Origin of the sequence: Streptomyces sp. NPDC101225 (assembly GCF_044767585.1) — a bacterium.
Taxonomy (GTDB): domain Bacteria; phylum Actinomycetota; class Actinomycetes; order Streptomycetales; family Streptomycetaceae; genus Streptomyces.
Genome location: NZ_JBIWOE010000006.1, coordinates 55,037 through 111,474, shown reverse-complemented (window position 1 = coordinate 111,474; position 56,438 = coordinate 55,037). Strand labels below are relative to the sequence as shown.

General features: G+C 71.7%; 52 protein-coding genes (2 of these 52 running past the window's edge). 15 read left to right on the top strand and 37 right to left on the bottom strand.

Annotation, left to right across the window (positions count from 1 at the left end):
- Nucleotides 1-54: the beginning of a DUF1707 domain-containing protein gene (locus tag ACIRPX_RS11080; RefSeq protein WP_404191509.1), read on the bottom strand. 660 nt of this gene lie to the left of the window's left edge; the window shows 54 of its 714 coding nt (coding positions 1-54); its start codon is at nt 52-54; its stop codon lies off the left edge, out of view.
- A 146-nt stretch (nt 55-200) separates the two neighbouring features.
- On the opposite strand from ACIRPX_RS11080, the gene ACIRPX_RS11075 reads away from it, so the two are divergent.
- The 4 genes from ACIRPX_RS11075 (at nt 201) to ACIRPX_RS11060 (ending at nt 6,550) form a co-directional block, all read left to right on the top strand.
- Nucleotides 201-1,868, top strand: a complete 1,668-nt coding sequence (locus ACIRPX_RS11075; protein ID WP_404191506.1) for a fumarate hydratase — start codon at nt 201-203, stop codon at nt 1,866-1,868.
- 91 nt (nt 1,869-1,959) lie between these two features.
- Nucleotides 1,960-3,345: a class II fumarate hydratase gene (locus ACIRPX_RS11070; protein WP_404191503.1), complete on the top strand. Its 1,386-nt coding sequence runs from the start codon at nt 1,960-1,962 to the stop codon at nt 3,343-3,345.
- A 72-nt stretch (nt 3,346-3,417) separates the two neighbouring features.
- A complete protein-coding gene (locus ACIRPX_RS11065; protein WP_404191500.1) occupies nt 3,418-4,113 on the top strand; it encodes a DUF402 domain-containing protein in 696 nt (231 codons plus the stop codon).
- 322 nt (nt 4,114-4,435) lie between these two features.
- Entirely contained in the window at nt 4,436-6,550 is a 2,115-nt protein-coding gene (locus ACIRPX_RS11060) for a SpoIIE family protein phosphatase (protein ID WP_404191497.1), read from the top strand.
- Between the two features lie 94 nt (nt 6,551-6,644).
- On the opposite strand, the gene ACIRPX_RS11055 is transcribed toward ACIRPX_RS11060, so the two are convergent.
- Nucleotides 6,645-9,020: a transglycosylase domain-containing protein gene (locus ACIRPX_RS11055; RefSeq protein WP_404191494.1), complete on the bottom strand. Its 2,376-nt coding sequence runs from the start codon at nt 9,018-9,020 to the stop codon at nt 6,645-6,647.
- A 256-nt stretch (nt 9,021-9,276) separates the two neighbouring features.
- On the opposite strand from ACIRPX_RS11055, the gene ACIRPX_RS11050 reads away from it, so the two are divergent.
- From ACIRPX_RS11050 to ACIRPX_RS11030, 5 genes are all read left to right on the top strand, one after another.
- Nucleotides 9,277-10,194, top strand: coding sequence for an SPFH domain-containing protein (locus ACIRPX_RS11050; RefSeq protein ID WP_404191491.1), 918 nt, complete (start codon nt 9,277-9,279; stop codon nt 10,192-10,194).
- A complete protein-coding gene (locus ACIRPX_RS11045; RefSeq protein ID WP_404191488.1) occupies nt 10,194-10,445 on the top strand; it encodes a hypothetical protein in 252 nt (83 codons plus the stop codon). Before ACIRPX_RS11050 ends, ACIRPX_RS11045 begins: the two co-directional genes overlap by 1 nt.
- 116 nt (nt 10,446-10,561) lie before the next feature.
- A complete protein-coding gene (locus ACIRPX_RS11040; RefSeq protein ID WP_384250807.1) occupies nt 10,562-11,086 on the top strand; it encodes a PadR family transcriptional regulator in 525 nt (174 codons plus the stop codon).
- Nucleotides 11,083-11,772: an ABC transporter ATP-binding protein gene (locus tag ACIRPX_RS11035; protein ID WP_404191484.1), complete on the top strand. Its 690-nt coding sequence runs from the start codon at nt 11,083-11,085 to the stop codon at nt 11,770-11,772. Before ACIRPX_RS11040 ends, ACIRPX_RS11035 begins: the two co-directional genes overlap by 4 nt.
- Nucleotides 11,769-14,102, top strand: coding sequence for an ABC transporter permease (locus tag ACIRPX_RS11030; protein WP_404191481.1), 2,334 nt, complete (start codon nt 11,769-11,771; stop codon nt 14,100-14,102). The genes ACIRPX_RS11035 and ACIRPX_RS11030 overlap by 4 nt, the downstream gene beginning before the upstream one ends.
- Before the next feature lie 58 nt (nt 14,103-14,160).
- On the opposite strand, the gene ACIRPX_RS11025 is transcribed toward ACIRPX_RS11030, so the two are convergent.
- From ACIRPX_RS11025 to ACIRPX_RS10980, 10 genes are all read right to left on the bottom strand, one after another.
- Entirely contained in the window at nt 14,161-14,589 is a 429-nt protein-coding gene (locus tag ACIRPX_RS11025; RefSeq protein ID WP_384250814.1) for a hypothetical protein, read from the bottom strand.
- 4 nt (nt 14,590-14,593) lie between these two features.
- A complete protein-coding gene (locus tag ACIRPX_RS11020; RefSeq protein WP_384250816.1) occupies nt 14,594-14,980 on the bottom strand; it encodes a roadblock/LC7 domain-containing protein in 387 nt (128 codons plus the stop codon).
- Between the two features lie 54 nt (nt 14,981-15,034).
- Nucleotides 15,035-15,859, bottom strand: coding sequence for a MarR family transcriptional regulator (locus ACIRPX_RS11015; protein ID WP_404191478.1), 825 nt, complete (start codon nt 15,857-15,859; stop codon nt 15,035-15,037).
- 188 nt (nt 15,860-16,047) lie between these two features.
- Nucleotides 16,048-17,433, bottom strand: coding sequence for an AI-2E family transporter (locus ACIRPX_RS11010; RefSeq protein ID WP_404191475.1), 1,386 nt, complete (start codon nt 17,431-17,433; stop codon nt 16,048-16,050).
- Between the two features lie 137 nt (nt 17,434-17,570).
- Nucleotides 17,571-18,263 carry a transglycosylase SLT domain-containing protein gene (locus tag ACIRPX_RS11005; protein ID WP_384250824.1) on the bottom strand — a complete coding sequence of 231 codons (693 nt, stop codon included), beginning with the start codon at nt 18,261-18,263 and terminating at the stop codon, nt 17,571-17,573.
- 430 nt (nt 18,264-18,693) lie between these two features.
- Nucleotides 18,694-20,019 carry a PhoH family protein gene (locus ACIRPX_RS11000; RefSeq protein ID WP_404191471.1) on the bottom strand — a complete coding sequence of 442 codons (1,326 nt, stop codon included), beginning with the start codon at nt 20,017-20,019 and terminating at the stop codon, nt 18,694-18,696.
- A gap of 346 nt (nt 20,020-20,365) precedes the next feature.
- Complete coding sequence (locus tag ACIRPX_RS10995) at nt 20,366-21,139, bottom strand: isoprenyl transferase (RefSeq protein ID WP_404191468.1); 774 nt, start codon at nt 21,137-21,139, stop codon at nt 20,366-20,368.
- A 930-nt stretch (nt 21,140-22,069) separates the two neighbouring features.
- Nucleotides 22,070-22,861 carry a class I SAM-dependent methyltransferase gene (locus ACIRPX_RS10990; RefSeq protein ID WP_404191465.1) on the bottom strand — a complete coding sequence of 264 codons (792 nt, stop codon included), beginning with the start codon at nt 22,859-22,861 and terminating at the stop codon, nt 22,070-22,072.
- An 80-nt stretch (nt 22,862-22,941) separates the two neighbouring features.
- The gene (locus ACIRPX_RS10985; protein WP_404191462.1) at nt 22,942-23,817 is read right to left on the bottom strand and encodes an LLM class flavin-dependent oxidoreductase; all 876 of its coding nucleotides are present in this window, start codon (nt 23,815-23,817) and stop codon (nt 22,942-22,944) included.
- Between the two features lie 113 nt (nt 23,818-23,930).
- Nucleotides 23,931-24,683, bottom strand: a complete 753-nt coding sequence (locus ACIRPX_RS10980) for a prepilin peptidase (protein ID WP_404191459.1) — start codon at nt 24,681-24,683, stop codon at nt 23,931-23,933.
- Between the two features lie 150 nt (nt 24,684-24,833).
- On the opposite strand from ACIRPX_RS10980, the gene ACIRPX_RS10975 reads away from it, so the two are divergent.
- The gene (locus tag ACIRPX_RS10975; protein ID WP_404191456.1) at nt 24,834-25,208 is read left to right on the top strand and encodes a DUF192 domain-containing protein; all 375 of its coding nucleotides are present in this window, start codon (nt 24,834-24,836) and stop codon (nt 25,206-25,208) included.
- A 57-nt stretch (nt 25,209-25,265) separates the two neighbouring features.
- Here ACIRPX_RS10975 and ACIRPX_RS10970 read toward each other — a convergent pair whose 3' ends face one another.
- From ACIRPX_RS10970 to ACIRPX_RS10895, 16 genes are all read right to left on the bottom strand, one after another.
- Nucleotides 25,266-25,760, bottom strand: a complete 495-nt coding sequence (locus ACIRPX_RS10970) for a hypothetical protein (protein ID WP_404191453.1) — start codon at nt 25,758-25,760, stop codon at nt 25,266-25,268.
- A 59-nt stretch (nt 25,761-25,819) separates the two neighbouring features.
- Nucleotides 25,820-27,733, bottom strand: coding sequence for a Flp family type IVb pilin (locus tag ACIRPX_RS10965; RefSeq protein WP_404191450.1), 1,914 nt, complete (start codon nt 27,731-27,733; stop codon nt 25,820-25,822).
- A 265-nt stretch (nt 27,734-27,998) separates the two neighbouring features.
- The gene (locus ACIRPX_RS10960) at nt 27,999-28,646 is read right to left on the bottom strand and encodes an OmpA family protein (protein WP_404191448.1); all 648 of its coding nucleotides are present in this window, start codon (nt 28,644-28,646) and stop codon (nt 27,999-28,001) included.
- Nucleotides 28,647-28,654: 8 nt separating this feature from the next.
- The gene (locus ACIRPX_RS10955) at nt 28,655-29,233 is read right to left on the bottom strand and encodes a hypothetical protein (protein ID WP_404191447.1); all 579 of its coding nucleotides are present in this window, start codon (nt 29,231-29,233) and stop codon (nt 28,655-28,657) included.
- 33 nt (nt 29,234-29,266) lie between these two features.
- Entirely contained in the window at nt 29,267-29,869 is a 603-nt protein-coding gene (locus ACIRPX_RS10950; RefSeq protein WP_404192131.1) for a pilus assembly protein TadG-related protein, read from the bottom strand.
- A complete protein-coding gene (locus ACIRPX_RS10945) occupies nt 29,869-30,102 on the bottom strand; it encodes a hypothetical protein (protein ID WP_404191444.1) in 234 nt (77 codons plus the stop codon). The genes ACIRPX_RS10950 and ACIRPX_RS10945 overlap by 1 nt, the downstream gene beginning before the upstream one ends.
- Before the next feature lie 253 nt (nt 30,103-30,355).
- Entirely contained in the window at nt 30,356-31,309 is a 954-nt protein-coding gene (locus ACIRPX_RS10940) for a response regulator (RefSeq protein ID WP_404191441.1), read from the bottom strand.
- 57 nt (nt 31,310-31,366) lie between these two features.
- Nucleotides 31,367-32,995: a sensor histidine kinase gene (locus ACIRPX_RS10935; protein WP_404191438.1), complete on the bottom strand. Its 1,629-nt coding sequence runs from the start codon at nt 32,993-32,995 to the stop codon at nt 31,367-31,369.
- Between the two features lie 18 nt (nt 32,996-33,013).
- Nucleotides 33,014-33,901 (bottom strand): DUF5936 domain-containing protein, encoded by an 888-nt coding sequence (locus ACIRPX_RS10930; protein ID WP_404191435.1) that lies wholly within the window; start codon nt 33,899-33,901, stop codon nt 33,014-33,016.
- Between the two features lie 31 nt (nt 33,902-33,932).
- Nucleotides 33,933-34,877, bottom strand: a complete 945-nt coding sequence (locus tag ACIRPX_RS10925) for a type II secretion system F family protein (RefSeq protein WP_404191432.1) — start codon at nt 34,875-34,877, stop codon at nt 33,933-33,935.
- Nucleotides 34,878-34,982: 105 nt separating this feature from the next.
- The gene (locus ACIRPX_RS10920) at nt 34,983-36,320 is read right to left on the bottom strand and encodes a CpaF family protein (protein ID WP_404191429.1); all 1,338 of its coding nucleotides are present in this window, start codon (nt 36,318-36,320) and stop codon (nt 34,983-34,985) included.
- An 18-nt stretch (nt 36,321-36,338) separates the two neighbouring features.
- Nucleotides 36,339-36,695: a TadE/TadG family type IV pilus assembly protein gene (locus tag ACIRPX_RS10915; protein ID WP_404191426.1), complete on the bottom strand. Its 357-nt coding sequence runs from the start codon at nt 36,693-36,695 to the stop codon at nt 36,339-36,341.
- 1 nt (nt 36,696) lies between these two features.
- Entirely contained in the window at nt 36,697-37,095 is a 399-nt protein-coding gene (locus ACIRPX_RS10910) for a TadE/TadG family type IV pilus assembly protein (protein WP_404191422.1), read from the bottom strand.
- A 5-nt stretch (nt 37,096-37,100) separates the two neighbouring features.
- Nucleotides 37,101-38,348, bottom strand: a complete 1,248-nt coding sequence (locus ACIRPX_RS10905; RefSeq protein ID WP_404191418.1) for a CpaE family protein — start codon at nt 38,346-38,348, stop codon at nt 37,101-37,103.
- 6 nt (nt 38,349-38,354) lie between these two features.
- Nucleotides 38,355-39,065, bottom strand: coding sequence for a Flp pilus assembly protein CpaB (gene cpaB / locus ACIRPX_RS10900; RefSeq protein WP_404191415.1), 711 nt, complete (start codon nt 39,063-39,065; stop codon nt 38,355-38,357).
- Nucleotides 39,066-39,141: 76 nt separating this feature from the next.
- Nucleotides 39,142-39,984 (bottom strand): hypothetical protein, encoded by an 843-nt coding sequence (locus ACIRPX_RS10895; RefSeq protein ID WP_404191412.1) that lies wholly within the window; start codon nt 39,982-39,984, stop codon nt 39,142-39,144.
- 682 nt (nt 39,985-40,666) lie between these two features.
- Here ACIRPX_RS10895 and ACIRPX_RS10890 point away from each other — a divergent pair.
- From ACIRPX_RS10890 to ACIRPX_RS10880, 3 genes are all read left to right on the top strand, one after another.
- Nucleotides 40,667-42,358: a chitinase gene (locus ACIRPX_RS10890; RefSeq protein WP_404191409.1), complete on the top strand. Its 1,692-nt coding sequence runs from the start codon at nt 40,667-40,669 to the stop codon at nt 42,356-42,358.
- Nucleotides 42,359-42,569: 211 nt separating this feature from the next.
- Nucleotides 42,570-43,082 (top strand): SigE family RNA polymerase sigma factor, encoded by a 513-nt coding sequence (locus ACIRPX_RS10885; protein ID WP_404191406.1) that lies wholly within the window; start codon nt 42,570-42,572, stop codon nt 43,080-43,082.
- A gap of 97 nt (nt 43,083-43,179) precedes the next feature.
- Nucleotides 43,180-44,424, top strand: coding sequence for a hypothetical protein (locus tag ACIRPX_RS10880; protein ID WP_404191403.1), 1,245 nt, complete (start codon nt 43,180-43,182; stop codon nt 44,422-44,424).
- Here ACIRPX_RS10880 and ACIRPX_RS10875 read toward each other — a convergent pair.
- The 8 genes from ACIRPX_RS10875 to ACIRPX_RS10840 all read right to left on the bottom strand — a co-directional run bounded on the left by ACIRPX_RS10875 (nt 44,402) and on the right by ACIRPX_RS10840 (nt 53,108).
- On the bottom strand, nt 44,402-44,911 hold the full coding sequence (locus tag ACIRPX_RS10875) for an ATP-binding protein (RefSeq protein WP_404191400.1): 510 nt from the start codon (nt 44,909-44,911) through the stop codon (nt 44,402-44,404). The two genes, ACIRPX_RS10880 and ACIRPX_RS10875, sit on opposite strands and share 23 nt — an antisense overlap.
- 77 nt (nt 44,912-44,988) lie before the next feature.
- Entirely contained in the window at nt 44,989-45,888 is a 900-nt protein-coding gene (locus tag ACIRPX_RS10870) for an anti-sigma factor RsbA family regulatory protein (protein WP_404191398.1), read from the bottom strand.
- Between the two features lie 52 nt (nt 45,889-45,940).
- Nucleotides 45,941-48,292: an ATP-binding protein gene (locus tag ACIRPX_RS10865; RefSeq protein ID WP_404191396.1), complete on the bottom strand. Its 2,352-nt coding sequence runs from the start codon at nt 48,290-48,292 to the stop codon at nt 45,941-45,943.
- Nucleotides 48,293-48,539: 247 nt separating this feature from the next.
- Nucleotides 48,540-49,211 (bottom strand): hypothetical protein, encoded by a 672-nt coding sequence (locus ACIRPX_RS10860; protein ID WP_404191393.1) that lies wholly within the window; start codon nt 49,209-49,211, stop codon nt 48,540-48,542.
- Nucleotides 49,212-49,301: 90 nt separating this feature from the next.
- The gene (locus ACIRPX_RS10855; protein ID WP_404191390.1) at nt 49,302-50,777 is read right to left on the bottom strand and encodes a GntP family permease; all 1,476 of its coding nucleotides are present in this window, start codon (nt 50,775-50,777) and stop codon (nt 49,302-49,304) included.
- Between the two features lie 119 nt (nt 50,778-50,896).
- A complete protein-coding gene (locus ACIRPX_RS10850) occupies nt 50,897-51,307 on the bottom strand; it encodes a RidA family protein (RefSeq protein WP_404191388.1) in 411 nt (136 codons plus the stop codon).
- On the bottom strand, nt 51,304-52,068 hold the full coding sequence (locus tag ACIRPX_RS10845) for an IclR family transcriptional regulator (protein ID WP_404191385.1): 765 nt from the start codon (nt 52,066-52,068) through the stop codon (nt 51,304-51,306). The genes ACIRPX_RS10850 and ACIRPX_RS10845 overlap by 4 nt, the downstream gene beginning before the upstream one ends.
- Nucleotides 52,065-53,108: a sugar kinase gene (locus tag ACIRPX_RS10840; RefSeq protein ID WP_404191382.1), complete on the bottom strand. Its 1,044-nt coding sequence runs from the start codon at nt 53,106-53,108 to the stop codon at nt 52,065-52,067. The genes ACIRPX_RS10845 and ACIRPX_RS10840 overlap by 4 nt, the downstream gene beginning before the upstream one ends.
- A 135-nt stretch (nt 53,109-53,243) precedes the next feature.
- On the opposite strand from ACIRPX_RS10840, the gene ACIRPX_RS10835 reads away from it, so the two are divergent.
- Together ACIRPX_RS10835 and ACIRPX_RS10830 are read left to right on the top strand one after the other, a co-directional pair.
- Nucleotides 53,244-54,509 carry an amino acid deaminase gene (locus ACIRPX_RS10835; RefSeq protein WP_404191379.1) on the top strand — a complete coding sequence of 422 codons (1,266 nt, stop codon included), beginning with the start codon at nt 53,244-53,246 and terminating at the stop codon, nt 54,507-54,509.
- 29 nt (nt 54,510-54,538) lie between these two features.
- Nucleotides 54,539-56,149 carry an amidohydrolase family protein gene (locus ACIRPX_RS10830; protein ID WP_404191377.1) on the top strand — a complete coding sequence of 537 codons (1,611 nt, stop codon included), beginning with the start codon at nt 54,539-54,541 and terminating at the stop codon, nt 56,147-56,149.
- Between the two features lie 25 nt (nt 56,150-56,174).
- Here ACIRPX_RS10830 and ACIRPX_RS10825 read toward each other — a convergent pair whose 3' ends face one another.
- Nucleotides 56,175-56,438 carry the 3' end of a serine protease gene (locus tag ACIRPX_RS10825; RefSeq protein ID WP_404191375.1) on the bottom strand. Its footprint extends 582 nt past the window's final position, so 264 of the gene's 846 nt are visible here — the last part of the coding sequence; its start codon lies beyond the right edge, outside the window; its stop codon occupies nt 56,175-56,177.

Below are 56,438 nucleotides of genomic sequence, written 5' to 3'. Positions count from 1 at the left end.
GGGTTCGGGTGCGGGTTCGGCACGCTGGTGAAGGTCCTGCTTCTGAAGGTCCACGGCAGCAGCGTACCGAAACGCGATAGATCGCGACTACCCCCAACTGAGGACAACCTCACAAGCCCGCCGACGCAGGCAGGTTCTACGCTGGTGAGCGCCCGCCAGTGTCGGCGGGCCGCCGTCTGCCGAGTGAGGAATGGGCGAAGATGCCTGAGTTCGCGTACACCGATCTGCTCCCCATGGGAGAGGACACCACCCCCTACCGGCTGGTGACCTCCGAAGGTGTCTCCACCTTCGAGGCCGACGGGCGGACCTTCCTCAGGGTGGAGCCGGAGGCGCTGCGCAAGCTCGCCGCGGAGGCCGTCCACGACATCCAGCACTACCTGCGGCCGGCCCACCTGGCGCAGCTGCGCCGCATCGTCGACGACCCCGAGGCGTCGGGCAACGACAAGTTCGTGGCCCTCGACCTGCTGAAGAACGCGAACATCGCGGCGGCGGGCGTGCTGCCCATGTGCCAGGACACCGGCACGGCGATCGTGATGGGCAAGCGCGGCCAGAACGTCCTCACCCGGGGCGGCGACGAGGAGGCCCTGAGCCGGGGCATCTACGACGCCTACCACAACCTCAACCTGCGCTACTCGCAGATGGCTCCGCTCACCATGTGGGAGGAGAAGAACACCGGCTCGAACCTGCCGGCCCAGATCGAGCTGTACGCCACCGACGGCGGCGCCTACAAGTTCCTGTTCATGGCCAAGGGCGGCGGCTCGGCCAACAAGTCCTTCCTGTACCAGGAGACGAAGGCCGTCCTGAACGAGTCCTCCATGATGACGTTCCTGGAGGAGAAGATCCGTTCGCTCGGCACGGCCGCGTGCCCGCCGTACCACCTGGCGATCGTCGTCGGCGGCACGTCCGCCGAGTACGCGCTGAAGACCGCCAAGTACGCCTCCGCGCACTACCTGGACGAGATCCCGGCGGAGGGCTCCGAGCTCGGCCACGGCTTCCGGGACAAGGACCTGGAGCAGAAGGTCTTCGAGCTGACGCAGAGGATCGGCATCGGCGCGCAGTTCGGCGGCAAGTACTTCTGCCACGACGTGCGCGTGGTGCGGCTGCCGCGGCACGGCGCCTCCTGCCCGGTGGCCATCGCGGTGTCCTGCTCCGCCGACCGCCAGGCCGTCGCGAAGATCACCGCCGAGGGCGTCTTCCTGGAGCAGCTGGAGACGGACCCGGCGCGGTTCCTGCCGGAGACGACGGACGAGCATCTGGAGCAGGACGGCGACGTCGTCAGGATCGATCTCAACCAGCCGATGGACGCCATCCTCGCCGAGCTGACCAAGTACCCGGTCAAGACCCGGCTCTCGCTCAGCGGCCCGCTGGTCGTGGCCCGCGACATCGCGCACGCCAAGATCAAGGAGCGGCTGGACGCGGGCGAGGAGATGCCGCAGTACCTCAAGGACCACCCGGTCTACTACGCGGGTCCCGCGAAGACCCCCGAGGGATACGCGTCCGGTTCCTTCGGTCCCACCACGGCCGGCCGTATGGACTCCTACGTCGAGCAGTTCCAGGCCGCGGGCGGCTCCAAGGTCATGCTGGCCAAGGGCAACCGCTCCCAGCAGGTCACCGACGCCTGCGACGCGCACGGCGGCTTCTACCTCGGCTCCATCGGCGGCCCGGCCGCCCGCCTCGCCCAGGACTGCATCAAGAAGGTCGAGGTCGTCGAGTACGAGGAGCTCGGCATGGAGGCCGTCTGGCGGATCCAGGTCGAGGACTTCCCCGCGTTCATCGTGGTCGACGACAAGGGGAACGACTTCTTCCAGGACCCGGCGCCGCAGCCGACGTTCACGAGCATTCCGGTGCGCGGGCCCGGGCTCGCGTGATGCCGCCGGGCCCCGCGCCGGTCCCCCGACCGGTGCGGGGCCCGCAGCGGGGCCCCGGAACATACGGAGCCCGCCGGTCGCTGTACCGGGCATGAGCGAATACCGCATCGAGCACGACTCCATGGGCGAGGTCCGGGTTCCGGCGGACGCCAAGTGGCGGGCCCAGACCCAGCGTGCCGTCGAGAACTTCCCGATCTCCGGGCAGCACCTCGAACGCGCCCACATCGAGGCGCTGGCGCGCATCAAGGGCGCCGCCGCGAAGGTGAACGCGCGGCTGGGTGTGCTCGACAAGGACGTCGCCGAGGCCATCCAGGAGGCGGCCGCGGAGGTCGCCCGCGGGGACTGGGACGCGCAGTTCCCGATCGACGTCTTCCAGACGGGGTCGGGCACCTCGTCCAACATGAACACCAACGAGGTCGTCGCCACGCTCGCGAGCGAGCGGCTCGGCCGGGACGTCCACCCCAACGACCACGTCAACGCCTCGCAGTCGTCCAACGACGTCTTCCCCTCCTCCCTCCACATCGCCGCCACCGGCGCCGTCGCCCGCGACCTCATCCCGGCCCTGGAGCACCTCGCCGCCGCCCTGGAGCGCAAGTCCGAGGAGTTCGCCGACGTCGTGAAGTCGGGCCGGACGCATCTGATGGACGCCACGCCCGTGACGCTGGGCCAGGAGTTCGGCGGATACGCGGCCCAGGTGCGCTACGGCGTCGAGCGGCTGTACGCCTCGCTCCCCCGCCTCGCCGAGCTGCCCCTCGGCGGCACCGCCGTGGGCACCGGCATCAACACCCCGCCCGGGTTCTCCGCCGCCGTCATCGAGGAGGTCGCCCGGGTGACCGGCCTGCCGCTGACCGAGGCCCGCGACCACTTCGAGGCGCAGGGCGCGCGCGACGGCATCGTGGAGACCAGCGGGCAGCTCAGGACCGTCGCGGTCGGGCTGACCAAGATCGCCAACGATCTGCGGTGGATGTCGTCCGGCCCGCGGACCGGGCTCGCCGAGATCAACCTGCCGGATCTGCAGCCCGGTTCGTCGATCATGCCTGGCAAGGTCAACCCGGTGATCCCCGAGGCCGTGCTCATGGTCGCCGCCCAGGTCGTCGGCAACGACGCGACCGTGGCCACCGCGGGCGCCGCCGGCAACTTCGAGCTCAACGTGATGCTGCCGGTCATCGCCAGGAACGTCCTGGAGTCGGTCCGGCTGCTCGCGAACGTCTCCCGGCTGCTCGCCGACCGGACCGTGGACGGGATCACCGCGAACCGGGAGCGGGCGCGCGAGTACGCCGAGTCGTCGCCCTCCGTGGTCACCCCGCTCAACCGGTACATCGGCTACGAGGAGGCCGCGAAGGTCGCCAAGAAGGCGCTCGCCGAGCGGAAGACCATCCGCCAGGTCGTCCTGGAGAGCGGCTACGTGGACCGCGGCGACCTCACGGAACAGCAGCTCGACGAGGCACTGGATGTCCTGCGGATGACGCATCCGTGACATTTCGCCGCCCCGGCGCGAACCGTGACGCGCGCCGCAGCGTCGTATGCCTGTGGCACCTAATATCTGTTCATGGCAGAGGGCGGAGCGGTGAGAGCGGACCGGGCGGCAGTCGGCGGGACGGGCTTCTGGGCCCCCGGGGCACAGATCCTGTGGCGGTACCGGGAGAACGGCGGCGCGCGCTTCCACATCGCCCGCCCGGTCACGGTCGTCCGCGACGACGCCGACCTGCTCGCCGTCTGGCTGGCGCCCGGCACCGAGTGCGTGCGGCCCGTCCTCGCCGACGGCACACCCGTGCACGTCGAGCCGCTCGAGACGCGGTACACCAAGCCCCGCACCGTCCAGTACGACCGCTGGTTCGGCACGGGTGTGCTGAAGCTGGCCCGGCCCGGCGAACCCTGGTCGGTCTGGCTGTTCTGGGAGCCGGGCTGGCTGTTCAAGAACTGGTACGTCAACCTTGAGGCACCGCTGACGCGTTGGAGCGGCGGCGTCGACTCCGAGGACCACTTCCTCGACATCTCCGTGCACCCGGACCGCAGTTGGCACTGGCGGGACGAGGACGAGTTCGCGCAGGCCCAGTGGGACGGCCTGATGGGCGCCGACAGCGCCGAGCGGGTGCGGGAGGCGGGCCGCTGCGCGGTGGAGGTGATCGGCGCCTGGGGCCCGCCGTTCAGCGACGGCTGGCAGCACTGGCGCCCGGATCCGTCCTGGGCTGTACCGTCTTTGCCGGAGGATTGGGAACGTACGCCCGCGCACGTGTCCACATGAGACCCTTGATGCGCCCCCGGTGCACAACCGTAGGATCGTCCTCCGCAAGGGTGCGCAGTAGCAACTCCCGGAGCATGCGCTGGGCTTGACCGATCGTCACCGAGGGGCGGCAGGACGTGAGCGAGGGGTACGAGGGCAACATCCGCGGGGTGCGCCCCGCGAGCCGCAGTCGGTGCGCCCGCGGCACAGGAACAGCCTCTGACCACGCGGGAATTCCGTTCCGGGGACACGTATTCCGGGTATCGGCATTCCTGCGGGACGAACTGCGCACGCCAGGCGCAGCCCCGGACGGACGGATTCGACACGCGTGACGGAGCACCCCATGTCCTTCGAGCGCCCGCGGCTGGGCGCCGCCCCCGCGGCGGACCCCCGCGGCGCGCTCCTGCACACCCCGGCGCCGATCTCCCCCGCGGCCGCCTTACCGGCACAGGCCCGCACCGGAGAGACGCCGACGCCGGGCACGGCCACGCCGTGCGGCAAGGGAAAGGAACCGGCCTCGCACCCCTCCGACACCAGCGGCCCCGAGCACTCGCAGCCCGCCGCCGAGGACCCGATGGGGACGCCTCCCGCGCGGGCGAAGTCGAGCGTGGAGGACCATCGCCCGCGCCCCGCGCCCGAGGCCGACCCGGACCGGCCGGGCGCCGAGCCGGGCCGCCCGCAGGACGGCGGTGGCCAGGAACGCCGGACCGGACAGGCGCCGGCGCCCGGACGTCCCACGCCGATGCGGCGGGACGGCGACCGGCTGCGCTTCGTGGGCGCCGCCACGCGGCGCATCGCCCGCGGCATCGACCTCGACGAGATCGTCATGGGGCTGTGCCGGGCGACCGTGCCGACCTTCTCCGACGCGATCCTCGTCTATCTGCGCGATCCGCTGCCCGTGGGCGACGAGCGGCCCACCGGCCCGCTCCTGCTGCGGCTGCGGCGCACCGACCGGATCCCGGCGGAGCGCGACACCGACGGCGGTTTCTCGCCGGCGCTGCAGCCCGAGCCGCCGGAGATGACGGGGCTCGACGCGGTCGGCTCCGAGATCTGCGAGGTCCGGCCGGGCAGCGCGCTCGCGGAGGTGCTGCGCGGAGTGCGCCCGGTCTTCACGGACGCGCCCGCCGCCCGCGCCGCCCTGCCCGAGCTCCTCGGCGGGACGGGCGAGTTCCTGGTGCCCGGCGGGCAGCGTGCGATCCTCGCCCCGCTGCGCGGCCGGCGCCGCGTGATCGGCGCCGCGCTCTTCCTGCGCCGCCCCGAGCGCCTCGCCTTCGAGGCCGACGACCTCCTGGTCGCCGCCCAGCTCGCCACGCACAGCGCGCTCGGCATCGACAAGGCGGTGCTCTACGGCCGCGAGGCGTACATCGCCGACGAACTGCAGCGCACCATGCTGCCGGAGACGCTGCCGCGGCCCACGGGCGTGCGCCTGGCCTCCCGCTACCTGCCCGCCGCCGAGACCGCGCGGGTGGGCGGCGACTGGTACGACGCGATCCCGCTGCCCGGCAGCCGTGTCGCCCTCGTCGTCGGCGACGTCATGGGCCACTCCATGACCTCCGCCGCGATCATGGGACAGCTGCGCACCACCGCCCAGACCCTGGCCGGGCTCGACCTGCCGCCGCAGGAGGTCCTGCACCACCTCGACGAACAGGCCCAGCGCCTGGGCACCGACCGCATGGCGACCTGCCTCTACGCCGTCTACGACCCGGTCTCGCACCGCATCACCATCGCCAACGCCGGCCATCCGCCGCCGGTCCTGCTGCACCTGGGCGGCCGCGCCGAGGTGCTGCGGGTGCCGCCGGGGGCGCCGATCGGCGTGGGCGGCGTCGACTTCGAGGCCGTGGAGCTGGACGCGCCCGCCGGTGCGACCCTGCTGCTCTACACCGACGGCCTGGTCGAGTCGCGCCTGCGGGACGTGTGGACCGGCATAGAGCAGCTGCGTGAGAAGCTCGCCGCGACCGCGCAGCTGACCGGGCCCGACCATCCGCCGCCGCTCGAGGCCCTGTGCGACGAGGTCCTCGACATGCTCGGCCCCGGCGACCGGGACGACGACATCGCGCTGCTGGCCGCCCGCTTCGACGGGATCGCGCCCAGCGACGTGGCGTACTGGTTCCTGGAGCCCGAGGACGCCGCCCCCGGGCGGGCCCGCAGGCTCGCCCGGCGCGCGCTGTCCCGCTGGGGCATGGAGAACCTCAGCGACTCCGTGGAGCTGCTCGTGAGCGAGGTCGTGACGAACGCCGTGCGCTACGCGTCCCGTCCGGTCACGCTGCGGCTGCTGCGCACCGACGTGCTGCGCTGCGAGGTCGGCGACGACGTGCCGCAGCTGCCGCGGCTGCGGCAGGCGCGGGCGACCGACGAGGGCGGCCGCGGGCTGTACCTGGTCAACAAGCTGGCCCGGCGGTGGGGCGCGACGCGGCTGAGCACCGGAAAGGTGGTCTGGTTCGAGCTGAACCGGATCTAGGGCGTGCCGCGCAAGCGGCGTCGTCCGCCCGCCGGCCGTCGTACACGGCGAGGGGCGCCCGGCAGCACGCCGGGCGCCCCTCGCCATGCCGTCGCTACGGCTGCTGCTGGTTGTTCGGATCCAGCGGGTTCTCGACGCCGCCCGTCGGCGACCCGGTCGGGGACTGGGTCGGCGTCTGGCTGGGCGTCTGGCTCGGCGTCTGGGTCGGCGTCTGGCTCGGGGACTGCGAGGGGGACTCCGACGTCGGGGGCTCGCTCGTCGGCGTCTTGGAGGGCGTCTGGCTGGGCGTCTGGCTCGGCGTCTGCGTGTAGGTCGGCCGGACCGCCGCGCCCTGCGTGGTGTCCAGGTCGAACTTCAGGCCCGTGCCGGAGACACCGAAGGTGTACGCGGCCCAGATCTGGGCCGGGTAGCCACCGCCGTTGACGCGGGGGAGGCCGCCCGCGCCGTGCATCGAGACCTGGGCACCGCTCTTCTTCGACTCGCCGAACAGGCCGACCGAGGTGACCAGGTCGGGCGTGTAGCCGCTGAACCACGCCGAGCGGTTCTCGTCGGAGGTGCCGGTCTTGCCGGCCACCTTGCGGCCGTCGCGCCGGGCGTTGTCCCGCACCGAGACCTTGGCCGTACCGTCGTCGACCACGCCCGTCAGCACCGAGGTGACCGTGTCGGCGGCCTCGCGGCTGACCACCTGGTCGCCGATCGGCTTCGGCAGGGTGACCTGGTGCCGGCTGTTCTCGACCGACTTGAGGATGGTCGGCGTGACCTTCTTGCCGTGGTTGTCGAGGGTCGCGTAGACCCCGGCCATCTGCAGCGGGCTCGCGCCCATGGTGCCCAGGGTCTGCGCGGGCCGCGCCTTGAGCTCGCTGGTGTCCATACCGAGGTCGCCGCCGACCTGGAGGACCTTCTTCATGCCGACGTCGACGCCCATCTGCGCGAACACGGAGTTGACGGACTTGTTCATCGCGATCTGGACGCTGATGTCGCCGTAGCTCGCGTTGTCCTCGTTCTCGGGCGCGAAGCCGACCTTGGTGCCGTGGTCCACGACCGGGCGCCTGCTGGTGCCGTCGTAGACCGTGTTCGCGGCGATCGGCTTGCCGGTCTGCGTCTCGGCGCCCCCGTCCAGGGCCGCGGCGAGGATGACCGGCTTGAAGGTCGAGGCGGGCTGGTAGTCGGTGCGGGTGGCGTTGTTGCGGTAGTGCTTGTAGTAGTCCTGGCCGCCGTACATCGCGACGACCGCGCCGTTCTTCGGGTTCACGGAGACGGCGCCGGCCTGGACGTCGGCGTCGACCGGGCGCTTCTTCGGGTCCAGCTTGCTGGTCAGCTGCGACTTGGCGGCCTTCTCCAGCGCGGCCTGCTTCTTCTTGTCGATGTTGAGCGTGATGGTCCAGCCGCCGGCCTTGACCAGGTTCACCGCGTCGTTGATGTTGTCGGCGGTGCCCTGCGCGACCAGTTGCCGGGCGAGCTGGTTGTTGGCCGCGTCCACCAGGTAGCCGGTCTGGCCGCCCATGCCCGGCGCCCCCTTGGGCGCCTTGGGGACCGGGAACTTCATCTCGGCGCGCTTGGCCTTGTCGAGCCAGCCCTCCTCGACCATGTTGTCGAGGACGTAGTTCCAGCGGGCCCGCGCGAGCTTCTTGCCGGTCTCGGAGGCGATCGCCCAGTCGTACTGGTTCGGCGCCTGGAGCAGCGCGGCGAGATAGGCGCCCTGCTCGACGTTCAGGTCCTGGGCGTCGACGCGGTAGTAGGCCTGCGCCGCGGCCTGGATGCCGTAGGCGCTGCGGCCGTAGTAGCTGGTGTTGATGTAGCCGGCGAGGATGTAGTCCTTGGACTTGGTGCGGTCCAGCTTCAGCGAGATGACCAGTTCCTTCAGCTTGCGCGAGACGGTCTGGTTCTGCGTCAGGTAGTAGTTCTTGACGTACTGCTGGGTGATGGTCGAACCGCCCTGCGCGCCCTTGCCGGACAGGGTGTTGAGCAGACCGCGCGCGGTGCCCCTGAGGTCGACGCCGTTGTCCTTGTAGAAGGACTTGTTCTCGGCGGCGACGAAGGTGCGCTGGACGTCCTTGGGCACCTTGGCCAGGTCCACGATCTCGCGGTTGCGCTGGCCGTCGCGGGTCATCAGCGAGCCGTCGCTGTACTGGTAGACGTTGCTCTGGAGCGTGGCGTCGGCGTTGCCCTTGGGTATCCCGATCATCATGTACAGCGCGATGAACGCGCCCATGCCGAGCAGGCACAGCCCGAAGAAGGTCCCGACGATCTTCTTCCAGGTGAACATCCGGCGTATGAGGCTCCGGCCGTCCTTGCCCGCCTTGCCCTTGGTCCGGCCCCGGCCCTGAGCCGCCCTGCGGGCCGCGGCCCGGCCTCCGACGACCGTCACGGGCTCCTGGGCCGATGAGGCCGTGTCCGCCGTGGACGAGCGCGTGGGCGCCGCGCGGCGGCCACCGCGCTGTCGCGCTCGTCTGTCTTCCGCTCGTCCCATTGGTCCGATCCGCTCCGCTTCGTTCATGTGTGCCCACACGCCACACAGGTTCGCCGCTCAAGTCAGCTCAAGAAGCTAACACCGTGACAAGTGGCAAAGGTCCGTCGATCCGGCCTTTCAGGGACGTGACAATCAGCACCCACCCCAACGGAACCGACGGCCGAGGGGGGCGCAGGGTTGCTCTGCGGCGTAAAGTGTTATCACTTAGCTAGATGTGCGCTAACAGTCGAGCGCACCACGAGAACGGGGGCCCTTCATGTCCGCACAAGACTCCGCACCCGCGGCCGACGTCCCGGAGATGCCCGCACCGCGGGTCCGGGAGTTCGCCGCGCACAGCATCGGCGGCGCGCTCGCCCTGCTGCTCGGACTGCTGGGGGTGCTGGTGGCGATCGTCCTGTTCGCGGCCGCCTCGGTGAGCCCCGGCTTCGCCGCCGGCGGCGCCGTCGTCCTGATCGCCGCGCTCATCTCGCTGCGTGGGCTCAACACGGTGGCGCCGGGCGAGGCCCGGGTGGTCCAGCTCTTCGGGCGCTACCGGGGCACGATCCGGCAGGACGGGCTGCGCTGGGTGAACCCCTTCACCTCACGCAGCAAGATCTCCACCCGCGTCCGCAACCACGAGACCGCGGTCCTCAAGGTCAACGACGCCTACGGCAACCCGATCGAGCTCGCCGCGGTGGTGGTCTGGAAGGTGCGGGACACCGCCCAGGCGACGTTCGAGGTGGACAACTACCTGGAGTTCGTGGCCACGCAGACGGAGGCCGCGGTCCGGCACATCGCCATCGAGTACCCCTACGACGCCCACGACGAGGGCGGGCTCTCGCTGCGCGGCAACGCCGAGGAGATCACCGAGAAGCTCGCCGTCGAGCTGCACGCGCGCGTGGAGGCGGCCGGGGTGCAGATCATAGAGTCGCGGTTCACGCATCTCGCGTACGCTCCCGAGATCGCCTCGGCGATGCTCCAGCGCCAGCAGGCCGGAGCGGTCGTGGCGGCCCGGCGGCAGATCGTGGACGGGGCGGTGGGCATGGTCGAGGCGGCCCTCGCGCGGATCACCGAGCGGGACATCGTGGAGCTGGACGACGAGCGCAAGGCGGCGATGGTCTCCAACCTGATGGTGGTGCTGTGCGGGGACCGGTCGCCGCAGCCCGTCCTCAACACCGGGACCCTCTACCAGTAATGGCACCTTCCGAGGGACCCTCGCCCTCACCCTCGCCCGAGCGCCGGCCGCAGCAGCGCAAGCAGGTGCTGCTGCGGCTGGACCCTTCCGTGTACGAGGCGCTGGCACGGTGGGCCGGGGACGAGCTCCGGTCCGCCAACGCGCAGATCGAGTTCCTGCTGCGCCGGGCGCTGGCGGAGGCGGGGCGGCTGCCGCGGGAGGCGCGGCCGATCCCGCGCCGGGGCCGGCCGCCCGCCGACCCGGAGCGCTGAGAACCCTGTGACAGAGCTGTGACAATCGGCCCCCACCTGCGGGGCCGTACACCCCGCCATGATCTACACACTCCGCGTATACATCAGGCGTATACACCGTGTGTAGAGTGCTCCGCATGTCCATCGGTCACACCCTTCTAGGACTCCTGGAGTCCGGGCCCCGCCACGGTTACGACCTCAAGCGGGCCTTCGACGAGAAGTTCGGTCACGACCGGCCGCTGCACTACGGCCAGGTCTACTCGACGATGTCCCGCCTGCTGAAGAACGGGCTCGTGGAGGTCGACGGGATCGAGGCGGGCGGCGGGCCCGAGCGCAAGCGGTACGCCATCACCGACGCCGGGATCACCGACGTGGAGCGCTGGCTCGCGACGCCGGAGGCGCCCGAGCCGTATCTGCAGTCCACGCTCTACACCAAGGTCGTCCTCGCGCTGCTCACCCATCGCGACGCGGCCGACATCCTCGACCTGCAGCGCTCCGAGCACCTGCGGATGATGCGCATCCTCACCGACCGCAAGCGCAAGGGCGACCTGGCCGACCAGCTCATCTGCGACCACGCGCTGTTCCATCTGGAGGCCGACCTGCGCTGGCTGGAACTGACCGCCGCGCGCCTCGACAAGCTCGCGGAGGTGGTGGCCAAGTGACTCCGCCCCCCGGCTCCCTGCTCGCGGCCGAGAACCTGCACAAGACGTACGGGCCGACCACCGCGCTCGACGGCGCCGAGTTCTCCATCCACCCCGGCGAGGTCGTCGCCGTGATGGGGCCCTCCGGCTCCGGCAAGTCGACGCTGCTGCACTGCCTCGCCGGGATCGTGACGCCCGACACGGGCTCGATCACCTACAACGGCCGCGAGATGGCGACCATGAGCGACGCCGCGCGCAGTGCGCTGCGGCGTTCCGAGTTCGGCTTCGTGTTCCAGTTCGGCCAGCTCGTACCGGAGCTGACCTGTGTGGAGAACGTCGCCCTGCCGCTCCGGCTGAACGGCACCTCCCGCAAGGAGGCCGAGCGCACCGCGCTGACCTGGATGGAGCGGCTGGAGGTCGACGACCTGCGCAAGAAGCGCCCCAGCGAGGTCTCCGGGGGTCAGGGGCAGCGCGTCGCCGTCGCCCGGGCCCTGGTGACCAGCCCCCGGGTGCTGTTCGCGGACGAGCCGACCGGCGCGCTCGACTCGCTCAACGGCGAGCGCGTGATGGACCTGCTCACGGACGCCGCCCGGTCCACCAACGCCGCCGTCGTCCTCGTCACGCACGAGGCCCGGGTGGCCGCGTACTCCGACCGCGAGATCGTCGTACGCGACGGGAAGTCCCGGGACATGGAGCGGGCGGTATGACGGCGCGGCAGTGGCGGGCCGATCTGGCCATGGGCATGCGGTTCGCCTTCGCCGGCGGACGCGAGGGCTGGACCCGGGCCCTGCTGACGGCCGTCGGAGTCGGGCTCGGGGTGGCGCTGCTGCTGCTGACCACCGCCATTCCGAGCGCGCTGTCCGAGCGGGACAAGCGGGGCAGCGCCCGGGACGACTTCACCTACAGCGGGAAGGTGCTGCCGAAGGCGGACGACACCCTGATCGTCGCCTCCACCGACACCACCTTCCACGGCGCGGACGTGCGCGGCCGGCTGCTCCAGCAGGAGGGGGCGAAGGCGCCGCTGCCGCCGGGCGTCGCGGCGTTCCCGGCGAAGGGCGAGATGGTCGTCTCGCCCGCGCTGAAGAAGCTCCTCGCCTCCGGCTCCGGCGCGCTGCTGCGCGAGCGCATCCCCTACCGCGCCGTGGGCACCATCGCCGACCGGGGACTCGTCGGGCCCGGCGACCTGGCCTACTACGCGGGCGCCACCGGCCTGGAGCGGCATCTGGCCGCCGGCAGCGTCGAGCGCATCGACTACTTCGGCCCCTCCCCCCACAACCGGCCGGACGGGCTCGACCCGATCCTCATCCTGCTCGTCACGATCATCTTCGTGGTGCTGCTGCTGCCCGTCGGCGTGTTCATCGCCGCGGCCGTCCGCTTCGGCGGCGAGCGCCGCGACCGCCGGCTCGCGGCGCTGCGGCTGGTCGGCGCGGACGGCCGGACGGCCCGCCGGATCGCGGGCGGGGAGGCGCTGGCGGGGGCACTGCTCGGCCTGGTCCTCGGCACCGTCTTCTTCCTCACGGGACGTCAGCTGGCGGCCTCGCTGGAGGTGCGGGACATCAGCGTCTTCCCCAGCGACCTCAACCCGTCGCCGGCGCTGGTCCTGGTCGTGGCCGTCGCGGTGCCCGCCGCGGCCGTCCTCGTCACGCTGTTCGCGCTGCGCGGGGTCGTCATCGAGCCGCTCGGCGTGGTCCGTACGGCCAGGCCCCCGCGGCGCCGGCTGTGGTGGCGGCTGCTGCTGCCGCTGGCCGGGCTCGCGCTGCTGTACCCGATGATCGGTCAGGGCAACGACAACGGGAACTTCAACCAGTGGATGGTGATCGGCGGCACCGTGCTGCTGCTGGTCGGCGTCACGGCCCTGCTGCCGTGGATCGTGGAGGCCGTGGTGGCCCGGCTCGACTCCGGGCCGGTCTCCTGGCAACTGGCGGTGCGCAGGCTCCAGTTGAGCAGCGGCTCGGCCGCCCGCATGGTCAACGGCATCGCGGTCGCGGTGGCCGGCGCGGTCGCGTTGCAGATGCTGTTCTCCGGGGTCGAGCACGACTACACCAAGTGGACGAAGAACGACCTCGACCGGGCGCAGATGGAGATCTCCGTACGCGGCGACGTCCCGCTGTCCGAGGTGGACCACAAGCTCGCCGCGACCGAGGGGGTGCGCCGGGTGACGGCGCTGTCGCTCGGCTCGGTCGGCGACGGGCCGAAGAACCCGGACAACGAGCTGGAGGTGGCGGTCGGCAGCTGCGCGCAGCTGCGCGAGGTGGCCCGGCTGACGTCCTGCCGCAACGGCGACATCTTCCGGATCGACGGCTCCGACTACGGCACCGAGACGAAGAAACTGGTCACGGCGGGCCGCACCCTGTACTTCGACCCGGCCTACAGCGGGTCGAGCAGCCACACGGCGGCCTGGAAGGTGCCCTCCGGGGTGAAGACGGCCGGACGGCGCGCGGACCCCACGGGCTACGAGCGCGGCGGACTGCTCATCACCTCGGGCGCGCTGCCCGCGGCCGCGACGCCCGGTCTGAACCAGAAGGTGTACCTCTCGCTGGACCGGTCGGTGGCGGACGCCGACGAGCACGCGCGCAACACCGCCGCCGGGCTGGATCCGCTGGCGGACGTGTTCACCCTGACGTCCACCAAGCAGTCGCTGCAGTTCCGGTCCATCCGCACCGGGCTGTTCGTGGGCGCCACCTGCGTCCTGATGCTGATCGGCGCGAGTCTGCTGGTCTCGCAGCTGGAGCAGTTGCGCGAGCGCAGGAAGCTGCTGTCCTCGCTGGTGGCCTTCGGCACCCGGCGCCGCACGCTGAGCCTGTCGGTGCTGTGGCAGACGGCGATCCCGATCGCGCTCGGCCTGCTGCTCGCGTCGGTGGTCGGGCTGACACTGGGCGTGGTGCTGCTGAAGATGACCGGTGCCACGGTGAGCGTGGACTGGGCGAGCGTGCTGTCCATGACCGGCATCGGGGCGGCGGTCGTCCTCGCGGTGACGCTGCTCAGCCTGCCGCCGCTGCTGCGGCTGATGCGGCCGGACGGGCTGCGCACCGAGTGAGTCCGGTGCCGTCCCGGGGGCAGGCCCCTTCCCGTCGCGGGGAGGGGCCTGCCGTCGTTCACAGGCTGTACTCCCGTACCACCCGCCGCACCTGGGCGAAGAGCATGCCCACGTTGACCGACTTGCGGCAGACGACGACGGCGACGACGTCCTGCTGCTCGTTCATGCGCACGAACAGGTGTGTGAGGTTCTCGCTGTTGACCAGGATCTCCTGGAAGAAGTGGTTGTCGCTCTGGATGCCGCGGCGCTCCTTGAAGACGTCCTCGATCATCACGACCGTGCGCCCCTGGAACAGGTCGAGGGTCGCGCCCGCCAGCAGGTCCAGGACCTCGGGCGGATGGTTGTCGATGGTCTCGTACGAGAGCAGCATGCCCGTGGACATATCCACGACACCCGAGGCGACGCACTCGGGGGCGTCGGTGCGGAGTGCCTTGACCAGGCCCATCACCTGGTCCGAGAAACCGGTGGTCATACGCTTCGTCGCCATCCCTTCAGACTCCTTCTGCCGTCTTGTGCCGGAGGATCGAACCGATGCGATCCAGTGCTGGTGCGGTCGCCCGGTGCAGCCGGTCGACATCCATGCCCTCGTCGCCGAGGACGACCATCAGCGCGGTGTCCCCGACGGCGTAGAAGGCGGCACAGCCATGGCTGCCGTACGTCACCGTCTGGCGCAGCGCGCCGCGTGAGGTCGCCTGCGCGGTACGGCGGGCGAGCCCGAGACCTGCCGCGGCGAGCGCGGCGAGGCCCTCCGGGTCGATCGTGTCGGCGGTGTCGGCCGCGATCAGCAGTCCGTCCGCCGCCGCGACCGCGGTATCGGTGATACCGGTCACCTGCTCCCGCAGGCCGCGCATCTCCAGCGCGAGGGCTTCGTGGTCCATGTGCTCAACTCCCGTGTTTCTTTTCACGATTCGGTACGCGTCTGGTCGGTTCGATCACTTCGGGGATCCGTTTCGGAGGCGGAAGAAGCCGTTCGGTCTGCGACGGGGGAGAGTGACCGGCGCCGGAGGTTCCGGTGGCGGCGGAGCGGGGGGCGGCGGGGTGCGGCTGTGGACGCCCTCCGGGGCCACCCGCACCGCGATGGGCGCCGGCTCGGGCGGGCACCGCAGGAGGCCCTCGGTGAGCATGCGGGAGACCTCGACCGTGACCGTGTAGACGCCGCGGCCGGTGCGGAAGGCGAGGTCGCGGGCGGTGCGGCGGCCGTCCGCGTGGGCGAGCAGGTCGTTGCGGAGCTCGCTGAGCGGGGCGGTGGAGTCGGGCACGGGCAGCGGCCGTTCACGGTCGGGGTGCACGGGGTGGGGCAGCGCGGCGAGGGCGTTCAGCTTGCGGGCCGCGTCCTGCAGCAGCCGCGCGCAGGGCTCGCCGACGGCGACCGGCGCGGGCGGCTCCAGCCCGGCGTCCGCGCGCTCGCAGTCCTCGACGCGGCCCGCGAGGATCGCGAACACCGCGTCCTGGAGCGCCATCACGCACACCACCGCGAGCTGGGCGGCACCGGCGTACCCGCCGGCGACCAGCCCGGCGGCCGGCCAGCGGGCGCCGCCGCCCTCGCGCACCAGCGCGGCCCACTGCTCGCCGTCCACCCGCCCGGACCGCAGCAGCAGCGCCTCCGGCCCCGGCGACCCGGGTGACTCGGCGGCGACGATGAGTCCGTGCCGCAGGTGCAGCACGCCGCCCGGCGACCCGGACACCCGCAGGGCACCGGTCCACCCCTCGCGCCCGCAGGCGGCGAGAGCCCGTGCCAGCAGGTCGTGACCCGACATGACACCCCCTGTCGCGTACCGCTGAGGGGGGAATTCGTATCAGGCCGAACGCATATTCCGGCCGGAGATTTCCGACCTGTCCCCAGGTGACGGAAGTTGCCCCCGGAGCCGGTTCAATTGGCTTTGTTCGGCGCGCATTTGATCGAACGGCGAACGCATTTCAGGCGCTTCGCGCAGCGCCTTCGGCGTCAGGAACCGACGCTCTCGGAGCCGCTCTCGGGGGCCGTCCGCCCGGTGCCCGCGCCGGTGCGGACCACCTCGTCCTCGATCTCCTCCGCGGCGTCCGCCCGGGGCTGCTCGTCGCCGCCGGGGATGTGTTCCGCCGAGTACGCCCGCAGGTACGCCACGACCGTGTTCGACACGGCCACCAGCGGAACGGCCACCACCGCACCGCCGATCCCCGCCACCATGCCGCCGGCGGCGACCGACAGGACCACCGCGAGCGGATGGACCCGCACCGCGCGCCCGAGGATGAACGGCTGGAGGATGTGGCCCTCGATCTGCTGGACCGCGAGCACCACGGCGAGCGTCATCACGGCCGTGAACACGCCCTGGGTGACCAGCGCGACGACCACCGCCAGCGCGCCGGAGGCCACCGCGCCGACGAGCGGGATGAAGGAGAACAGGAAGATGAAGACGGCCAGCGGCACGGCCATGGGCACGTCGAGGAAGTAGATGCCCAGGCCGATGAAGATGGCGTCGATCAGTGCGACGAGCACCGTGCCGCGCACGTACGCGGTCAGGGTGCGCCAGGCCCGCGGACCCGCGCCCGCGATGGCCGGACGGGCCGCCGCGGGCACGAGCTTCAGCGTCCACTCCCAGATGCGCCGGCCGTCGTAGAGCAGGAAGAGGGTGGAGAAGAACGTCAGCAGGATGCCGGTCAGCGCCTCGACCACGACCTGCACGCCCTCCAGGCCCGCGGAGGTGATCTGGTCGGTGTTCGCGCCGACCGCGTCGCGCAGGTTCTTGGCGATCTGGTTGATCTGCTTGTCGGTGACGTGGAAGGGGCTCCTCAGCAGCCAGTTGCGCAGATCGTCGATGCCGCTCTGGATCTGGTTGGAGAGATTGTCGATGTTCTCCATGACCTGCCAGGTCACGAACCATCCGATCAGGCCCATGACGACGAAGCCGAGGATCGCCGTCAGCGCGGTGGCGGGGCCGCGCGGGACGCCGTGCCGCTTCAGCCGGGCCACGGTCGGCTGGAGCAGCGCCGTGATGAGCAGGGCGACGACGAACGCGAGGACGACGAGTTGCACGGCGCTGATGACGCGCATCAGCACCCAGACCGTGCCGGCGAGCACCAGCAGCCGCCAGCCGGCCTCCGCCGCGACCCGCACGCCCCACGGCACGGCCTGCGCGGGCTCGGGCCGGGCCGGGCGGGCGGGGCGCGGGGCCGGCACCTCGGCCGCGCGGTCCGGGACCGGGACCGGCTTCGTCCCGTTCTCGCTCACGGGAGACGGCGTGCCGTCCGCGGCGGACTCCCGTTCGACCTCGGCGCGGCGTTCGTCCAAACGCTCACTCACCTCGGTCAGCCCGGCGCCGATCCGGCCGAGCCACCCTGGCACTCGCGACATGATCCGTCCTCTTCCCCCGTCTGTCCCCACCACTCCCCCCGGAGTCGTTGCGTCCGACCGTACAGGGCGAAAGCCCCTCCCCTATGACGGGGAGGGGCTGCGCAAGGTTGAGAGACGGGGCCGAGGGCCTCGGCGGCTCAGTACCAGCTGTTGGCCTGCCAGAAGGACCAGGCCTCGCACGGGCTGCCGTACCGGCTGTTCATGTAGTTCAGGCCCCACTTGATCTGCGTGGCCGGGTTCGTCTGCCAGTCGGAGCCGGCGGAGGAGTACTTCGAGGCGGGCAGCGCCTGGAAGAGGCCGTAGGCGCCGGAGCCGGCGTTGACCGCGTGGTAGTTCCAGCTGGACTCGTGGTCCACGATGTTGCTGAAGCACTGGAACTGGCCGCTCGGCACCATCTGCCGGGCCATCGCCTGGATCTGGCTGACGGAGTACGAGCTCTGGACGGGGAAGTCGGCCGAGGTGGCCTTGCTGCGACTGGCAGCGGCCTTCGCCGCGGCGCGCTCCTTGGCCTCCTTGGCAGCCTTCTCCGCCGCTTCCTTCTTGGCGATGGCGGTGTCGGCGGCGGCCTTGCGGGCCGCCTCCTCGGCGTCCTTCTTGGCGCTGGCGTCGGCCTGGATCGCCTGGGCGTCGGCCTGCTGCGTCAGGGAGGCGGTCTGCACCTGGGCCTGCTGGCCCGTGGGTATGTCCGCCAGGAGCGTCGCGTCGGATGCCGTCGCTTCGGCGTCGTTGGGCTGGGCAGTGCTGCCCGAGGCGACTCCGACAACGCTTCCGACGGCGGTGACCGCGGTGGCCGAGGCCACTGCGAATCCCCGGACCGAAATCCGGCTCACTCGGTTTCCTTCCAGCATCGCCCGCTTCGGTGACCCTGGCGGACGCAATCGTGCCCCTTGACGCTGGCCTCCCCACTGCTTGGTCACGGGAGGCACGGGCCCGGTGGGCAACTCCCGCTGGAGGAGCGCCGCGTGGTGCTCGGGCGGCATACGACGACGCTGTGGAGTTATCCGTGATGCTTCTGTGGTGCCGTACCGCTGGGGGTACAGGTGTGTCGTATGCGGGGCCTGACAGGAGTGAGACTCTGCCGTAACCGGACGCCGGGTGGCAATTCTGAGTTGCGTGTGAAAGCTCACATCCCGTTTGACCCCAGGGATTTTGAGAAAAGGCGCCACGCGAAGGCGCCGCCCGGCTAGGCTCGCAGCCTTTGCTGGACGGCGCCAACTGACGCGTAACCGGCCCCAATTGGGCCGACGTCGGTGAGACCGGTCAGATCTGCCCGTCTTCGAGCATTTCGGTCACAAGGGCCGCGATCTGGGACCTCTCGGACCGCGTCAGCGTGACATGCGCGAAGAGCGGATGCCCCTTCAACTTCTCGACGACGGCGACCACTCCGTCGTAGCGACCGACGCGCAGATTGTCCCGCTGTGCCACGTCATGGGTGAGAACCACCCGCGAATTCGCCCCGATCCGGGACAGAACGGTCAGCAGCACATTCCGTTCCAGCGACTGCGCCTCGTCCACGATCACGAACGCGTCGTGCAGCGAGCGCCCGCGGATGTGGGTGAGCGGCAGGACCTCGAGCATGCCGCGCGCGGTGACCTCCTCGATGACCTCGCGGCTGGTGACCGCGGACAGCGTGTCGAAGACCGCCTGCGCCCAGGGGCTCATCTTCTCGGCCTCGGAGCCCGGCAGATAGCCGAGCTCCTGCCCGCCGACCGCGTACAGCGGGCGGAAGACCATCACCTTCTGGTGCTGGCGCCGCTCCAGCACGGCCTCGAGACCCGCGCACAGCGCGAGCGCCGACTTGCCGGTGCCGGCCCGGCCGCCCATGGACACGATCCCGACGTCCGGGTCGAGGAGCAGATCGAGGGCGATCCGCTGCTCCGCGCTGCGGCCCTTGATGCCGAAGGCCTCCCGGTCGCCGCGCACCAGGCGGATGCCGCCCTCGGGCGTGACCCGGCCGAGCGCCTTGCCGCGCTCCGACTGGATCGTCAGACCCGTGTGCACGGGGAGGTCGGACACGTCGGGCACATGGACATGCCCCTCCTCGAAGAGGATGTCCACCTGCTCGCCGGGCAGGGTCACTTCGGACATTCCGGTCCAGCCGGAGGCGTCCGTGATGGCCAGTTCCGCGCGGTACTCCTCGGCGAGGAGGCCGACGGACGAGGCCTTGATCCGCAGCGGCAGGTCCTTCGAGACGACGGTGACGTCGAATCCCTCGGCCTGCAGATTGCGGGCGACCGCGAGGATGCGGGAGTCGTTGTCCCCCAGGCGGTAGCCGCTCGGCAGCACGCTGGGGTCCGAGTGATTGAGCTCGACACGGACGGTCCCGCCCAGATCACCGATGGGGATGGGGGCGTCGAGGCGGCCATGCTTCACCCGGAACTCGTCGAGCAGGCGCAGGGCCTGCCGGGCGAAGTAGCCGAGTTCGGGATGGTGCCGCTTCGCCTCCAGCTCCGTGACCACGACGATGGGGAGCACGACCTCGTGCTCGTCGAAGCGGCTCAGGGCGTTCGGGTCGGCCAGCAGGACGCTGGTGTCGAGAACATAGGTGCGCCGGTCTGGCTTGTGGCGCTTTGTGCTGGTCACCACGGAAGGACGTACCCCCTCGGATGAGGTCGGGGAGCGACGGAGTGGAGCTGGGCCGGTCGACGGCCGCGATGCACGGGCCGGAAACCGGCCCTCCGCCTCTTCGTCCGTGCTGTGACCGCACGATCGGGCTGGTGCAAAGGGCCTCCCGGGCGGACGGCCCCGTGCCGTCCGCTGAGATCCGACACCCGTGGTTCGGGTGTCGACCTGCTTGGCTTATGCCCTCGAACAAGCGTCACCATGCCGACATGTGTGGCGGCGCGCTGGTGAACTCCTTGTTACTTCCGCCCCAAACGGGGTACTCGCGGCGCTTGCTCAGCCGCCGATGCCAGTCGTGGCAAGGCCTGTGTCAGCCGCCGTAACGCCGGTGTCGCGCCCCGTAGTCGCGCAGCGCGCGCAGGAAGTCGACCTTGCGGAAGGCCGGCCAGAAGACCTCACAGAAGTAGTACTCGGAGTGCGCCGTCTGCCACAGCATGAATCCGGACAGGCGCTGCTCGCCGCTCGTACGGATCACCAGGTCGGGGTCGGGCTGGGCCCGGGTGTAGAGGTGGCGCCCGATCATGTCGACGTCGACGGCCTCGGCGAGGTCGTCCATCGAGGTGCCCTTGTCCTTGGCGTCGAGGAGCATGGAGCGCACCGCGTCGGCGATCTCCTGCCGCCCGCCGTACCCGATCGCGACGTTGACCAGTATCCCGCCGACGTGGGCGGTGGTCTCCTCCGCCTCCTTGAGCGTGGTCTGCATCTGCGCGGGCAGCAGGTCGGGGTTGCCGACGTGGTGCACGCGCCAGCGGCCGTCCGCCGCGAGGGTCTTCACGACGTCCTCGATGATCCCGAGCAGCGGGCCGAGCTCGTCCTGCGGACGGTCGAAGTTGTCCGTCGACAGCAGCCAGAGGGTGACGACCTCGACGTCCGTCTCGCTGCACCAGCCGAGGAACTCCTCGATCTTCTCGGCGCCCGCCCGGTGACCGTGCACGGTGGTGGAACCCGAGGCCTTCGCCCAGCGGCGGTTGCCGTCCATGATGACGCCGATGTGCTTGGGCACCTGAGCGTGGTCCAGGTGGCCCTCCACCCGGCGCGCGTACAGCCTGACGAGCAGGCCGCGCAGCTTGTCGCGCAGGTTCACGTCTTTGTCAGCCCCTCCGTACCGATACGGTCCCCGCGGCTCGCAGCCTACCCCTGCGGGGCATGGGCGTGGGATGTGGGTGCGAGGGGCGGGGAGTTGGGCGCCCCGGGCGAACGGGGGCGGGTCCGCCGGCGGGCGCGGGTCCCCACGGGGCTCGCCGCGCCGCTCCCCGCGCCCCCGGGACACAGAAACGGGCCGGTCCGTGGGGGGGAGACGGACCGGCCCGAGGGGGGGTTTCCACCATAACCCTTCGTAAGGGCCGATGGGTGCATCGGCGTGCCACAACTACTCTCCGGAATCGAACGGCGACGCGCCGGTGGTCGTCGCCCGGGCGTCTTGTGGCTGGTTCACGGCCGGATGACGGCCGACGCGCAGTTCGGTCGGCGGGCGTGAGGCTGTCCCCCGGCCGGGTGAACCGGGCCGGGGATCCGGACTTGACGCGGGGCAGGGCACCGCGCAGCCCCCTCCGCTGCGCGGTGCCACACGCGCAGCTTTGCTCACGCGAATTACCCGCCCTTGAACTTACGTGACGCTTGACGCAGAGGCGAGCCAACCTTGATAACAATGTGAAAACCCGGTCAGACCTGTGAATGTGCGAGTGCGACCCGTCCTTGATGCCGCACATGTCCGGTACGGCAGGAGTGATGAAGGCCGGGTATGGAGGACAGGAACTGACCTCCATACCGCCTACGGCGCGCACGCGGAGGTGCCGTCCGGGGCGGGGCCGTTCGCACCGGACGTGCGGCTCACCGAGGAGCAGGCGCGGCAGATCGCACGCACCGGCTCCTGGGCCGGTGACCGCGTGCTGCCCGCCGCCCGACGAGGCGGTGCGCGCGCTCGTGTGCCGGTACCTGCTCGCGTACGGTGCGGCCGGACCCCTGGACTTCGCCGAGTGGCCGACGGCGCCGGGCGGGGCTTTCGCGACGCGCCCTAGAGGTGGTGCGGTTTGCGGGCCTCGACGAGGTGGCGGGTGCTGTGCGCGACGAAGGAGCCCTCGGTCCCGATCCGGTCGTGCAGGGTGCGGAGCCGGTCCTCGTACGCCTCGACCGTGAAGTCCGGGACCATCCAGATCACCTTGCGCAGGAAGTGGACCACGGCGGCGATGTCGTGGAACTCGATGCGCAGCCGTTCGGCGCGCAGGGTGACGATCTCCAGGCCGGCGGCCTCGGCGCCGGCGCGTTCGCGGTCGGGGTGGCGGGCGGTGCCGTGCTCGGCCGGGAGCGGGCCGAGGAAGTGGTCGACGAGTTCGAACACGCTTTTGGGGCCCACGTGCTGGGCGAAGTACGTGCCGCCGGGCTCCAGGACGCGGGCGATCTCCGGCCAGTGCGGGGTGACCGGGTGGCGGCTGGAGACCAGGTCGAAGGAGCCGTCCGCGAAGGGGAGCGCCGCGTCCTCGGGCGCGGCGACGACCACGGTGCCGCGGGGGCGGAGCAGGGCGGTGGCCTTGGCGATGTTCGGCGGCCACCCCTCGGTCGCGGCGGTGAGCACCGGAACCTTGGCGGCCCGGCCGAGCGAGAGGTCCAGGACCTCTCCGCCGCCCGTCTGGACGTCCAGCGCGGCGGTGGCCCCGGCGAGCCGGCCGGCCAGGGAGATGGCGTACCCCCACGAGGGGCGCTGTTCCGTGGCCCGGCCCGCGAACCAGGAGAAGTCCCAGCCCTCGGTGGGCACGGCGGCGCCCTCGGCCACGAGGTCGTCGAAGCTGCGGTTGTGATGCTGGGGCATGAGGTGACCGGTCCTGACGGAGAACGGAGAACGGAGAACGGAGAACGGAGTACGGGGCGGACGGCCGGGCGGCGGGCCGGTCAGGGAACGAGGGGTCTGACCTCCTGCGCCACGAAGCGCACGAAGCCCTCGGGGTCGGGCTCCTCACCCGTCGGCTGCAGGATCACCCGGTCGGCGCCGGCCTCGGCGAGGCGCCGCACGGCCTTGGCTACGGTGCCGGCGTCGCCGGCGGCCCCGAGGCCGGCGGCGGGGTCGAGTCCTTCGCCGGCCTGTTCGGCGTGGAGCCGGGCGACGGCGCCGGGTCCGGTGGTGGCGAGGAGGTAGACGACGACCTCGTGCGGATCGGCGGTCCGCCCGGCCGACTCCCGTCCCTCGTCGATGAGCCGCCGGGCCCGGCGCACGCCGTCCACCGTGGTGGCGGCCGTGAGGACGGTGCCGTCCGCCGCCTCGCCCGACAGGCGCAGCGAACGCGGCCCGGTGGCCCCGGCGAAGACGGGCACCGGAGCGGGCGGCGGCCAGTCGAGGCCGACGTCGTCGAGGCGGACGTAGCGTCCGCTCGTGGTCAGGCGCTCGCCGCTCAGCAGCGTGCGCAGGGCGAGGAGGTGTTCCCGCAGCAGGGTCAGCGGGGACTCGGCGCGCGCCCCGACCTGCCCCATCCATGCCTGTACGCCATGTCCGACACCGACGATCGCGCGCCCGGGGAACATCCGGTGCAGGGTGGCGGTCTCCATGGCGGTCACGGCGACGTTCCGCAGCGGCACGGGCAGCAGGCCGACGCCGATCCGCACCCGCTCGGTCCACGCGAGAGCGGCCGCGGCGGCCGAGATCCCGCCCTCCAGGAAGCAGTCCTCCCACAGCCAGAGTTCTTCGAGCCCGGCCTCGTCGGCGGCGCGGGCGACGGCGCGCAGCCGCTCGGGGGGCAGCTGGGGGCGGAACACGGCACCGAGTCCAGTCATGCGCTCTTTCCTACCCGCGCCGAAACGGGCCGGACAACTGCTTTACGCGGCGCCGGCGTTCGGCACGTCATCCGCAGACGTGGCCGCTGCCTGCGGGCGGGCGGTGCGGGCGGTCAGCGCACCGCGAGCGCTCCCAGCAGCAGCCCCGTGAACGCCCCGCCCGTCATGAACGGCCCCAGCGGGATCGCCGACTTGCGGTGCGCCCGGCGCAGCACGACCATCCCGAGGCCATACACCGCGCCGTAGAGCAGACCCGTGAAGGCGCCCGTCAGGAGGATCCCCCAGCCGTACCAGCCGAGGGCCGCGCCCAGCCCGAGGGCCAGCTTCACGTCGCCGAAGCCCATGCCGGAGGGGTTGACGAGGAAGAGGAGGAGATAGGCGCCGCCCAGGGCCAGGCCGCCGAGCAGCGACGTGGACCAGGAGCCGGCGGCGGCCGGCAGGAGCGCGGCGGCGCCGAGCAGGACGGCGGTGGCGGCGGCCAGCGGCAGGGTCAGGACGTCGGGGAGGCGGTGGACCCGGTGGTCGACGAGCGTCAGCAGGACCGCCACGGGAGTGAGCAGGACCCAGACCGCCGTCTCCGGGTGCGGGCCGCCCGCCGCGGCCAGGGCGGCGCAGCCGAGCGCGGTCGCGGTGGAGACGGTGGGCGTGCGCGGACCGTACGTCCCGCACGGACCGGCCCGCTCCACGGCCGCGCAGTCGGCCCGGCCCACCCAGCCGCCGTACGCCCCCGTGATGGGGTGGCCGGCGGGGCAGCTCGCGCTCCAGGGCTCACCCGCGTCGACCGAGAGACGGTGCGCCGCGCGGGGCAGTGCGAGGCCCGCCCCCGCTCCCCACAGAGCGGCCACGACGATCAGGAGTACGCCCACGGCGGGACCCTATGGCGGCGGGTCGGGTTCGGCATGGGCCCGTGGGCCCATGCCGGGCCCAGTGGTGTGCGGATACGTTCGGTTCTCGCGGTTCTCCGGTGCACGGGGTTCCGCCGAGCACCGGCGGCGACAACGGGAGGGGGCCTCGGCATGGGGCGGCGTTGGCAGGACGGACAGGGCACGCTGGTGGTACGGGGGGACGGTGAACCCGGCGGGCGGAAGGTGCCGCTGGAGATCGCCACGTCCTACCGGGCCCGTACGAAGGGGCTGCTGGGCCGGGATGCGGTCGACGGAGCGATCCTGCTCTCCCCCGCCAACAGCATCCACACCTTCCGCATGCGCCTCCCCATCGACGTCGCCTATCTCGACCGCGACCTCACCGTCATCGCCGTACGCACGATGAAACCCTGGCGGCTCGGACTGCCGCGGCCCCGCTCCCGGCACGTGCTGGAGGCGGAGGCCGGGGCGATGGCGGGGTGGGGGCTGCGGGCCGGGACGCGGGTGGAGGTGACGGGCGGGGCCTGAGCCGGGGCCTGGCGGGCGGGACTTCCGAAACGACCGCAGGCGCGCCCCGGGCGCGCTCTAGGTGTTCATCTCCCAGCGCCGCATGTCCTCCGCGTTGCCGATCCTGATGCCAAAGGTCCAGGTCGGGTCCAGGAACAGCCAGTGGCGGGACTCGAGTTCGAGGGCCAGGCACTTGACGATGCCCTTGTCGGGATCGGACCCGCCGTCCGTGTACGGGCGCACGGTGGTGCAGCGCAGCCGCGTCCAGCCGTCCCCGAAGAGCTGCTCTCCCCAGGAGGCGTGGGCCACCTCGTCGTCCGTCTCCTCCGCCACGGCCTCGAAGAACTCGACCCCGCCGAGCGAGACGTCCGGCACGAGCCGCACCGCCAACTGGTCGTACTGCCCGACCGATTCCAGCCGCAGCACTCCTTCGTCGAGCACCACGTGCACCACGAGCGGCTGCGGCCGGAACACGGGGACGGGCACCTCGTCCCGGTCGATCAGACCGGGGACGAGGACGTCGGTCACGTGGCGGTGCCGCAGGACGTCCTCGATGTGGTTCCACGGGGTCACTGGCTGCTCCTGTCCTTCGGCCGCGCTCGTTCCGGCCCCGGTTCCGATGGGACCACGGGTCACTCGGCCTTCCTGGTGATCTCGATCGAGGTGTCCAGACCCTCGCCGGACTTCAGCGCGGTCCAGAACTCGCCGTTCTCGCGCAGCACGATGGTCACGCCGTTGCCACGGTAGACGAGGCCCTCCGGCTCGCCCTTCTTCAGCGTGCCCTTGCCGACCAGCTTGAACGTACCGTTCTTGATGTTGGCCTCGATGTCCTGCAGGAACCGCGGTCCGTCCTCCTTGAGCTTCTTGTACTTCGTGCCGAGCGCGTCCTCGACCAGCTTCTTGTGGCGCAGGAAGTGGTCCTTGAACTTCTTCGGGTCGCCCTGCCGGACGGTCGGCTTCCTGGCCGCCTCGACCTCTTCCTTGGTCATCCGTCCGGCCGCGCCGTCGGCCTCGTCGGCCTGCTTGCGGGCCTCCTCGGCCTCCTTCTTGGCGTCCTCGTCGCAGCCGTCCTCGGCGAGGACGACGTACGGGGAGCCGCCGGCGGCCAGGACCGTGGTGCCGGTGCCGGAGGAACCGGCGAAGGTGTCCTCGGCGGCCGGGGCCGTGCCGTCGTAGGGGATGCGGCGGCTCGGTGCGGAGATGGTGCAGCCGGACTGCCTGGCCTTCTTCTCCGCCTCCTCCGCGGCGTCGTCGGCCTCCTTGGCCGCCTTCTCCGCGCCGGCCACGTCACCCGCCCTGGCGGCCTTCTTGGCGTCCTCCGCCGCCTTGCCGGCCTTCTCCGCGAGCTTGCCCAGCTTGCCGAGTCTGCCGAGGACGCCGACCTTCTCGACGACCTTGCCGGCGTCGTAGCCGGGGATGAAGAGCGAGCCGATGTTCCATACGACGGTGGTGACCGCGCGGGTCTTGTTGCCGCTGTTCCACTGGTCGGCGACGTCCTTGCCGATGAACATGTCGTAGAGGACCGTGCCGCCCGTCTTCAGCGACGCCCCGCCCCAGTCGGTGAGGGCGCCGAGGTAGTCGCCCTTGGACCACTTGTCGGCGGCGCCCTTGGAGTTCTCCACCCAGTCGTGGCCGAGCTGCTTGCCGTAGTCCCCGAGGCCGCTGAGCGTGTCGAGGGGGTGCCGGAACATGTCGTAGATCCCGGTCACGTCGCCCCAGACGCCGTCCACGAAGAGTCCCTGGCCGACCTGCTTGAGCTGGTTGCCGGCGCAGCCGAAGAAGGCGCCGAAGCCGGAGAAGCAGCCGTCGTCCTTCTTGCCGTCGTCCTTCTTGCCGTCGCTTTTGCCGTCCTGCTTGCCGTCCTGCTTGCCTGCGGGGTTGTCGGCGGGCTTCTGGGCTCCGGGGGCGTCGGCCTTCCGGCCGTCGGCCGTGCCGTTCCTGTTCCCCGCGGTGACGTCCGTGCCGCCGCCCGACGGGGCCGGGCAGGCCAGACCGGTGACCTTGCAGACCTGGGCCTGGATGCCACCGGAGATCTGCGTGCCGACTCCGCTGACCAGCAGGGCCGTGACGATCGCGGCGACGATGGCGACAAGACCGGCGTACTCGATCGCGGTCTGCCCCTCGTCCCGGCGCCAGCGGATCATACGGGCGAGGGAGAAGGGGCGGCGCTCGGCGCGGTCCAGTACGGGAACGCCGTACCAGCCACGGCTCTCCGGGCGCAGCAGGAAGCACAGGACGAGGACCGGCAGGACGAGCTGCGTCCCACCGCGGGCCGACCCCGCGACGAGGTTGGCCGCGCCGCTCAGGATCAGCCACGCCTGTACGGCGATCAGACCACGCCATACCGCGGCCCCGCCCTCCCAGCTGCGCCGGGCCAGCCACCAGCCCAGGGTGCCGGGGAGCGCCCCGTAGACGAGAAGCGCGAGGACGCCGCCGCCGAGGGCGCCGGCCGACGTCGCCGTGCACAGCAGACCGAGGCCGCCGACGACCGTCAGGCCGAACAGGACGTGGACGAGGACCAGCGCGGACGCGAGCGGCGTGGGCATGGGCCGACGCCTGCCGTGCCCTGCCGGCCACCCGGCCCCGGACTCCGGCACTCCCCCGATCGACGCCATGACCGCCCCCTCGACTGGCTACTCGGCCGAGGTTAGGAAGAGGCGCTCTGCCCGAGATGGGCCCGTGGACCCAAATCCACGCCCAAAGGACCGCAGGGGTCGGGAAGTCCGTCGGCGGGGCCGGTCACGGCCGCGAGGAGGCGGCGCGAGGCCCGCCCCGCTGCCCCGGGACGGGCCTCGCGCATGCTCTGTTCCCTCAGCTTTCCGTGCGCGGGAACGTGACCTCCACCCGCCGGTTCTTCTTGCGGCCCGCCTCCGTGGAGTTGTCGGCGATGGGGTACTGCTCGCCGTAGCCGCGGACCTCGAAGATGATGTCCGGGTCGTTGAGCTGCTGGTCCAGCACGTCCTGGACGGCGTTGGCGCGTTGCCTGGACAGGACGTCGCCGTGGGCCGAGGAGCCGAGGTTGTCGGTGAAGCCGAAGACGCGGACCTTGGTCGCCTTCTGGTTCTTGATCTCGTCGGCGATCGTTGCGATGCGGGCCTTCGCCTCCCCGCTCAGCTTCGCGCTGTCCTTGCTGAAGAGGACCTCGGCCTGGAGGGCGAACGTGACGTCGGAGTTGGTGTCCTCACGACGCTCGTCGCCGCTCTGGTCCTCCACGACGGACTTGATGTCCAGGACTTTCGGGGCGGCGAGGGTGGCCCCGTCCGGGAGCTTCAGGTCGGGGTCGTTGGGGTCCACTTCGACGGGTGCGGAGGCACTTGCCTCAGTACCGGGTGGAACGCTCGGGCTCGTGTCGGCGTGGGCCACGGCGGCACCGAAGAGATGGGCGGCGACCATGACCGAGGCGGCGGTCAGGGTCAGCGCGAGGCGAGGCGTCGCCACTCGAGTCGGGGTGAAGGTCATGGTCGGCCTCACCCGGAGATGGGAAGGGTGGTGGTGGCGAAGCCGGGGAGCTGGAAGTCGACATCGGACGTACTCGTCGGCGGTGACGGGAACTGCATGAACACCGGAATGGACTCGCCGGCCTTCAGCGTGGGCAGTCCCGTCGTGGTGAGGGGACGGCCGTCGGTGTCACGGAGCACGTAATAGCGCTTCTTGCCCTTCGAATCCACGAGTGTCGCGCCACCGAGCGAGCTGCCGTTCCTGATGATCTCGGTCTCGTTGCCGCTGAGGTTGGACGGAATCACGGCACTGTCGGCGCCGTCGTTCTTGATGGTGCCGTTCACCGTGACGAATCCGCCGGAGTCCCGCTTGGCCGAAGTGATCTGGAGGAGCAGGCTGTTGGGCCCCTTCAGCTCGGCCAGCGGTGCGTCCGACTGCCCCTCCTGAGCGCTCGCGTGGGATCCGCCGTCCCGGGAGGCGGAGGCCGATGCGTCCGGCTTCTTGTCGTCGCCGCCACTACCGCAGCCGGCCACACCGAGGGCCAGACCGGCCGCAACGGTCAACGCGACCATCCCCCTGCGGGCCTTCGTAGTGAACCGAATGCTCATGCCTCTGCTTCCTTCGTCACTAGTCGTTCGCTGTCAGTCGGCCAGATGGACGTCGAAGAGGTCTTCGGGTCCGGGGAGATCAGTGAGGTGCTTCGGGTCCAGGTCCCAGATCCTGCCGTCCTTGCAGGAGAGCCGCGGGAGCACGTCGTGACCGGCATCCGCCGCCGGGGGATCGAAGGTGCAGAGCGGCTCGATCACGGCGGTGGCATGCGCATGGGCGTGGTGGTTCTCCGTGCCCGGGACGATGGATTGCCCGACGGGCTTGTCGGCTCTCACGTAGACCGTGTAGCTCAAAGGCACCGTCGTCGTGGGGCAGGCGCCGATCACAGTCGCATCGTTCCGCGACGCGAGCTGCCTCGCGCGTCCGCAGCCGTCGAACACCGCTCCGTCGCCGTCGAAGATGCCCTGCCACTTGGTCGGGTCGAGTACGTTCTGCGCCCACAACCCGGCAAGGCCGTCCCTGGTTTCCTGAGCTGCCGCGAGTGCCGCCGCGTCGGCGGCCGTCTGGGCACCGTTCCGGTTCACCGCGGCCTGGCCGACCGCGAAGTAGGCGAACGCAAGAAAGAGCAGGCCCCCCACCACCGTGATGTAGATGGGGAAGGCCTGCCCTGCATCGCCGTACCGGCGAGATCGCATCAAGGAGCGACCTTGGCGATCTGCGCCTTGATCTTGTCCAGGATCGTCTGACCGAGGTCCGTACCGGTGATCGCCAGAACGATCGCCACGACCACCGCGATGATGCCCAGGTACTCGACCGCGGTCTGGCCCTTGTCGCCGGCGCGGCGCTGCACCGCCTCGACCGTCGTGTTCTTCCAGCCGTTCACACGGACCTTGGTCGCGACGGCGGTCTTCAGCATCAGGTCGCTCATGGTGTTCCCCTCCGGGTCCGGCCGGCCGACGACCGGCCGACTCCTGCGTCTGTGCGCCGTTCGCGTAACCGGCTTCCTCCTTGCCGGTGCCGCTTTCGACACCAGAAACGTACGGCGGAACACCCCGCCCGGCGGAGGGTCCCAGGGCCCAATCGAGGGCCCAATCCGAGGCCCAGCCGCCTAACTGGGAGCGCGTCTGCGCAGGCAGGGTCCGCAGACCCAGGTCGCCGCTCCCCCGCCACTTCACCCCGGCTCACCTCAACCCTCGGCCCGAACCGGGGGCCGTGCCGAGCCACTTGGCGGCGGCCTCCGAGCGGCTGGTGCTGTGGAGCTTGGCGAAGATGCGGTTGATGTGGTTCTTGACCGTCTTCTCGCTGATGAAGCAGGTGGCGGCGATCTGCTGATTGTTCATGCCGGACGCGATGTGGTCCATGATCTCCGCCTCCCTCGTGCTCAGTTGGAACCGTGACCTGTCCGGAGCGGCCGGGCGGCCACCCGACCATCCAGACGACGACTGTCCCACATCCGGTTGCATGTGCGAAAGGTTTTCCACAGAAGCACCTGGAGCAGATGGCCTGCGCCTGTCAAAATCGCCTGGTGGTAAGGGTAGTTCGCGGTGAGGATAAGAACCTCGCGACGACGCATTCTCGTATGCAGTCGCATTTACCTGGCCCAGCCCTTCGGGGAGGGTCACGCCCTCGGCGGGGCCCTGGCCCTGGCGTAGTTGTGCCAGCAGCGCTCCCGCCGCCGTCGGGGTGAAGTGAGCCCGGCCTTCCTTGATGTCCCGTACCGCCGCGACCAGTTGATCGGCCGTGAACTCGCCGTGCACCAGGTAGCCGCCGGCGCCCCGGCGCAGGGCCTCCTGGACGATTTCCGACTCCCTGCTGTACGTGAGCATCACGACCGGGGCGATGCGCACGAGGTAGGGAAGTGCCGAGATGCCGTCCACGCCCGGCATGCGGACGTCCAGGAGGACGACGTCGGGGCGGTGCCGGAGGGCGGCTTCGTAGGCCTGGCGGCCGTCCGCCGCCTCCGCCGCGACCGTGATGTCGGAGCGGCCGGAGAGCAGAGCGGTGAGGCCCGCGCGGACCACCGGGTTGTCGTCCGCCACCACGACCTTGAGCGGTGCTGGTGGGGGGAACGCGTCGAACGGGCTCTCGGGCGGCGGCTCCTGGGAGCCGGGACGGGGACTCGTCGGGTCCGGCATGGGGAGGTGGCCTCCTCTCGTCTGAAAGGGCTCGTGGGGGGGACGGATACGGCGTGCTCATGCGGGTGAGGGCGACGGCGCCGCCGTCAGGGCCGCGAGCGGGAGTTCCAGGCGGACCTCCGTGCCCTTGGGGTGTCCGCCGCGGCCGATACGGATGCGGGCGCCCACGGAGGCAGCACGCTCGACCATGCCGACCAGGCCGAAGTGGCCCGCGCGGCGCAGCTGTTCGAGGGTGGTGCCGGAGGGCAGGCCGCGGCCGTCGTCGTACACGCTGATGCGGAGCAGGTCGCCGTGGACGCCCGCGCTGACGTCGACACTGGTCGGGCCCGCGTGCCGGTGGGCGTTCTCCATGGCTTCCGTGGCGATCGTCAGGAGCTGGCGGGCCACGGCCGGTGGCACGGGCGGTACGGCGTGCTCGCCGGTGGGGCGGTACACCGCCGGGAGCCGGGTCCGGGTGCTGAAGTCCCGGGTGCGGGCGGCCAGTTCGACCAGTACGTCGGTGGCGTGCTCGGGATCCGATTCACGGCGCAGATCGGCCAGGAGTTCGCGGGACTCGGCCGCCGCCCTGCGGGCCGAGCGGGCGACCAGTTCGGCCTGCTGCTTGACGCGTTCCGCGTCCATGTGGGGGGTGCCCGCGGATCCGGCGAGGCCGTCCGCGGCGAGTGCCACGCCGTGCAGGGTCTTGGCCACCGAGTCGTGCATCTCGCGGGCCAGGCGCGCCCGTTCGGCGCCGACCGCCTCCGTGACCGCGAGGCGGGCCTGGACGGTGGTGAGAGCCTGCGTCGCGGCGCCGAAGCGGAGCATGAGATTGCGCAGCGTGGAGCCGACCGCGCCCGCGATGACGCAGAGGCCGGGCAGGAGCAGGGACTCCGCGGGGGCCGCGTGCAGGTCCTTCGTGGTCGCGTCGACCAGGAAGAGGATCAGGGACTGCAGGGAGGCGAACACCGCGGCACCGCGCCAGCCGTAGACGATGCCGGCCAGGAGCGGGGTGCAGACGCTGACGTAGGCGAGGGTGGTGTCCGGGCCCGCGGAGATGAGGAGCAGGGAGCCGAAGAGGGTGTCCACCGCGAGGAGCGTGGGGTGGCGCAGGAGGAGGGGGCCGAAACGCTCCCAGTCTCTGAACAGGACGTAGGACCCCATGAAGGTGACCACGACCGCCGCGCCCACGAGACGGGTGGCCAGGCCCGGGGAGGCGTTGAGGAGGGCGGCCGGAGCGGCGAGGGCGATCATGGCCAGGCGGAAGCCGAACACCTGGCGGCACATGGCCTGCAGGGCGTTGATCTGGATGGGGATTGCCTCAGGCGCGGGGTGCCGGGCGGGTGCCCGGCCGTCGGCCGGGTCCGCGTTCCCGCCCGCGCCGCCTGTGCCGCCCGCGTCGTCGGGTGCCGGTGGGTCCTGCGGGGGCCCGGCGCCGTCGGCGGCTGCCGGTGGCTTCCGGGTCACGGCGGCGTCGGGCGCCGGCGCGGGTCCCGCCCCCCGCGGATCCGGCTGCGCCGGCACCCCCGCCAGCCGTACCCCGGCCGGTTCCCAGCCCGGCGGCAGTGCCGGGGTCACCGACGTCACCGGGATGTCGGCGGCACCGGTGCGGACGTGGGCCGGGAGGACCGTGCCCGCCGGTGGGGTGGTGATCTCCGGGGTCTTCGGGCGCCGTCGCAGCAGACCCGTGCGCTCGCTCGTCGTCGCCATGTCCGTCGTCACCCCGTCCTACTTGCCCGTGAGGGAGCCGAAGTCGGTGCCGGAGCCGAGGATCAGGCCGGCGCCGAGGAGGATCATGGTGGCCGGGACCATGAAGGTGGTGATCACCATCGTGGCCTTCGGCACCGCACGGGCCGCCTTGCGGCGGGCGTTCTGCGCGTCCGTGCGGCGCATGTCCTTCGCCAGCGACACCAGGGTGTCGACGATCGGCGCACCGAGTTCCTCGCCCTGCTGCAGCGCCGTCACGAACATCGCGACCTGCTCGGAGTCGTTGCGGCGGCGCAGTTCCGCGAAGGCCTGGCGGCGGCTCATGCCGAGGTCCATCTGCCGCAACGTGATGCGGAGTTCGTCCGCCCACGGGCCCTCGTACTTCAACGCGACCCGGTCCAGGGCCTGGCGGAAGCCGAGGCCCGCGCTGACCACGACCGCGAGCACGTCCAGGAAGTCCGGCAGCGTGCGCTCGATGACGTCCTTGCGGACGCGGATCGCCGCCCAGATGCCCACCTCGGTCCAGAACGCGCCGAAGGCGAACAGGACGACGGCCACGACGAGGTTGCCCTTCATCAGGAACACCAGGCCGCCGACGCCGCCGAGGAAGCCGTAGACCGCGCGGCGGGCCGCGTAGCGGTCGATGGTCAGGCCTCCGGGGTTGCCGGCGAGGTCGATCTTCCGGCGGTACCTGGCCACCATCTTGGGGCCCATCAGCCGCAGGACGGCCGGGGCGTACCGCATGCCGAGGCGGTCGACGACCGAGTCGACCGCGCCGGTGCGGGTGGACCCGACCTCCAGGGCCAGCGCGAGGTCGCCGGGCAGACGCGCGTCCGCGCGGTACATGCGGATGCCCGCGAAGATGCCCCAGACGCTGAGGCCCATCAGCACTGCCAGCAGAAGTCCCACGGTCGTCCTCCCTCCAGGCTGCTCGGACGTCTCAGACGTCGATGCGGGACATACGGCGGATGAGGATGAAGCCGACGGCGTAGAGCGAGAACGCGATGATCACCGCGCCCTGGCCGAGCGGGGAGGCGGTCATCCGGTCCAGGGCGCCCTCCTTGACCCCGTTCATCAGGAACAACGACCCCACACCCAGCACCGGTACCGCATACGACGTCATGTTCACCTGGGACAGCTGGGTCCGGACCTCGCGTCGTGTCTCCTTGCGCTCCTCCAGCGTCTCCGTCAGGTTGCGCAGGGCGCCGACCACCTGGCCGCCGGCGCGGTTCGACAGCACCAGGGTCGTGACGAGGACGACCAGCTCACGTGAGGGCAGCCGGTCCGCCAGCTCGCCCAGCGCGTCGTCCATCGACGCGCCGACCGCCAACTGGTTGGCCACTTTGCCCAGTTCCTCGCCCGCCGGCGCCTCCAGCTCCTCCGCCGCCATCCCGATGGCCGTACGCAGCGCGAGTCCCGCCTGGGTCGCGTTCGCCAGGATGCGGGCCATCTCCGGCAGTTGGTTGATGAACTTCTCGATCCTGCGCTGGCGCTGCCAGTTGAGGAACTGCAGGGCCACCCAGATGCCGAGCAGCCCGGCCAGCGGTCCGAAGAAGGGGGCCAGGGTGGCCTGTCCGATCAGCCACAGTCCCGCCACCGTCACCAGCATGGAGACGAAGAACTCGCCCGGCGTGATGTCCAGGCCGGTCGCCGCCAGGCGCAGTTCCAGCTTCTTGCCCGGCTTGGTACGCCGCAGCCGGCGGTCCAGGGTGCGGAAGCGGCGCCGCTTGCCGCCCATGGGGATCTGGCCGGTGGCCGACAGCCGGTCGACGAGTTCCTGGCGCTGGGCCCTGCCCATGGCGTAGGCGTGCAGGCCCATGACCGCCAGGACACAGGTCAGCAGGGTGATGCCGGTGGTGAGCGTGACGAGGGTGTGCAGATCCATCGGACGGTTTCCTACCTGGATTGGGTCTACGTGGCGGGTCGGCCGGCCGGTCGTCGGCTGCCTGCTGGTCTGTTCCTGCCGGCCTGTTTCCTGCTGGTGGGCCGTCTACCTGGCCTCCCTGGTGGCGAGTTGGTCCGCGGAGTGGGCCACGCCGAACGCCTGGGGAACGGGCTGGCTCGCCATGTAGAGGCGGTCGGCGGTGCGGCGTGGCAGCGGGAAGTACTCGAAGGCGCCGTAGACACGGCCGTCGGAGGCCATCGGGCGGGCGTCGAAACGGGCCACCGTCGCCAGCCGGTAGGGCTCGCTGCCGTGGCTGTCGAGCAGGGCGACCTCGGTGATGCGGCGGGCGCCGTCGGCGAAGCGCGTGAGCTGGATGATCACGTCGATCGCGCTGTTGATCTGGTCGTGCAGCGCCTCGAAGGGGATCTCCACCTCGGACATCGAGGCCAGGGTCTTCAGACGCATCAGCGCGTCCTCCGCGCTGTTGGCGTGCACGGTGGCCAGCGAACCGTCGTGGCCCGTCGACATCGCCTGCAGCATGTCGAGGGACTCGCCGCCGCGGACCTCACCGACGACGATCCGGTCCGGCCGCATACGCAGCGAGTTGCGGACCAGGTCGCGGATGGTGACCTGGCCCTTGCCCTCGACGTTCGGGGGGCGGGACTCCAGGCGGATCACATGCGCCTGCTGGAGCTGGAGTTCGGCGGAGTCCTCGATGGTGATGATGCGCTCACCCCCGGGGATGAGCCCGGACAGGGCGTTGAGCAGGGTCGTCTTCCCGGTGCCCGTCGCGCCCGAGACGATGACGTTGAACTTGGCCTGCACCAGGCCCGCCAGCAGGTACAGGATGTGCTGGTCGAGCGAGCCGAAGCCGATCATCTCCTGGAGCGTGAAGGAGCGCGGGAAGCGGCGGATGGTGAGCGTGGCGCCCGTGAGCGACAGCGGCGGGATGATCACGTTCACCCGCTCGCCGGACGGCAGGCGCGCGTCGACCATCGGATTCGACTCGTCCACACGGCGGTTGACCGTCGAGACGATCCGCTCGATCGTCTGCATCAGTTGCTCGTGGGAGGGGAAGCGGAGCGGGAGCTGCTCGACCCGGCCGCCGCGCTCGACGAAGATCGCGTCGGGGCCGTTGACCATGATTTCCGTGATGGAGGCGTCCTCGAGGAGCGGTTCGAGGATGCCCAGGCCCAGCGCCTCGTCCACCACGCGGCGGATCAGCTGCGAGCGCTCGACCGTCGACAGCACCGGGCCCTCGCGGCTGATGATGTGCCCGAGCACCCGCTCCAGCCGGGTGCGGCGCTCGGCGGCGGCCAGCGCGCTCATCTCCGCGAGGTCGATCTCCTCCAGGAGCTTGGCCCGGTACGAGGCGACCAGGTGGCCGTCCTCGCCCTTGCTGCCGTTCTCCTCGGGGGAGTTGATGCGTGCCCGCAGGCTCATGGTGGTCCTCGCAGTGCCTCAGTGGTCGAGCGGCATGGTGGCTGTCTTGCGGGCGTCTCCGAAGCCGTCGTAGCCGGGGAAGACGGACGGTATGTGGACGGTGGCGGTGACGGTGACCTCGTCGCCGCCGGCCGACGCCGGGCAGCTCTTGACGTCGACCCAGCTGCTGACGGCGTCCCGGCAGGCCTGCTCCGATCCCTGCTGCAGCGAGGCGCTGCGCGCGCCGGCCCGTGCGGCCGTGCCCGCCTGCTGGGCGACGTAGGCGATGATGCCGAGCTGCACGGCGGCCAGCGCCACGATGATCAGGATCGGGAGGAACCCGAGGTATTCGATGGCCACCTGGCCGCGGTCACGGACCTTCCTGGCGTACGGCATCTCAGTGCGTCGCCTCCTCTACGGCGCCCCCGTGGCCGTGCACGGTGAACGGGAACGCGATCGAGCCCGGGAAGAGCACGGGCACCTCGAGGGAGACGGCGGACTTCACATAGCCGTTCGCGGTGGTGCAGTTCACGGTGGCATCCCCTCTCCACGCGTCCGACAACGTGTCCAGACCGTGCTGCCGGCACGCGGCCTCGCGCTCGGCCGGCGGCGCGGCGGCCGCCGCGCGCACTGCTTCGTCCGCAGCATTCCCAGCGAGCGTGAAGGTGTATCCCACCAGCACGAACTGCCACATCAGCACCAGCGTCACAATGATCAGCGGCGTCATGCCGAGGAACTCGATCGTGACCTGCCCCCGGTCTCCGCCTCTCCACGGCATCCGCATGCGCTCCCCCATGCCCCTCACTCCTTGCGCCGCCGAAAGCTCACCGAGCCCCGGTCGCCGCCTCGCAGCCGTCCGCCCTTCTGGGCCCCTTCCGTCGCCTTCACCAGTCCCAGCTCCCCCGCCAGCGCCCACAGCGCCTGTTTCACCACGCCCTTGCTGTCCAGTTCGTGGACGCGGCCCGCGTCCACCGCGCCCTGGAGTTCCTTGAAGTTCGCGGGGATCGCGGTCGCGGCGACCGCCGTGCCCGTGATCTTCTGGATCAGCGGCGGCTGGATCTCCGTGCCGCGCGTGTGCCGGTTGACGACCACCGTCGTCTCCTCCGCCTTGCGGATCTGCAGCCGGTCCCACATCCGCACCGTCCGCTTGGCGCCGCGCACGGCGACCACGTCCGGTGTGGTGAGCAGCAGGGCCGCGTCCGCCATCTCCACGGCGGCCGCCCCCGCGCCGCTGAGCTGCGCGCCGCAGTCGACGACCACGACCTCGTAGCGGGAGCGCAGCGCGCTGACGATCTGCCGCGCGGCCCGGTCCGTGACCTCCTCGCCGCGTTCGCCCTCGCCGGGCGCGAGCAGCAGGGCCAGGCCCGTGTCGTGGCGGAAGACGGCGTCCGCGAGCACGCGCGGGGAGATGTCCGTGATGGCCGCCAGGTCCACCACCGAGCGGCGGAACTGGACGTCCAGGTAGGAGGCCACGTCCCCGGTCTGCAGGTCCATGTCCACCAGCGCGGTGCTGCGGCCCGACGCCTGTGCGGCCAGCGCCAGCTGGATCGAGGTGAGCGTCGCGCCCACGCCGCCCTTCGCTCCGCACACCGTGACGACGGTGCCGCCGACGCCGGTGAACACGTCGCCGCCGGAGCCCAGATGACGCCGTACGCCGACCGACCACTGCGCCACCGCCTGGACGCGGCTGGCCAGCTCCTCGTAGCTCAGCGGCAGCGCGACCAGTCCGCGCGCGCCGTAGTCCATCGCGGCCTGGAACAGTCCGGGGCCGGCGTCGGAGGTGACGAGGATGACTCCCACCGCGGGGAAGCGCAGGGCGACTTCGCGGATCAGCTCAAGGGCCGGGACCGGGCCGATCCGCTCGTGCACGACCACGACTTCGGGCAGTTCGTCGATGGACTCGGCGGCGAGCCGCGCGAGGGTGTCGATGAGCTGGGTCGAGTCGGCGACCGGGGCCACGGGCTCGGCGTCCGGCAGCTGGCTGAGCAGGGTGGTGATGGACCGTACCGCGTCCACGTCACCGACGGCCGGGAGGATCCTGGTGGCCATGGCCTCTCACTTGTCCTTCGCGAGCTGGTAAGTCCGGTCCTTGTCGGGGACCGTGGTGTCGCTGCCGGGCGCCACCAGGGCGAGCCGGACCCGCTGGGCGAACGACTCCGCGTAGGTGATGCGCTGGGCGTCGAGCGTGGAGAGCGCGAAGGTGATCGGGACGGCGTCGGTGGACCGCTGCTGGTTCTTGCCGCTCTCGCCCGGATCGAGCGCGGTGATCCTGCCGACGTCGAGGACCTTGGCGTTCGTCACGATGATCTTGGACTGGGCGGGGTCGCCCTCCCGTTCGCCCGCGAAGGTGGCGTACACGTTCACGGTGGAGCCCGGCGTGATCTTGCCGGCGACACCGGTCGCCGCGTCGATCATGATGGCGACCTCCTGCTGCCCGGGCTGCAGCGCGGGCTGATTCACGATCATGTCGCTCTGCAGCAGGGAGCCCGCCTGGAGCGTGGTGACCGCGATCTTGCCCCGTATCTCGCGCAGATTCGTGATCGCGTTGTGCGACAGCCAGCGCTTGGGCATCCGGATCTTCTCGAACTGGCCCGTGGTCAACTGGGTGTAGGGCGCCACGTTGGTCTTGACCCGGTAGGCCGTGACCTCCGGACCGACCTTCGACTTCACGTCGCTGATGACGGACAGGACGCCGGCGAACGCGCCGAGGGCGCAGACGACCGACAGAAGCAGGAGTAGCACGCCGCGGCGCTGACGGGAATTCATGAACCGTACAACCTCATTGGGGGTATCGGTCGAGCGGAATGGAATCGTGCGAGCGGTGCGTCTGGAGGGTCAGGACTCACCCGGCGGGGATCTGGTTCTCGACGAGCGGTGGTGTGGCGCGGCAGAAGACGCAGCGGTCGCCGATGACGTCGATGCCGCACCAGTGGCAGACGCCCTGCCGGACCGACGTGACCAGCTGGTACAGCACGGACAGGTCGGGGAGATAGGCGGCGAACTCGATCAGCTTGCCCGTACCCCACCAGGTCGGTGACTCGGCCGGCAGCGGCGCTTCCCTGAGTCCCTGGACACTCCAGGACTGCGCCAGGGTTGCGGTGACCCAGTCCGACTGCAGCTGCCCCTTGGCCACCAGCATCCAGGTGCCGAACTCCGGGCCGGCCAGTTCGGCGCCGGGGCCGATCTTCACCAGCTGCGGCTCGGGATGCGCGAGGACGCCGAACTGGCTGCCCGGCACCCACGACTTGGCGTGCGACTTCAGCCCCACGGGGACGCGGTCGAGCCGGGCGACGGAACCCAGCAGCGCGCCCGCGTGGATGTAGTGGGTGAGCAGGCGGCCGGCCGAGGCGAGGACGCCGGGACTGAGGTCGCAGGAGGCCAGCTGTCTCAACTGGCGGGCCAGCACGGCCAGTCCGAGTGGCGGCAGATCGGGACGGAACAGGGCGATGCGGTCGCTCTCCAGCAGGGAGCGGATGGTGTGCAGACGTCTGTCGACGTCACGGGAGACCGCCTGTGAGCACACCACGATCAGATGCCCGTGCTGGTCGATCAGGCTCTGCACCGCGGCCAGCGCCTGTTCGAGCGGCTGTCTGTCCAGGTCCTGGAGGACGGCAGCGGGCAGGGTCCGCTCGTCCTGCGGTGGCAGCGCCATGTCGGCACCGGTCACGGCAATGGCAGTTGGCACGCGCAGCTCCCCGTGTTACGCCGTCGATCCACCGGGGTTACTCCGGTACACCGAGATGACTTCACTGCGTGACTACCTCAGCACTGTATCCACGCCTCTGTGACCGGAGAACAGCGTTTCTGTAGCTGGTGGGCAACTGCCGATTCACAAGACACGCCAAAACGGGGCAGGTTGAGCATCTTGCCGGTCCCATTCCGACGCCGGGCCTCCGTTCGGTCCCCGGGCCCGCGCCGCCCGGTCCTGCGCGCGCCCACCGTCACCGCCGTCGGCACCGACCGCACCACCCGCCGAGGAGGGGTGCGCATGCCTGACGGGGGGAGGCACACGACCGCACGCACGACGGGGATTCGCATACGACGACCGCGGCGCGACCGGCACCGAGTACCTCGGGACGGCCGTGGTCGCCGCGGCGATCGTGGTTCCTGTCCCGGGAGATCGGCGACGAGTACGGCTTCCAGGAGCAGCACCCGGAGGCGAGGACCGACGTCGACCGCGACGGCACGGTGGACGACCGGGACGAGCTGCCGGGATGACGTCGAGAAGCTGCGGATGCACCAGATGCGGCGGGAGACGCCCGGCGGCGCGGAGGCCGGCCTCGGCGGCAACCGCAGGCGGCCGTCAGCGGACGGCAATTTGGTCTGGACCTCTTGACAGCTCAATTGGTCTGGACCAACTTGTTGTCATGTCCCCACACAGAAGATCGGCACGGCTCTGGGCCTCAGTGGCCATCGCCGCCCTCGCCCTCACCTTCGCGGGCTCGGGCCAGGCGTCCGCAGCGGACGTCAACAACGCCAGGAACGCCGGCTTCGAGTCCGGCCTCGGCAACTGGACGTGCAGCGCGAACAGCGGCACGACCGTCTCCTCCCCGGTGCACAGCGGCGCGGCCGCGCTGAAGGCGACGCCGGCCGGGCAGGACAACGCCCGGTGCAGCGAGTCCGTGGCGGTCAAGCCCAACTCCACGTACGCGCTGAGCGCCTGGGTGCAGGGCGGCTACACCTACCTGGGCGTGACCGGCACCGGCACCACGGACGTCTCGACGTGGACCCCCGACTCGTCGAGCTGGAAGCAGCTGTCGACGACCTTCACCACCGGTGCGTCGACCACCTCGGTGACGGTGTACACGCACGGCTGGTACGGCCAGGCGCCGTACTACGCGGACGACATCTCGGTGTTCGGCCCGGACGGGGGCGGCGGCAGCGACCCGGCCCCGACGGTGCCGGCGGCGCCGACGGGCCTGTCCGTCTCCTCCACCACCTCGACCTCGGCCTCCCTGGCCTGGACCGCCGTCTCGGGTGCCACCGGCTACAACGTCTACCGCGACGGCACGAAGGTGACGGCGGTGACGGGAGCGTCGGCGACGGTGACGGGCCTGACGGCGTCCACCTCGTACTCCTTCCAGGTCACGGCGACGAACTCGGCCGGTGAGTCGCCGAAGTCGGGCACGGTGACCGCGACGACCGCGGCGAGCGGGGGCAACGGGAACGGCTCCCTGCCCAAGCACGCGGTGACCGGCTACTGGCAGAACTTCGACAACGGCGCGACGGTCCAGAAGCTCTCGGACGTCTCCTCCCAGTACGACATCATCGCGGTGGCCTTCGCGGACGCCACGACGACGCCGGGCGCCGTGACCTTCAACCTGGACTCCGCGGGGCTCGGCGGCTACACCGTCGACCAGTTCAAGGCGGACATCCGGGCGAAGCAGGCCGCGGGCAAGAAGGTCGTCGTGTCGGTGGGCGGCCAGAACGGCACCATCTCGGTGAGCGACTCGGCGTCCGCGACGAACTTCGCCAACTCCGTGTACTCACTGATGCAGACGTACGGCTTCGACGGCGTGGACATCGACCTGGAGAACGGCCTCAACGCGACGTACATGTCACAGGCGCTGCACGCGCTGGCGTCGAAGGCCGGCTCGTCGCTGATCCTCACGATGGCACCGCAGACGATCGACATGCAGTCGACGTCGAACGCGTACTTCCAGACGGCGCTGAACGTGAAGGACATCCTCACGGTCGTCAACATGCAGTACTACAACAGCGGCTCGATGCTCGGCTGCGACGGCAAGGTCTACAGCCAGGGCTCGGTCGACTTCCTCACGGCCCTGGCCTGCATCCAGCTCCAGGGCGGTCTCTCCCCCTCGCAGGTAGGTCTCGGCCTCCCGGCCTCCACCAGCGCGGCGGGCAGCGGCTACGTCTCCCCGACGGTCGTCAACAACGCCCTGGACTGCCTGGCCAAGGGCACGGGCTGCGGCTCCTTCAAACCGTCCAAGACGTACCCGGACCTGCGCGGCGCGATGACCTGGTCCACGAACTGGGACGCTTCGGCGGGCGGCTCCTGGTCCAGCTCGGTGGGTGCGCACGTGCACGGCCTGCCGTAACCGCCGCGTCCCCGGACGGCGCACGGACAGCGCCCCTGCCCACGTCTGCGTGGGCAGGGGCGCTCGCGTCGGCCCCGGGCTCGGCTCCCCCGGGCGCGTGCTCCCGCCGAGCCGGCGGGTACCCCACGGGCATCGCCCGAAGTCGTATGAAACATTTCTCCGGTCCCACCGCGTCAATCAAGTGAGAGCGGTCGGTCGGGCAGGGGGAGAGATGCGGCAGGTGCGGGCTGACGAGTATGCGGAGTTCGCTGCGGTGCGGGCCGGGCATCTGTATCGGTCTGCCTGTCTGCTGACCGCGGGGGACACCCATCTGGCCGAGGATCTCGTGCAGGAGACGCTCGGGCGGCTGTACGTGAGCTGGCGGCGGGTGGCCCGGGTGGGGAATCCGGCGGGGTACGCGCAGACCGTTCTCATGCGTACGTTCCTCACCCATCAGCGGCGGCGCAGCAGTACCGAGCGGGCCACGGAGATGCTGCCCGACCGGCCCGACGAAGGTGCCGGGCGCGACATGCCGTTGCGGTTGACCCTGCTGGAGGCCCTCGCGCGGCTGCCCGCCAAGGACCGGGCGGTGGTCGTCCTGCGGTACTGGGAGGACCGCTCCGTCGAGGAGACCGCGCAGGCCATGAATGTCAGTTCGGCCGCCGTGCGGACGCGGTGCGTGCGTGCGCTCGGCCGGCTGCGGGAGCTGCTCGGTGAGGATCTGAGCGAGTACGCCCGGCCTTAGAACGCCCGGCGCCCTCGCGGCCGCCCGGCGCGCTCCGTCCCTCTCGCCCGTCCCTTCGACCTCTACCTCTTCGACCCTCGCGAAACGGTGATCCGTCATGCCCTTGGAACAGCACAGCGATCCCTTCGAGGAGCAGCTCTCCGCCGGAATGCGGCACGCCGCCGGCGCGTTCGAGACCGATCGGGCCGCGCTCGTCACCGCCGGTGCGGCGCGCGGCCGGCGGCGACTGCTGCTGCGGCGGCGGGCCGCCGTCGCGGGCGGTGCCGCGGGGCTCGCGCTCGTCGGCGTGGGCGGGGCGCTGCTCGTGCCCGGTGCCGGGTCAGGGGCGGACAAGTCGTCCGTGGCCGCCGAGAAGCACCGCACCAAGGCCCCGGCGCCCGTCTCCGGGGACGCCCTGATCCGTACGCTCGAGAAGCTGCTCCCCTCGGGCACGTTCAGCGGCGCCAAGGCCAGGGGCAGCGCGGACAAGGACGGACCGTTCGTGCACGTCGTCCTCGACGACGGCAAGGGCGCCGCGGCCGTGGAGGTCGGCCTCGGGCGCGTGGAACCGGGAAGCGACCAGGCCCGGCAGGCCACCGAGTGCCCGGGCAAGGCCTACGCCCACTACGACAGCTGCCGCACCGACAGGCTCCAGGACGGCTCCGTCGTCATGGTGCTCCAGGGCTACGAGTACCCGGACCGCCGCGTGGACACCAAGTGGTGGAGCGCCGAACTCGTCTCCCCGCAGGGCCACCACGTCAGCGTCGGCGAGTGGAACGCCGCCGCCGAGAAGGACTCGCCCGTCACCCGCAGCCGGCCTCCGCTGTCCCCGGCCCGGCTGAAGCACGTGGCCGCCGCCGCGGCCTGGCGCGAGGCCATCGACACGATGCCGGTGCACGACAGGAAGCCGACCGCACGGCCGAGCGCGAGCGCGAGCCCGACCCCCTCCTTCGCGCCCGTCGCGCCCACCCTCAGGTCCCTGCTGCCGAAGGGCCTGACCGTCGCCGAGAGCAGCGGTGACGACGGCGGTTTCGGCTACGTCGTCGCCGACGACGGCAAGGGCAAAAGCCTGGTCCAGGTGAACGTCCAGGGCGGCATGTCCGACGTCGCGGGCGATCTCTTCGGGTCCGGCGCCGAGACGCTGCCCGACGGGACGCGGGTGGCCGTGCACCAGGGCCCCGGCGAGAAGGGCGGCGCGGGGGTCGTGATGTGGACCGTCGACACCCTGCGGACCGACGGGACGCGCGTGGTCGTCAGCGCCTTCAACTCCGGCGCGCAGGACACCGCCGCGACACGCACGACGCCGGTCCTGACCATCGCGCAGCTGCGGCAGATCGCGCTCAACCCCAAGTGGTTCCTGTAGCGCAGGAGTGCCCGGCCCGGCCCGGCGGAACGCATCCGCACGTGCCCAGTTCGAACCAGACCGTCTTGCCCGTGCTCTCCTGGTGACAACCCCAGCGTCTGGCCAGCGCGTTCACGAGGAACATCCCGCGGCCGCTCTCCGAGCAGCCCGCGTCGAGCACCTGCGGGGTGCGCCGGCCGGTGTCGTGGACCTCGCAGCGCAGGACGCCGTGGGCGGCGCTCAGCGTGAGCCGGAACCGGCTCGCGGCGTGCAGCAGGGCGTTGGTGGCCAGCTCGCTGACGAGCAGTTCGGCCACGTCCGGCAGGTCGTCCCGATCCGTCAGACCCCACTTCTCCAGCTGCCTGCGCACTTCCGCGCGGGCCTCACCGACGGCGGCGGGACGCGGTGCGTACTCGACGCTCAAGTGGCCTGCCCCCAGCGGGGGTTGCGGGTACGCGGCGAACTGAGGGTGGGGGTCCGGGAGGGGGAACCCGGAGAGATCGAGCATGGTGACAGAATGCCTCCCCGGCGGGTGCCGGGCACGGGGAGGACTACCTGTTTCCCTACCTGTGCGCGGGCGGGCGGTTACCCGTACTGCAGCCGTACGACCGCTCCCGAGGCGTCGTCGCGCACATCGACGTAGGCGCACACCTGACGGGTGAACCACAGCCCCTGGTCGGGTTCCGGTGCGGCGCCGTTGGGCGGGACGAAGCCGGCCAGCGGGTCGTCGACCCGGCGCGCCGTGCGCAGTTCGCAGACGCAGGCGGGCGCCTCGCCCCACATCAGCGTGCGGGAGACGGGACCGAGGGCGGCGGCCGCGGCGAGCACCGCCTCGGTGAACAGCTCCGCGTCCGCCGGCTGCAGTCCACGGGCCGACGCCCGGCTGCGCAGGGCTTCCCCCGTCGGCGGCGCGAGCGTCTCCGCGTCGGCCGGCGGCAGGGGCAGCGGCATCGAGTCCAGCTCGGCCGTGAGCGCGACCGGGTCCTCGTAGGCGCCGGTGCCCGGATGGGCGCGGCGGGCCGCGGCGACGATGGCGTCGCCGGCGACGCGGGTGTCGTAGGCGCACAGGGCCGTCGTCGCCATCGGTGCGAACAGGAGGTTGGCGAGGGCCTCGTAGCGGATCCACTCGGTGGTCTCGCGGGCGGAGCGCCCCGCGCGGCCGTTCCAGACGGGTTCCATCAGGAGGTGGACACGGCCGCCGGGCGCCGCGTGCTCGGCGAGATAGCCCGCGCTCCGGGCGACGGCGTTGGCGGCCGAGCCCGTGTACCACTCGGTGTGCGGGACGAGGACGACGCCCTTCGCCTCGCCCTCCAGGGTGTCGCGCAGGAGGTCGAGCTTGCCGGGCGCGGCGACGGCGACGGGCGCGGCCTCGCCGGGCGCGCCGAGCCCTTCGCAAAGGAACGGCACGGCGGCGGCCACGAACGCCTCGTCCGTGCCGTACACGGCCATGCGATGGTCGAAGGGACCCTGCTGGGTGGTGGTCATGGTTCTCCTCTCAGTGGGTGTGTGGTGTCCGGGAGGGGAGCCGGGACGCGGCTCAGCGCCGGGCGGTGACCCAGGCGGCGATCTGGCTGCGGTTGCTGAATCCGAGCTTGCTGAGAATGCGCTCCACATGGCCCTCGGCGGTGCGCCGGGCGATGACGAGACGGTCGGCGATCTGCTGGTTGGCGAGCCCCTGCGCGACGAGGTCGGCCACCTCGGTCTCGCGGCGGGTGAGCGGGGTGCTCCGGGACGCGCGGGAGCCACGCCGGCCGTCGGCCTTCCGCACGGTGCCGGGCGGCCGGGGCTGCTCGTCCTCGGTGGCGAGGGCGACGAGCTCCTCGAGCCCGAGCCCACCTCCTTTCTCGTACGACTTCTCGAAGGCGGCCGGTCCCAGGGCGCCGCGTGCCCGGTCCTCGCTGCCGCGGCGCAGGGAGTTGAGGTCGGCCGAGCCCCAGCGGGCCCGGTCGATGTCGGCCCAGGCGCGGTCGGCGCCGCCGAGCAGGGCGGCCGCGTGCTCGTGGGCGCCCTCACGGGTCGCGATGTGGGCCAGCAGGTCGAGGGTGAGGGCGATGCCGGTGATGTCGTGGACGGCGAGCTTGAGGCGCAGCGCCTCGCGGGCGTGGCACGCGGCCTTCGTCCAGTCCTCCTTCACGGTGTGGGCGAGCGCCAGCATCCGCAGCACGTACGACCGCACCCACTCCTCGCCGTGCTCCTCGCAGCGCCGGCGCGCCCGCTCGCAGACCTCGACGGCGCGGTCCGCCTCGCCCAGGAACCCCAGCGCACAGGCGAGTTCGACCTGGTCGAGGCCGTGGAGGCTGAGGTGCTGGCCGGGGACCGGGCCGCGGGCGACGGCGTCCTCGAAGTGCTCCAGGGCGGCGTGGAGCTCGTTGCCGAACAGCCGCACGACGCCGACGACGTAGGCGGCGTGGGCGGCCTCGGCCGGGTCGCCGAGGCGGCCGGCCAGCGCGCGGGCCTCCCGGGCGCGCCGCAGCCCCTCGGCCATGTCCTGGGTGGCCGCCGCGAGCAGGCCGGACACCCACAGGCCACGGGCCCGCTCGGTGGTCGGCCCGGGGTTGGCGTCGAGGGCCCGCTCCACCCAGACGCGGCCCTCCCGCGGCGCGCCGCAGGCGTGCCAGTAGAACCACAGGGTGCCCGCGAGACGCAGTCCGGCCAGGCGTTCGCCGGGAGCGGGGGCGCCGAGGCCGAAGTCGAGGGCGGAGCGCAGATGGGCCTGGTCGGCCCGCAGCCGGGCGACGATCTCCCGCTGTCCGGGGCCGAACCAGCGCCGCTCGCAGTCGGCGGCCCGCCGCTGCATCCACTCGCGCTGCCGCCGCCGGGCCGCGCTCTCCTCGCCCGCCCGCCGCCGCAGCCGTTCCAGGCCGTAGTGGCGCAGCGTGTCGAGCAGCCGGTAGCGCACCCCGTCGGGCCCTGCCTCCCGTCCCAGGACGGACTTGTCGACGAGCCCGGCGACGGCCTCCAGCACCTCCTGCGGGCGCATCCGCTCGCCGTCCGCGCACACCGCCTCCGCGGTCTCCAGGTCGAAGGCGCCGGCCAGGACGGAGGCCCGCGCCCACACCAGCCGCTCTTCGGGGGTGCACAGTTCGTGGGACCAGTCGACGGTGGCGCGCAGGGTCTGGTGGCGGGGCAGGGCCGCGCTGCTGCCGGCGGTGAGGACGCGGTAGCGGTCGTCGAGACGTTCCAGGAGCTGCTCGACGCCGAGGACGCGCATGCGGACGGCGGCCAGTTCGATGGCGAGCGGGAGGCCGTCGAGGCGACGGCAGAGACGGGCCACGGCGGCCTTGTTGGCGGCGGTGAGGCGGAAGCCGGGGACCACGGCGGCGGCGCGGTCGGCGAAGAGGGTGAGGGCCGGACCGGCCTCGGCCCCCGTGAGGTCGCCGTCCGGGTCGGGGACCGGCAGCGGACCCACCTCCAGGAGGTGTTCCTCGGTGAGGGCGAGGCGGTGCCTGCTGGTGGCGAGGACGCGGACGCCGGCGGTGCCGTGCAGCAGGGCCGCCACGAGCTCGGCGCAGGACCGCAGCAGGTGCTCGCAGTTGTCCAGGACGAGCAGGAGGCGCCGCTCGCGCACCTGGTCGACCAGTGCGTCCAGCGGTGGAACCACGGAGTGGTCGTGCAGGCCGAGCGCGTCGGCGACGGCGAGCGGGACGAGCTCGGGATCGTCCAGGCCCGCCAGGTGCACGAAGTGCACGCCGTCCGGGAACGCTCGCTGGACGCGGGCCGCGACGCGCGCGGCCAGCCGTGTCTTGCCGACGCCGCCGGGTCCGGTCAGCGTCACCAGACGTGCCCTGGCGAGCAGTTCACGGCCTTCGGTCTGTTCGCCGCGCCGGTCGACGAAACTGGTCGTCTCGACCGGCAGCCGACGGTCGCGGCGCGGCGCCGATCCGCCCATGATCAGCCAGTCCTCTTGGGGGTGGGGGCGGGGATCCGGACGGCCCGGACCCTCCTGCGCGAACCCTCACTCTGCTGAGCCCTCGGCATATATGCACGCGCCGGTCACACCCGCGGGTGCATATATGCCGGAGGCGCTTGCGGGGGATACCGGCGCGCGTACACTGCGCGGCCGACTGTCGAGCGGAGGGTCCGCACCCCATGCGTGCGGGACGGCTGACGGGAGGAGGCCTCCCGGGAGCGGGCGGCTAGTCGGGGTCCTTGGCGCCGGCGGACTCCCCGGCGCCGGTGTCGCCGTCCTTCGCGTCCTCGGCCGTGGTGTCCGTGTCCTGCGGACCCTCGTCCTCGGACGGCTCCGCTTCGGACTCCCCCTCCTCGGCGCCCTCTTCGACGCCCTCTTCGAAGTACGCGTCGAGGACCGCGTCGAGCTGGGACTCCCACTCCTCGAAGCGGGACCGGGCGTCCGCCTCGATCTCGATCGGGTACCAGCGGGTGTCGGGGGTGTGCACCGTGACCGTGAACCGCTTGCCGAAGCGCGGGGACGCGGTCTCCACGGCGCCGATCTCGTCCCAGCGGAACTCGCACCCCTGGTCGTCCAGGGTGAGCCGTACGCCCGCGTGGTCGGCGACGATCTTCGCGCGGCGGTCCGCGGCCTCGAAGACGGGACCCTCGGGGATCTCCTCGCCGTCCTCGCCCTCGGCCGGCTCCTGCGCCCCCGCCTCGGTCCCGGCCCCGGTCTCCCCGGTCGCGGCACCGGTGTCCGCGTCCTCGGCCACGGTCCCGGCGCCTTCCGCGTCCGCCTCCTCCGGTTCGTCGGACACGGGTGGGGTGAGCCCGGGGATGAAGGCCGGGTCGAACCCGGCACCCGTCACGGGCTCCCCCTTCAGGGGCTGGCTGCTCGATCCTATGCGCTGCTCCACAGCGGGCAGTATGGTCGAAGATCCTGTGCCGGACACAGTCGGCCCCGACTTCGTTATCAGACGCCTACACGCGCGTCCGGACGAACCCGTCTAGACGAACACACTGACCACCGCGGCCACCGAGAACCCGGCCACCGACAGCACCGACTCCAGCACCGTCCACGTCTTCAGCGTGTCCCGTTCGCTGATGCCGAAGTACTTCGCCACCATCCAGAAGCCGCCGTCGTTGACGTGCGAGGCGAAGATGGAGCCCGCGGAGATGGCCATGATGACCAGGGCGACGAACGCCTGGGAGTGGTGGCCCTCGGCGAGCAGCGGGGCGACGATGCCGGCCGTGGTGACGATGGCGACCGTGGCCGAGCCCTGGGCGACGCGCAGGACGAGCGAGATCAGGTAGGCGAGCACGAGCACCGGCAGGCCCACGTCGTGGAAGGTGTCCGAGAGGGCCTGGGCGACGCCGCTCGCCTTGAGGATCGCGCCGAAGACACCGCCGGCGCCGACCACCAGCAGGATGTTGCCGACCGGCTTGAGCGAGGCGGTGGAGACGGTCTCCAGGGACTTGCGGGACCAGCCGCGGCGGATGCCCAGCAGGTAGTACGCGAGGAGCAGGGCGATCGTCAGGGCGACGAAGGGGTGGCCGAAGAACTCGATCACCGAGCGGCCCGTGGAGGGGTCGAGGGCGATGGAGGAGAAGGTGGCCGCGAGGATCAGGATGAGCGGCGTGCCGATGATGCCGAGGACGACGCCCAGCGACACGGGCTCCTCGCGCGGCTCGACGCCCTGTTCCCGCTGCTCGGCGACGACGGCCGCCTTGGCCTCGGCGGCGGCCTCCACCATGTCCTGCGGCACGGCCACGAAGATGCGGCGCCCGATCCAGGCGGAGAACACCCAGGCGGCCAGCACCGCGGGGATGCCGCAGACGATGCCCATCAGGATGATCCAGCCCAGCTGCACGTGGAGCAGTCCGGCGGCGGCCACCGGTCCCGGGTGCGGGGGCAGGAAGGCGTGCGTCATCGACAGGCCCGCCAGCAGCGGCAGGCAGTACAGCAGGATCGACCGGCCGGAGCGCTTGGCGGCGGCGTAGACGATCGGCGCGAGCACGAAGATGCCGACGTCGAAGAAGACCGGGATGCCGAAGACGAGGCCGGTGAGGCCCATGGCGAGCGGCGCCCGCCGTTCGCCGAAGAGGTGGAGCAGGCGGGAGGCCAGCACCTCGGCGCCGCCGCTGACCTCCAGGATCGCGCCGAGCATCGTGCCCAGGCCGATGATGATCGCGACATGGCCGAGGATGCCGCCCATGCCGGTCTCGATGGTGGAGACGGCGTCTGACCGCTGGACGGTGCCGAAGAGTTCGGTGACCGACAGCCCGGCCATCAGGCCGACGGCTATGGAGACGCCGAGCAGGGCGACGAACGGCTGGAGTCTGACCTTGATGATCAGGAAGAGGAGGAGCGCGATGCCGATGGCGGCGACCGTGAGCAGGCCGGCCGTGCCGTCGATCAGCAGGAGCAGGCCGCCGGTGTGGGGGGGCGCGGCGGGTGCGTCCGCGGCGAGCGGGAGGGACATTCGGGGGTCCTCTGGTTAAGGGCACGGTGCTTTCGGGCAGGGGGGATCGCGGCACGGCGCCCCGGGGGTGAGGGGCACCGTGCCGTGAGGACGTACGGCGTGCGGGGTTCGAGGCGGCGTCAGCCCAGTACGGCCAGGGCGTCGATCTCGATGAGGAGCCCCGCGGGCAGACCGACGTAGACGGTCGTGCGCGCGGCGGGCGGCTGGGTGAGGCCCTGCTCCTCGAAGTAGGCGTTGTAGAGGGCGTTCATCTCGGCGAAGTGGTCCACGTCCGTGAGGTAGACGCGGATCATCATCACGTCGTCCCAGCTCGCGCCGCCCTCCTCGAGGATCGCCTTGACGTTGGCGAGGGTCTGGAGGGTCTGCTCGCGCAGGCCGGGGCCGGCGGGGGTGGGGGCCTTGCCCTCCTCGGCGGGCAGGAAGCCGACCTGGCCCGCGACCTGGAGGATGGTGCCCTTCCTGACGCCGTGGGAGAACTTCGCGGGCGGGGTGGTGTGGGTCTTGGGGGTGAGGGCGATCTTCTCGGTCATGGGGCGACTTCCTTGACGGGGGTTCTTCCGGAGTACTCCCCGCTGATCGCGTCCGCCGTACGGCGCACCAGGGGGAGCAGGGTGAGGAGTTCCTCGGCGGTGACGACGACGTTCGGCGCCGAGACCGACATCGCGGCGACGACCCGGCCGTCCGCGCCGCGGACGGGAGCGCCGACGCAGTTGATGGACTCCTCGTGGCCGCCGAGGTCGGTGGCCCAGCCCTGGTCGCGCACCTTCTCCAACTCACGCAGGAAGGCAGGGGCGTTGGGGGTGGACCGGGCCGTGTACATGGGGTACTCGAGCCGGTCGGCGAGCATCCGGCGCTCGCTCTCGGGGAGGTCGGCGAGCAGCAGCTTCGCCACCGCCGCGACCGTGATCGCCACCGGTTTGCCGATCCGCGAGTACATCCGGACCGGGTAGCGGCTCTCCACCTTGTCGATGTAGAGGACCTCGGGCTCCTCGTACACCGCCAGATGGACGGTGTGCCCGCACTGCTCGTTGAGGCGTACGAGGTGGGGGTGGGCGATCTCGCGGATGTCGAGGTTCTCCATGGCCTCCTGGGCGAGCGCGATGAGGCGCGCGCCGAGGCGGTAGCGCTGGTCGGACTGGCGGTAGACGAGACCGTGCTCGTGCAGCGTCCGCAGCAGGCGCAGGGCGGTGGACTTGTGCACGCCCAGCCGGTCGGCGACCTGGCCGAGGTCGGCGGGCCCCTCGGCGAGCAGCGGCAGGATGCTGAGCGCGCGGTCGACGGTCTGGCTCATGACGTACGTACCTCCTCGTCGCCCCGGTCGGCGGCCTTCGTCCAGCCGGGGCCGAGTCGAAGTGTCCCCCACGCCCGTTCGTCGAGGGCGGCGAGCCGGTCGGCGAGATCGCGGGCGGGGGGCGGGGCCAGGTCTCCGGGGACGGTGAGGGCGGCGGCGGCCATGAGATGCCCGTGCCGCAGCCGGTCGCGGACGGGCAGCCCGCGCAGGGTGGCGGAGAGGAAGCCGGCGGCGAAGGCGTCGCCGGCGCCGACCGCGGCCACCACGTCCACCGTGGGTGCGGCGACGAAGGTGGCGTCGGCCTTGTCGAAGACGGTCGCTCCGCGCCCGCCGTGCTTGACGACGAGCAGTTCGGGAGAGGGGAGCGTGGCCCGGATCGCCTCGGGGCCGCGCAGCGCCCAGACCTCCTCGGCCTCGTCCTCCCCCACGAACACCAGGTCGGCGCGGCCGGCCAGGTCCAGCAGCACCGTGGGGCCGTCGTCCTCGCGCCACACCGTGGGCCGGTGGTTGACGTCGAAGGAGACGAGGGGCCGGCCGGCTCGGGGCGCGGTCAGCTCGCGCACCAGGCCGAGGCAGCCGTCGGACAGCATCGGCGTGATCCCGGAGAGGTGCAGCACCCGCCCGGCCCGCACCGCCTCCATGTCGGTGTTCCCGGCGAACATCGCGGAGGCCGCGGACCCGGCGCGGTAGTACGCGACCTCGTGCGCGTCGCTCGCGCGGTCGCCGGCCGTGCGGAAGTAGATGCCGGTGGGGCGGTCCGGATCGCGGTGCACGGCGCCGACGTCGACGCCGTGGGCGCCGATCGCCTCGACCAGGTGGTCGCCGAACCCGTCGGCGCCGACCCGGCTCACCCAGCGCGCGGAGTGCCCGGCGGCCGCGAGCGTGCACGCCACGTTGGACTCGGCGCCGCCGATCCCGCGGTCGAAGGAGGGGACGTCGGCGAGGCGTCCGGGGGTGGCGGGCAGGAACGTGACCATGGACTCGCCGAGCGTGACGACGTCGACGACGTCGAGGGCGTTGCACGGTCCGGTCTCGGTCACGATCGTCGTGGCTCCTCGGTGTGACGGCGGGTGGCGGCTCCGTTGACCCCGCGTTGGCCGAGATGTTAGACAGCGGTGAGCGATATTCGCAATGACCGTTGCAATAAATGCAATACACCTGATCAGGGAGGTCCTATGGGCATCGAAGCCCTTGCCCGCCTCGCCGAGGAACGCGTCGACCACCGCTTCAAGGGCCTCCCGCCGGACGCGGACGGGCTGACCGTGGGCGAGCTGACCGCCCAGCGCCGCAACCTCTTCACCGGCGGCTTCGCGCCCCCGGTCCTCGCCCTGTCGGCGGAGCGCCTGGAGCACAACCTCGCGCTCATGGAGACGTACGCGACCCGGCACGGCCTCGCCTTCGCCCCGCACGGCAAGACCTCCATGGCGCCGCAGCTGTTCCGGCGGCAGATCGAGCGCGGCGCCTGGGGCATCACGCTCGCCGTCCCCCACCAGGTGCGCGTGGCGCGGCGGTTCGGCGTCGAGCGGGTCTTCCTGGCCAACGAGCTCGTCGACGCCGCGGCCCTGAAGTGGATCTCCGCCGAGCTGGACGCCGACCCCGGTTTCCGCTTCGTCTGCTACGTCGACTCCGTGCGCGGCGTGGAGCTGATGGACGCGGCACTGCGGGGAGCCGCGCGCCCCCTGGACGTCGTGGTGGAGCTGGGCGCCGGCGAGGGCGCCCGTACCGGCGCCCGCACGGAGGCGGAGTGCGCGGCCGTCGCGGACGCGGTGGCCGGCACCCGCACGCTGCGGCTGGTGGGCGTCGCGGGCTACGAGGGCGAGGTCCCGCGGGCGGACCCCGGGCGGGTGCACGCGTGGCTGCGGCGGCTGACCGCGCTCGCCGCCGGCTTCGACCGGGCGGGACGGTTCGCGGGGCTCGACGAGATCGTCGTCAGCGCGGGCGGCAGCGCCTGGTTCGACGCGGTGGCCGACGTGTTCGCCGAGATCCCCGAACTCTCCTGTTCCGTGGTGAAGTTGCTGCGCTCGGGCGCCTACGTCTCGCACGACGACGGCCACTACCGCGAGGTGACGCCCTTCAACCGGGTCCCCGAGGAGGGCGCCCTGGAGCCGGCGTTCCGCCTGTGGGCGCAGGTGGTCTCCCGGCCCTCGCCCGAGCAGGCCTTCGCCAACGCGGGCAAGCGGGACGCGGCCTACGACCTGGACCTCCCCTTCGCCCAGGTCGTCCGCTCGGACGGCGCCGAGCGCCCGGCCGCCGGCATCACGGTGACCGGCCTGTCCGACCAGCACGCCTGGCTGCGGACCGCTGACGGGGCGGCCCTGGAGGTCGGAGACTGGGTGGGGATGGGCCTGTCGCATCCGTGCACGTCGTTCGACAAGTGGCAGCTGATCCCGCTGGTCGAGGCGGACGGCACGGTCACCGACTACATCCGCACGTTCTTCTAGAGCACCTTCTCGGGAAAGGGAGGCCGGTCGTGGAGCAGCTCGTCATCCGGGACGCGGACGTGGTGGACGGCAGCGGCGCGCCGTCCTTCCGCGCGGACGTGGTCGTCGACCGCGGCCGGATCGTGTCCGTCGTCAAGGAGGCCGCGGCGGCGGGCTGCCAGCGCCCGAAGGCCGTGCGGGAGCTGGACGCGGAGGGCCTGGTCCTGTCCCCCGGCTTCATCGACATGCACGCGCACAGCGACCTCGCCGTGCTGCGCGATCCGGACCACAGCGCCAAGGCGGCGCAGGGCGTCACCCTGGAGGTGCTGGGCCAGGACGGGCTGTCGTACGCCCCGGTCGACGACCGCACGCTCGCCGAGGTGCGCCGTGCGATCACCGGCTGGAACGGCTACGGCGACGACATCGACTTCGACTGGCGCTCGGTGGGCGAGTACCTGGACCGGCTGGACCGCGGGATCGCGGTCAACGCCGCCTACCTGATCCCCCAGGGCACGGTCCGCATGCTCGCCGTCGGCTGGGAGGACCGCGAGGCGACGCCCCGGGAGCTCGACCGGATGCGGCAGCTGGTCGCCGAGGGCCTGGAGCAGGGCGCGGTCGGCATGTCGTCGGGGCTGACCTACACGCCCGGCATGTACGCCAAGGACGCCGAACTGACCGAGCTGTGCCGGGTGGTGGCGTCCTACGGCGGCTACTACTGCCCGCACCACCGCTCCTACGGCGCCGGGGCCCTGCAGGCGTACGCGGAGATGGTCGAGCTGACCCGGGAGGCGGGCTGCTCGCTGCATCTGGCGCACGCCACCATGAACTTCGGCGTGAACAGGGGCCGGGCGCCGGAGCTGCTGGCCCTGCTGGACGAGGCGCTGGCGGCCGGCGCGGACATCACCCTCGACACCTACCCCTACACGCCGGGCTGCACGACGCTCGCGGCGATGCTGCCGAGCTGGGCCGGCGAGGGCGGCCCGGAGATGATCCTGAAGCGGCTCGCGGACGAGGAGACGGCCGCGCGCATCCGGCACGACCTGGAGGTCGTCGGCTCGGACGGCTGCCACGGCGTGCCCATCGAGTGGGACACCGTCGAGATCTCCGGCGTGAGCGATCCAGGGCTCGGCGACTTCGTCGGCCGGACCGTCCAGGAGTCGGCCGACCTGCGCGGCGAGTCCCCCTGGGTCACGGCCCGCCGCCTGCTGGTCCGGGACCGGCTGGGCCCGACGATCCTGCAGCACGTGGGCGACGAGGAGAACGTGCGGGCGATCATGCGGCACCGGCTGCACACCGGCGGCTCGGACGGCATCCTCCAGGGCGCGAAGCCGCACCCGCGCGCCTACGGGACCTTTCCGCGGTATCTCGGGCACTACGTGCGGGAGTTGGGTGTGCTGTCCCTGGAGGAGTGCGTCGCCCGTCTCACCTCCCGGCCCGCCGCGCGGCTGCGCCTGCCGGACCGGGGCCTGGTCCGCGAGGGCCACCGGGCCGACCTGGTCCTGTTCGACCCGGTCACGGTGGCGGCCGGGTCGACGTACGAGAATCCGCGCGCGCTGCCGACGGGCATCCCCCATGTCCTCGTGGACGGGCGGTTCGTGATCGAGGACGGGCGGCGTACGGACGTGCTGGCGGGGCGGGCGGTCCGTCGCAGTCCCGTGTGACGGCCCGCCCTTCAGCGCCGCGGGACTACGGCTTGGGCAGGACGCAGCCCGAGGCGTTCAGGTCGAGCGTGTTGCCGGCGCCGAAGCAGGCGGGGATCTGGTAGGTCTCCTCGGCGTAGTTGATGCCCTCGCGGACGGTCACGTTGCCGTTCTCGTCGACCTCGCAGGGGTTGTTCTCGGTGCAGCGCTCGCCGTCCTCGTTGCCGGTGTTGTTGACGGCGACGACCTTGCCGGTGGCGTTGTCGACGACGGGTGAGCCGGAGGTGCCGCCGATGGTCTGGCAGGCGGA

What these genes read in the sequence shown, in the direction of transcription:
- ACIRPX_RS10960 (WP_404191448.1), bottom strand. Translation starts at nt 28,646, where the DNA reads ATGACCTTCACCCCGACTCGAGTGGCGACGCCTCGCCTCGCGCTGACC.
- ACIRPX_RS10925 (WP_404191432.1), bottom strand. Translation starts at nt 34,877, where the DNA reads ATGGATCTGCACACCCTCGTCACGCTCACCACCGGCATCACCCTGCTG.
- ACIRPX_RS10845 (WP_404191385.1), bottom strand. Translation starts at nt 52,068, where the DNA reads ATGAGCCAGACCGTCGACCGCGCGCTCAGCATCCTGCCGCTGCTCGCC.
- ACIRPX_RS10835 (WP_404191379.1), top strand. Translation starts at nt 53,244, where the DNA reads ATGGGCATCGAAGCCCTTGCCCGCCTCGCCGAGGAACGCGTCGACCAC.
- ACIRPX_RS10850 (WP_404191388.1), bottom strand. Translation starts at nt 51,307, where the DNA reads ATGACCGAGAAGATCGCCCTCACCCCCAAGACCCACACCACCCCGCCC.
- ACIRPX_RS10965 (WP_404191450.1), bottom strand. Translation starts at nt 27,733, where the DNA reads ATGCCCACGCCGCTCGCGTCCGCGCTGGTCCTCGTCCACGTCCTGTTC.
- ACIRPX_RS11020 (WP_384250816.1), bottom strand. Translation starts at nt 14,980, where the DNA reads ATGGACCACGAAGCCCTCGCGCTGGAGATGCGCGGCCTGCGGGAGCAG.
- ACIRPX_RS11040 (WP_384250807.1), top strand. Translation starts at nt 10,562, where the DNA reads ATGTCCATCGGTCACACCCTTCTAGGACTCCTGGAGTCCGGGCCCCGC.
- ACIRPX_RS10990 (WP_404191465.1), bottom strand. Translation starts at nt 22,861, where the DNA reads ATGCCCCAGCATCACAACCGCAGCTTCGACGACCTCGTGGCCGAGGGC.
- ACIRPX_RS11070 (WP_404191503.1), top strand. Translation starts at nt 1,960, where the DNA reads ATGAGCGAATACCGCATCGAGCACGACTCCATGGGCGAGGTCCGGGTT.
- ACIRPX_RS11065 (WP_404191500.1), top strand. Translation starts at nt 3,418, where the DNA reads ATGGCAGAGGGCGGAGCGGTGAGAGCGGACCGGGCGGCAGTCGGCGGG.
- ACIRPX_RS11025 (WP_384250814.1), bottom strand. Translation starts at nt 14,589, where the DNA reads ATGGCGACGAAGCGTATGACCACCGGTTTCTCGGACCAGGTGATGGGC.
- ACIRPX_RS10915 (WP_404191426.1), bottom strand. Translation starts at nt 36,695, where the DNA reads ATGCCGTACGCCAGGAAGGTCCGTGACCGCGGCCAGGTGGCCATCGAA.
- ACIRPX_RS10920 (WP_404191429.1), bottom strand. Translation starts at nt 36,320, where the DNA reads ATGAGCCTGCGGGCACGCATCAACTCCCCCGAGGAGAACGGCAGCAAG.
- ACIRPX_RS10940 (WP_404191441.1), bottom strand. Translation starts at nt 31,309, where the DNA reads ATGCCGGACCCGACGAGTCCCCGTCCCGGCTCCCAGGAGCCGCCGCCC.
- ACIRPX_RS11055 (WP_404191494.1), bottom strand. Translation starts at nt 9,020, where the DNA reads ATGGGACGAGCGGAAGACAGACGAGCGCGACAGCGCGGTGGCCGCCGC.
- ACIRPX_RS11050 (WP_404191491.1), top strand. Translation starts at nt 9,277, where the DNA reads ATGTCCGCACAAGACTCCGCACCCGCGGCCGACGTCCCGGAGATGCCC.
- ACIRPX_RS10880 (WP_404191403.1), top strand. Translation starts at nt 43,180, where the DNA reads ATGCCCTTGGAACAGCACAGCGATCCCTTCGAGGAGCAGCTCTCCGCC.
- ACIRPX_RS10950 (WP_404192131.1), bottom strand. Translation starts at nt 29,869, where the DNA reads ATGCGATCTCGCCGGTACGGCGATGCAGGGCAGGCCTTCCCCATCTAC.
- ACIRPX_RS11015 (WP_404191478.1), bottom strand. Translation starts at nt 15,859, where the DNA reads ATGTCGGGTCACGACCTGCTGGCACGGGCTCTCGCCGCCTGCGGGCGC.
- ACIRPX_RS10945 (WP_404191444.1), bottom strand. Translation starts at nt 30,102, where the DNA reads ATGAGCGACCTGATGCTGAAGACCGCCGTCGCGACCAAGGTCCGTGTG.
- ACIRPX_RS10935 (WP_404191438.1), bottom strand. Translation starts at nt 32,995, where the DNA reads ATGGCGACGACGAGCGAGCGCACGGGTCTGCTGCGACGGCGCCCGAAG.
- ACIRPX_RS10875 (WP_404191400.1), bottom strand. Translation starts at nt 44,911, where the DNA reads ATGCTCGATCTCTCCGGGTTCCCCCTCCCGGACCCCCACCCTCAGTTC.
- cpaB (WP_404191415.1), bottom strand. Translation starts at nt 39,065, where the DNA reads ATGAATTCCCGTCAGCGCCGCGGCGTGCTACTCCTGCTTCTGTCGGTC.
- ACIRPX_RS10955 (WP_404191447.1), bottom strand. Translation starts at nt 29,233, where the DNA reads ATGAGCATTCGGTTCACTACGAAGGCCCGCAGGGGGATGGTCGCGTTG.
- ACIRPX_RS10890 (WP_404191409.1), top strand. Translation starts at nt 40,667, where the DNA reads ATGTCCCCACACAGAAGATCGGCACGGCTCTGGGCCTCAGTGGCCATC.
- ACIRPX_RS10865 (WP_404191396.1), bottom strand. Translation starts at nt 48,292, where the DNA reads ATGGGCGGATCGGCGCCGCGCCGCGACCGTCGGCTGCCGGTCGAGACG.
- ACIRPX_RS10985 (WP_404191462.1), bottom strand. Translation starts at nt 23,817, where the DNA reads ATGACTGGACTCGGTGCCGTGTTCCGCCCCCAGCTGCCCCCCGAGCGG.
- ACIRPX_RS11075 (WP_404191506.1), top strand. Translation starts at nt 201, where the DNA reads ATGCCTGAGTTCGCGTACACCGATCTGCTCCCCATGGGAGAGGACACC.
- ACIRPX_RS10905 (WP_404191418.1), bottom strand. Translation starts at nt 38,348, where the DNA reads ATGGCCACCAGGATCCTCCCGGCCGTCGGTGACGTGGACGCGGTACGG.
- ACIRPX_RS10855 (WP_404191390.1), bottom strand. Translation starts at nt 50,777, where the DNA reads ATGTCCCTCCCGCTCGCCGCGGACGCACCCGCCGCGCCCCCCCACACC.
- ACIRPX_RS11045 (WP_404191488.1), top strand. Translation starts at nt 10,194, where the DNA reads ATGGCACCTTCCGAGGGACCCTCGCCCTCACCCTCGCCCGAGCGCCGG.
- ACIRPX_RS10885 (WP_404191406.1), top strand. Translation starts at nt 42,570, where the DNA reads ATGCGGCAGGTGCGGGCTGACGAGTATGCGGAGTTCGCTGCGGTGCGG.
- ACIRPX_RS10910 (WP_404191422.1), bottom strand. Translation starts at nt 37,095, where the DNA reads ATGGGGGAGCGCATGCGGATGCCGTGGAGAGGCGGAGACCGGGGGCAG.
- ACIRPX_RS11010 (WP_404191475.1), bottom strand. Translation starts at nt 17,433, where the DNA reads ATGTCGCGAGTGCCAGGGTGGCTCGGCCGGATCGGCGCCGGGCTGACC.
- ACIRPX_RS10870 (WP_404191398.1), bottom strand. Translation starts at nt 45,888, where the DNA reads ATGACCACCACCCAGCAGGGTCCCTTCGACCATCGCATGGCCGTGTAC.
- ACIRPX_RS11030 (WP_404191481.1), top strand. Translation starts at nt 11,769, where the DNA reads ATGACGGCGCGGCAGTGGCGGGCCGATCTGGCCATGGGCATGCGGTTC.
- ACIRPX_RS11060 (WP_404191497.1), top strand. Translation starts at nt 4,436, where the DNA reads ATGTCCTTCGAGCGCCCGCGGCTGGGCGCCGCCCCCGCGGCGGACCCC.
- ACIRPX_RS10975 (WP_404191456.1), top strand. Translation starts at nt 24,834, where the DNA reads ATGGGGCGGCGTTGGCAGGACGGACAGGGCACGCTGGTGGTACGGGGG.